Source organism: Cellulophaga omnivescoria, from assembly GCF_001999725.1.
Lineage (GTDB): Bacteria > Bacteroidota > Bacteroidia > Flavobacteriales > Flavobacteriaceae > Cellulophaga > Cellulophaga omnivescoria.
Genome location: NZ_MDDP01000048.1, coordinates 1 through 57,671 on the forward strand (window position 1 = coordinate 1; position 57,671 = coordinate 57,671).

The 57,671-nt window shown below is 30.8% G+C and carries 61 protein-coding genes and 1 other RNA gene (1 of these 62 running past the window's edge); 37 read left to right on the forward strand and 25 right to left on the reverse strand.

What is annotated here, in order from left to right; genetic code table 11:
- Positions 1–25 precede the first annotated feature (25 nt).
- The 5 genes from BFJ87_RS14215 to BFJ87_RS14235 all read left to right on the forward strand — a co-directional run bounded on the left by BFJ87_RS14215 (position 26) and on the right by BFJ87_RS14235 (position 3,269).
- Positions 26–1,051, forward strand: a complete 1,026-nt coding sequence (locus BFJ87_RS14215) for an OmpA family protein (protein WP_077406021.1) — start codon at positions 26–28, stop codon at positions 1,049–1,051.
- Between the two features lie 185 nt (positions 1,052–1,236).
- The gene (locus tag BFJ87_RS14220; RefSeq protein ID WP_077406024.1) at positions 1,237–1,641 is read left to right on the forward strand and encodes a MerC domain-containing protein; all 405 of its coding nucleotides are present in this window, start codon (positions 1,237–1,239) and stop codon (positions 1,639–1,641) included.
- On the forward strand, positions 1,634–2,296 hold the full coding sequence (gene folE, locus BFJ87_RS14225; RefSeq protein WP_171974520.1) for a GTP cyclohydrolase I FolE: 663 nt from the start codon (positions 1,634–1,636) through the stop codon (positions 2,294–2,296). Before BFJ87_RS14220 ends, folE begins: the two co-directional genes overlap by 8 nt.
- Before the next feature lie 111 nt (positions 2,297–2,407).
- Positions 2,408–2,755 carry a hypothetical protein gene (locus BFJ87_RS14230; RefSeq protein ID WP_077406030.1) on the forward strand — a complete coding sequence of 116 codons (348 nt, stop codon included), beginning with the start codon at positions 2,408–2,410 and terminating at the stop codon, positions 2,753–2,755.
- 211 nt (positions 2,756–2,966) lie between these two features.
- Entirely contained in the window at positions 2,967–3,269 is a 303-nt protein-coding gene (locus tag BFJ87_RS14235) for a hypothetical protein (protein WP_077406032.1), read from the forward strand.
- A 161-nt stretch (positions 3,270–3,430) separates the two neighbouring features.
- On the opposite strand, the gene BFJ87_RS14240 is transcribed toward BFJ87_RS14235, so the two are convergent.
- Positions 3,431–4,801 carry a hypothetical protein gene (locus BFJ87_RS14240; protein WP_077406035.1) on the reverse strand — a complete coding sequence of 457 codons (1,371 nt, stop codon included), beginning with the start codon at positions 4,799–4,801 and terminating at the stop codon, positions 3,431–3,433.
- A gap of 20 nt (positions 4,802–4,821) precedes the next feature.
- The gene (locus tag BFJ87_RS14245) at positions 4,822–7,248 is read right to left on the reverse strand and encodes a TonB-dependent receptor (RefSeq protein ID WP_077406038.1); all 2,427 of its coding nucleotides are present in this window, start codon (positions 7,246–7,248) and stop codon (positions 4,822–4,824) included.
- Between the two features lie 123 nt (positions 7,249–7,371).
- Between BFJ87_RS14245 and BFJ87_RS14250 the strand changes: the two genes are divergently transcribed.
- Positions 7,372–8,355, forward strand: coding sequence for a helix-turn-helix domain-containing protein (locus BFJ87_RS14250; RefSeq protein ID WP_077406041.1), 984 nt, complete (start codon positions 7,372–7,374; stop codon positions 8,353–8,355).
- A gap of 3 nt (positions 8,356–8,358) precedes the next feature.
- On the opposite strand, the gene BFJ87_RS14255 is transcribed toward BFJ87_RS14250, so the two are convergent.
- Positions 8,359–8,718 (reverse strand): hypothetical protein, encoded by a 360-nt coding sequence (locus BFJ87_RS14255; RefSeq protein ID WP_077406044.1) that lies wholly within the window; start codon positions 8,716–8,718, stop codon positions 8,359–8,361.
- A gap of 219 nt (positions 8,719–8,937) precedes the next feature.
- On the opposite strand from BFJ87_RS14255, the gene BFJ87_RS14260 reads away from it, so the two are divergent.
- The 24 genes from BFJ87_RS14260 (at position 8,938) to BFJ87_RS14375 (ending at position 31,794) form a co-directional block, all read left to right on the forward strand.
- Complete coding sequence (locus tag BFJ87_RS14260) at positions 8,938–10,413, forward strand: ankyrin repeat domain-containing protein (protein WP_077406047.1); 1,476 nt, start codon at positions 8,938–8,940, stop codon at positions 10,411–10,413.
- A gap of 6 nt (positions 10,414–10,419) precedes the next feature.
- A complete protein-coding gene (locus tag BFJ87_RS14265) occupies positions 10,420–10,905 on the forward strand; it encodes a DUF2271 domain-containing protein (protein WP_077406050.1) in 486 nt (161 codons plus the stop codon).
- Positions 10,906–10,912: 7 nt separating this feature from the next.
- The gene (locus tag BFJ87_RS14270; RefSeq protein ID WP_077406053.1) at positions 10,913–13,114 is read left to right on the forward strand and encodes a PepSY domain-containing protein; all 2,202 of its coding nucleotides are present in this window, start codon (positions 10,913–10,915) and stop codon (positions 13,112–13,114) included.
- A 205-nt stretch (positions 13,115–13,319) separates the two neighbouring features.
- Entirely contained in the window at positions 13,320–14,084 is a 765-nt protein-coding gene (locus tag BFJ87_RS14275; RefSeq protein WP_077406056.1) for a hypothetical protein, read from the forward strand.
- A gap of 97 nt (positions 14,085–14,181) precedes the next feature.
- Positions 14,182–14,634 carry a WapI family immunity protein gene (locus BFJ87_RS14280; RefSeq protein WP_077406059.1) on the forward strand — a complete coding sequence of 151 codons (453 nt, stop codon included), beginning with the start codon at positions 14,182–14,184 and terminating at the stop codon, positions 14,632–14,634.
- Positions 14,635–14,865: 231 nt separating this feature from the next.
- Positions 14,866–15,642, forward strand: coding sequence for a hypothetical protein (locus BFJ87_RS14285; protein ID WP_077406062.1), 777 nt, complete (start codon positions 14,866–14,868; stop codon positions 15,640–15,642).
- Positions 15,643–15,781: 139 nt separating this feature from the next.
- Positions 15,782–16,480: a hypothetical protein gene (locus BFJ87_RS14290; protein ID WP_077406065.1), complete on the forward strand. Its 699-nt coding sequence runs from the start codon at positions 15,782–15,784 to the stop codon at positions 16,478–16,480.
- Positions 16,481–16,730: 250 nt separating this feature from the next.
- The gene (locus BFJ87_RS14295; protein WP_077406068.1) at positions 16,731–17,546 is read left to right on the forward strand and encodes a helix-turn-helix domain-containing protein; all 816 of its coding nucleotides are present in this window, start codon (positions 16,731–16,733) and stop codon (positions 17,544–17,546) included.
- A gap of 87 nt (positions 17,547–17,633) precedes the next feature.
- The gene (locus BFJ87_RS14300) at positions 17,634–18,008 is read left to right on the forward strand and encodes a VOC family protein (RefSeq protein WP_077406071.1); all 375 of its coding nucleotides are present in this window, start codon (positions 17,634–17,636) and stop codon (positions 18,006–18,008) included.
- A gap of 226 nt (positions 18,009–18,234) precedes the next feature.
- Positions 18,235–19,062 carry a LytTR family DNA-binding domain-containing protein gene (locus BFJ87_RS14305; protein ID WP_077406074.1) on the forward strand — a complete coding sequence of 276 codons (828 nt, stop codon included), beginning with the start codon at positions 18,235–18,237 and terminating at the stop codon, positions 19,060–19,062.
- A 115-nt stretch (positions 19,063–19,177) separates the two neighbouring features.
- A complete protein-coding gene (locus BFJ87_RS14310) occupies positions 19,178–20,386 on the forward strand; it encodes a hypothetical protein (RefSeq protein WP_077406077.1) in 1,209 nt (402 codons plus the stop codon).
- A gap of 173 nt (positions 20,387–20,559) precedes the next feature.
- Entirely contained in the window at positions 20,560–22,290 is a 1,731-nt protein-coding gene (locus BFJ87_RS14315) for an FAD/NAD(P)-binding protein (RefSeq protein WP_077406079.1), read from the forward strand.
- Between the two features lie 48 nt (positions 22,291–22,338).
- A complete protein-coding gene (locus BFJ87_RS14320) occupies positions 22,339–22,953 on the forward strand; it encodes a hypothetical protein (RefSeq protein ID WP_077406081.1) in 615 nt (204 codons plus the stop codon).
- A 13-nt stretch (positions 22,954–22,966) separates the two neighbouring features.
- Positions 22,967–23,182, forward strand: a complete 216-nt coding sequence (locus tag BFJ87_RS14325; protein WP_077406085.1) for a hypothetical protein — start codon at positions 22,967–22,969, stop codon at positions 23,180–23,182.
- 30 nt (positions 23,183–23,212) lie between these two features.
- The gene (locus BFJ87_RS14330) at positions 23,213–24,037 is read left to right on the forward strand and encodes a hypothetical protein (RefSeq protein ID WP_077406088.1); all 825 of its coding nucleotides are present in this window, start codon (positions 23,213–23,215) and stop codon (positions 24,035–24,037) included.
- A 23-nt stretch (positions 24,038–24,060) separates the two neighbouring features.
- Complete coding sequence (locus tag BFJ87_RS14335) at positions 24,061–24,909, forward strand: hypothetical protein (RefSeq protein ID WP_077406091.1); 849 nt, start codon at positions 24,061–24,063, stop codon at positions 24,907–24,909.
- Between the two features lie 20 nt (positions 24,910–24,929).
- Entirely contained in the window at positions 24,930–25,622 is a 693-nt protein-coding gene (locus BFJ87_RS14340; RefSeq protein ID WP_077406094.1) for a hypothetical protein, read from the forward strand.
- A 131-nt stretch (positions 25,623–25,753) separates the two neighbouring features.
- On the forward strand, positions 25,754–26,572 hold the full coding sequence (locus BFJ87_RS14345; RefSeq protein WP_077406097.1) for an SH3 domain-containing protein: 819 nt from the start codon (positions 25,754–25,756) through the stop codon (positions 26,570–26,572).
- Positions 26,573–26,726: 154 nt separating this feature from the next.
- A complete protein-coding gene (locus BFJ87_RS14350) occupies positions 26,727–28,541 on the forward strand; it encodes a hypothetical protein (protein WP_245799646.1) in 1,815 nt (604 codons plus the stop codon).
- Positions 28,542–28,557: 16 nt separating this feature from the next.
- Positions 28,558–28,944, forward strand: a complete 387-nt coding sequence (locus BFJ87_RS14355; protein ID WP_077406102.1) for a hypothetical protein — start codon at positions 28,558–28,560, stop codon at positions 28,942–28,944.
- Positions 28,945–29,040: 96 nt separating this feature from the next.
- Positions 29,041–29,652, forward strand: coding sequence for a hypothetical protein (locus BFJ87_RS14360; protein ID WP_077406105.1), 612 nt, complete (start codon positions 29,041–29,043; stop codon positions 29,650–29,652).
- 27 nt (positions 29,653–29,679) lie between these two features.
- Positions 29,680–30,177, forward strand: coding sequence for a hypothetical protein (locus BFJ87_RS14365; RefSeq protein ID WP_077406108.1), 498 nt, complete (start codon positions 29,680–29,682; stop codon positions 30,175–30,177).
- A gap of 15 nt (positions 30,178–30,192) precedes the next feature.
- Positions 30,193–31,128: a toxin-antitoxin system YwqK family antitoxin gene (locus BFJ87_RS14370; protein ID WP_077406111.1), complete on the forward strand. Its 936-nt coding sequence runs from the start codon at positions 30,193–30,195 to the stop codon at positions 31,126–31,128.
- Between the two features lie 18 nt (positions 31,129–31,146).
- Positions 31,147–31,794 (forward strand): M23 family metallopeptidase, encoded by a 648-nt coding sequence (locus tag BFJ87_RS14375; RefSeq protein ID WP_077406114.1) that lies wholly within the window; start codon positions 31,147–31,149, stop codon positions 31,792–31,794.
- 67 nt (positions 31,795–31,861) lie between these two features.
- Here BFJ87_RS14375 and ssrA read toward each other — a convergent pair.
- Positions 31,862–32,257: a transfer-messenger RNA gene (gene ssrA / locus BFJ87_RS14380) on the reverse strand.
- Between the two features lie 213 nt (positions 32,258–32,470).
- Here ssrA and BFJ87_RS14385 point away from each other — a divergent pair.
- Positions 32,471–33,673 carry an NAD(P)-dependent oxidoreductase gene (locus BFJ87_RS14385; protein WP_077406117.1) on the forward strand — a complete coding sequence of 401 codons (1,203 nt, stop codon included), beginning with the start codon at positions 32,471–32,473 and terminating at the stop codon, positions 33,671–33,673.
- Positions 33,674–33,680: 7 nt separating this feature from the next.
- Here BFJ87_RS14385 and BFJ87_RS14390 read toward each other — a convergent pair whose 3' ends face one another.
- Genes BFJ87_RS14390 through BFJ87_RS14405 form a run of 4 tightly spaced genes read right to left on the reverse strand, consistent with a single transcriptional unit; the run spans position 33,681 to position 35,756 of the window.
- Positions 33,681–34,325 (reverse strand): DUF1361 domain-containing protein, encoded by a 645-nt coding sequence (locus tag BFJ87_RS14390; protein ID WP_077406120.1) that lies wholly within the window; start codon positions 34,323–34,325, stop codon positions 33,681–33,683.
- A 2-nt stretch (positions 34,326–34,327) separates the two neighbouring features.
- Positions 34,328–34,783 (reverse strand): hypothetical protein, encoded by a 456-nt coding sequence (locus tag BFJ87_RS14395; RefSeq protein WP_077406123.1) that lies wholly within the window; start codon positions 34,781–34,783, stop codon positions 34,328–34,330.
- A 53-nt stretch (positions 34,784–34,836) separates the two neighbouring features.
- On the reverse strand, positions 34,837–35,130 hold the full coding sequence (locus tag BFJ87_RS14400; protein WP_077406126.1) for a winged helix-turn-helix domain-containing protein: 294 nt from the start codon (positions 35,128–35,130) through the stop codon (positions 34,837–34,839).
- 2 nt (positions 35,131–35,132) lie between these two features.
- Positions 35,133–35,756 (reverse strand): hypothetical protein, encoded by a 624-nt coding sequence (locus tag BFJ87_RS14405; RefSeq protein ID WP_077406515.1) that lies wholly within the window; start codon positions 35,754–35,756, stop codon positions 35,133–35,135.
- An 81-nt stretch (positions 35,757–35,837) separates the two neighbouring features.
- On the opposite strand from BFJ87_RS14405, the gene BFJ87_RS14410 reads away from it, so the two are divergent.
- Entirely contained in the window at positions 35,838–36,200 is a 363-nt protein-coding gene (locus BFJ87_RS14410) for a DUF1801 domain-containing protein (RefSeq protein ID WP_077406129.1), read from the forward strand.
- A 70-nt stretch (positions 36,201–36,270) separates the two neighbouring features.
- Here the strand turns inward: BFJ87_RS14410 and BFJ87_RS14415 are convergent, their stop codons facing one another.
- From BFJ87_RS14415 to kdsA, 3 genes are all read right to left on the reverse strand, one after another.
- Entirely contained in the window at positions 36,271–38,187 is a 1,917-nt protein-coding gene (locus BFJ87_RS14415; protein WP_077406132.1) for a TlpA family protein disulfide reductase, read from the reverse strand.
- A gap of 105 nt (positions 38,188–38,292) precedes the next feature.
- Entirely contained in the window at positions 38,293–40,263 is a 1,971-nt protein-coding gene (locus tag BFJ87_RS14420; RefSeq protein ID WP_077406135.1) for a DUF3858 domain-containing protein, read from the reverse strand.
- Between the two features lie 45 nt (positions 40,264–40,308).
- Positions 40,309–41,130 (reverse strand): 3-deoxy-8-phosphooctulonate synthase, encoded by an 822-nt coding sequence (gene kdsA, locus BFJ87_RS14425; protein WP_077406138.1) that lies wholly within the window; start codon positions 41,128–41,130, stop codon positions 40,309–40,311.
- 171 nt (positions 41,131–41,301) lie between these two features.
- On the opposite strand from kdsA, the gene typA reads away from it, so the two are divergent.
- A complete protein-coding gene (gene typA / locus BFJ87_RS14430) occupies positions 41,302–43,101 on the forward strand; it encodes a translational GTPase TypA (RefSeq protein ID WP_077406141.1) in 1,800 nt (599 codons plus the stop codon).
- Between the two features lie 120 nt (positions 43,102–43,221).
- On the forward strand, positions 43,222–44,127 hold the full coding sequence (locus BFJ87_RS14435; protein WP_077406143.1) for a hypothetical protein: 906 nt from the start codon (positions 43,222–43,224) through the stop codon (positions 44,125–44,127).
- 70 nt (positions 44,128–44,197) lie between these two features.
- Here the strand turns inward: BFJ87_RS14435 and ppgK are convergent, their stop codons facing one another.
- The gene (ppgK, locus tag BFJ87_RS14440) at positions 44,198–44,935 is read right to left on the reverse strand and encodes a polyphosphate--glucose phosphotransferase (protein WP_077406146.1); all 738 of its coding nucleotides are present in this window, start codon (positions 44,933–44,935) and stop codon (positions 44,198–44,200) included.
- A 255-nt stretch (positions 44,936–45,190) separates the two neighbouring features.
- Between ppgK and BFJ87_RS14445 the strand changes: the two genes are divergently transcribed.
- A complete protein-coding gene (locus BFJ87_RS14445) occupies positions 45,191–46,141 on the forward strand; it encodes a family 16 glycosylhydrolase (protein ID WP_077406518.1) in 951 nt (316 codons plus the stop codon).
- Between the two features lie 62 nt (positions 46,142–46,203).
- Here BFJ87_RS14445 and BFJ87_RS14450 read toward each other — a convergent pair whose 3' ends face one another.
- The 10 genes from BFJ87_RS14450 to BFJ87_RS14495 all read right to left on the reverse strand — a co-directional run bounded on the left by BFJ87_RS14450 (position 46,204) and on the right by BFJ87_RS14495 (position 52,465).
- Positions 46,204–46,695 carry a hypothetical protein gene (locus tag BFJ87_RS14450; protein ID WP_077406148.1) on the reverse strand — a complete coding sequence of 164 codons (492 nt, stop codon included), beginning with the start codon at positions 46,693–46,695 and terminating at the stop codon, positions 46,204–46,206.
- Positions 46,696–46,804: 109 nt separating this feature from the next.
- Positions 46,805–47,185: a hypothetical protein gene (locus BFJ87_RS14455; protein ID WP_077406151.1), complete on the reverse strand. Its 381-nt coding sequence runs from the start codon at positions 47,183–47,185 to the stop codon at positions 46,805–46,807.
- A gap of 52 nt (positions 47,186–47,237) precedes the next feature.
- A complete protein-coding gene (locus BFJ87_RS14460; protein ID WP_077406154.1) occupies positions 47,238–48,698 on the reverse strand; it encodes a potassium/proton antiporter in 1,461 nt (486 codons plus the stop codon).
- Positions 48,699–48,769: 71 nt separating this feature from the next.
- Entirely contained in the window at positions 48,770–49,231 is a 462-nt protein-coding gene (locus BFJ87_RS14465) for a hypothetical protein (protein WP_077406157.1), read from the reverse strand.
- Positions 49,232–49,351: 120 nt separating this feature from the next.
- Entirely contained in the window at positions 49,352–49,828 is a 477-nt protein-coding gene (locus BFJ87_RS14470) for a hypothetical protein (protein ID WP_077406160.1), read from the reverse strand.
- A 112-nt stretch (positions 49,829–49,940) separates the two neighbouring features.
- Positions 49,941–50,342 carry an ACT domain-containing protein gene (locus BFJ87_RS14475; RefSeq protein ID WP_077406163.1) on the reverse strand — a complete coding sequence of 134 codons (402 nt, stop codon included), beginning with the start codon at positions 50,340–50,342 and terminating at the stop codon, positions 49,941–49,943.
- 14 nt (positions 50,343–50,356) lie between these two features.
- A complete protein-coding gene (locus tag BFJ87_RS14480; RefSeq protein WP_075695244.1) occupies positions 50,357–50,683 on the reverse strand; it encodes a DMT family transporter in 327 nt (108 codons plus the stop codon).
- Between the two features lie 67 nt (positions 50,684–50,750).
- Positions 50,751–51,314 carry a Crp/Fnr family transcriptional regulator gene (locus BFJ87_RS14485; protein ID WP_077406166.1) on the reverse strand — a complete coding sequence of 188 codons (564 nt, stop codon included), beginning with the start codon at positions 51,312–51,314 and terminating at the stop codon, positions 50,751–50,753.
- A 41-nt stretch (positions 51,315–51,355) separates the two neighbouring features.
- Positions 51,356–51,742 (reverse strand): acyl-CoA thioesterase, encoded by a 387-nt coding sequence (locus tag BFJ87_RS14490; protein WP_075695246.1) that lies wholly within the window; start codon positions 51,740–51,742, stop codon positions 51,356–51,358.
- A gap of 102 nt (positions 51,743–51,844) precedes the next feature.
- On the reverse strand, positions 51,845–52,465 hold the full coding sequence (locus BFJ87_RS14495; RefSeq protein ID WP_077406169.1) for a hypothetical protein: 621 nt from the start codon (positions 52,463–52,465) through the stop codon (positions 51,845–51,847).
- A gap of 364 nt (positions 52,466–52,829) precedes the next feature.
- Here BFJ87_RS14495 and BFJ87_RS14500 point away from each other — a divergent pair, with 364 nt between their 5' ends.
- On the forward strand, positions 52,830–53,258 hold the full coding sequence (locus BFJ87_RS14500) for an FKBP-type peptidyl-prolyl cis-trans isomerase (RefSeq protein WP_013621845.1): 429 nt from the start codon (positions 52,830–52,832) through the stop codon (positions 53,256–53,258).
- Between the two features lie 77 nt (positions 53,259–53,335).
- Here the strand turns inward: BFJ87_RS14500 and BFJ87_RS14505 are convergent, their stop codons facing one another.
- From BFJ87_RS14505 to BFJ87_RS14515, 3 genes are read right to left on the reverse strand one after another with little or no spacing between them, the layout of a single operon-like run.
- On the reverse strand, positions 53,336–53,524 hold the full coding sequence (locus tag BFJ87_RS14505; protein WP_077406172.1) for a hypothetical protein: 189 nt from the start codon (positions 53,522–53,524) through the stop codon (positions 53,336–53,338).
- 14 nt (positions 53,525–53,538) lie between these two features.
- The gene (locus tag BFJ87_RS14510; RefSeq protein ID WP_077406175.1) at positions 53,539–54,414 is read right to left on the reverse strand and encodes a cation diffusion facilitator family transporter; all 876 of its coding nucleotides are present in this window, start codon (positions 54,412–54,414) and stop codon (positions 53,539–53,541) included.
- 25 nt (positions 54,415–54,439) lie between these two features.
- Positions 54,440–55,123, reverse strand: a complete 684-nt coding sequence (locus tag BFJ87_RS14515; RefSeq protein ID WP_077406178.1) for a cell division ATP-binding protein FtsE — start codon at positions 55,121–55,123, stop codon at positions 54,440–54,442.
- 174 nt (positions 55,124–55,297) lie between these two features.
- Between BFJ87_RS14515 and BFJ87_RS14520 the strand changes: the two genes are divergently transcribed.
- Positions 55,298–57,671, forward strand: partial view of a tetratricopeptide repeat protein gene (locus BFJ87_RS14520; protein WP_245799647.1) — the 5' portion only. 650 nt of this gene lie beyond the right edge of the window; only the first 2,374 of its 3,024 coding nucleotides appear in the window; the start codon lies at positions 55,298–55,300; its stop codon lies beyond the right edge, outside the window.

The window sequence follows — 57,671 nt, forward strand, 5'->3', positions numbered from 1 at the left end:
TATAAAAAACATCAAATAATTAATTATGAAAAATATACTTAAACTTGGAATTTTGGTTGTGGTATTCGCTTTTTTTTCTTGTAAAAATAATAAAGAATTAGAGGTTAAACAGCCACAAGAATCTAAAGAAAAAGAGGCTCCTGCTTTAAATAAAAATGAAACAACTGAAGCTACAACTACCCAAAAAGAATTTACTTGGGACACCGTAACCCCATCTACAGTAGATATTGGTGCGTACCCGTACATTACACCACCAAAAGGGATGATTGTAGACAAAGATGGGTCTGAATCTTTTGAATTTGATAAGCTTGAGTTTTTTGATGGTAATACGTTTTTTGTACTAGACGGTAGAGTAGACCGTATGCAAATAAAAATGGAAGGCGATAAAGAATGGCAACAATATTTGTTTGATAAAAGTGTTTCTGAATATTTAAAATCTATTGGAGCAAATTTAATTTTTGAAGGACAAATACCGTCAGAGTTAACTAAAAAATGGGGCGATAACCCTAATGCTATTTACAAACATATGCATGAGTTTTATGGAGCAGATGTGGTAAACCATCCTGTACGCTTTTATGTGCTTAAAACCGAAGATAAAAAAATAGCTTTTCAAGTATCGTCTAACTCCAAAACCATTTCGGTTGTAGAAAATAAAGCGTTTGTACAAACCATAGAAAAAGTTACAGCAGACCAAATTTTTAAAGAAATTACAGATAAAGGTATTGCTACATTACATATTAATTTTGATACTGGAAAATCTAGAATTAAAGCAGACTCTTATGAAATTATTAGTGAAATATCTAAGATGATGAAATCTAATTTGGACTTAAAAATTAGTATAGAAGGCCACACAGACAATGTAGGCGATGCGGCTTCTAACCTAAAATTATCTAAAAACAGAGCACAAGCTGTACTAATGGCTATTGTAGAAGAAGGTATTAGTGAAGCCCGTTTAAAAAGTGAAGGATTTGGCCAAACAAAACCTGTAGGAGATAATACTACAGACAGTGGCAAAGCTAAAAATAGAAGAGTAGAGCTAAGAAAATTATAACATATAAAATAGCCTTTTGTAGCAAGTAGCAATTTGCTAGTGGGTTGTTTATCAGTAAATAAAGCCTCTGAGTATTTTATTCAGAGGCTTTGTTATTTAATACCGTATGTTTTTATTGCAACAATATTGCAATAACCAAATACATTCTTATATTTGCAACTTAGTTGCATTAAATAGAATTTATTTTGAAGTTGATATTAAAAAAGCCAGATACCTTTGGCGCACTAGCAAGTACATTATGCTTGGTACATTGCTTTGCTACACCATTTATTTTTATAGCACATACTTGCGCTGCAGGTGGTTGTGAAACCAGCCCTGTATGGTGGAGTAGCTTAGATTATTTTTTTTTAATTGTTTCATTTTTTGCGGTATATCAATCTACAAAAAATACCTCTAAAAGTTTTATGAAACCCTTGTTGTGGTTAAGTTGGTTTAGCCTGTTTTTTTTAATTGTAAACGAGAAAATACAGTTGTTTTCTTTACCAGAAATACTAACCTATGTTGTTGCGCTTGCGCTTGCAGCATTGCATATTTATAATTTAAAATTCTGCCAGTGTAAAACCAATAAATGTTGTGTGAATAATGGATAATACAAAAAAAGAAATACTAGGAGACAACCATATAGCTACAAGCGTAGATACTCCTTTACGTGCAGATGCTTTTGTAAAATCTGATGAAGAAAAAATAGAAGCCATACAACATCATTTTAAAAAAATAATGGAAGAGCTTGGTTTAGATTTAACAGATGATAGTTTGTCTGGTACACCATATAGGTTTGCAAAAATGTATGTAAAAGAGCTTTTTTATGGTTTAAACCCTAAGAGTAAACCAAAATTATCGGTTTTTGAGAACAAGTATGCCTATAAAAAAATGTTGGTAGAGCAAAACATAACTATAGACTCCTCTTGTGAGCATCATTTTTTACCAATAACAGGGTTTGCACACATTGGTTATGTGCCAAAAAATAAAGTTATTGGCCTATCTAAAATAAACAGGTTGGTAGATTATTATGCGCACAGACCGCAAGTACAAGAAAGGTTATCATTACAAATACTAAAAGATTTACAAAGTACTTTAGAAACAGAAGATGTAATTGTAATGATTAGTGCAAAACACTTATGTGTGTCATCTAGAGGAATTAAAGACAAAAGTAGTTACACTACTACATTAGAGTACGGTGGTTGTTTTGCCAATGAGCAAACCAAAAACCACTTTTTAAAAATTATAGAGAAAACAACAGTGTAACTTAGTATTATTTATATGTAAAAACTTAAATCTTAAACTTCACAATTGTATGTGTTTTTTATTTGTTACATTGGTGAAGAATTAATAACAACCAATTAAACAAAATTAAATATGAAAAATACAAGCCACTCATTATTAGTTATTCTTTTCTTTCTTATAATTGTTTCTTGTGATAAGAAAATAACATTTGAGCAGCAAATTAGTCAAGATGTTTATCAAAAAATAGCGAGTGGTTATTGTGAAGAAGATAAAATACCAAAAGACGCCGTAATTAAAAATTTTAAAATAGGTGAAATTACGCCTATTGGAGACACAGGTATGATAGATGTTGCGTTAGAGTTTGATGTTACAGATGCAGATGGTAATGAGCAACATTTTACAGAAGCTATGCTTTATTTAGAACAAGGTAAAGACAAAAAAATGCTTGCTATTTTTTGTGATTACGATTACAGAAAGTAAAACCTAATAGCTGTAAAATAGGGTAGTAGGTATGGCTGTAGCCTGTAGGTAAATCATAAATGGTATACAGACATAAAAAAAATGAAGCTTGTACCTAGTTTAAATAGTAGTATAACTTTTCTTTTTATTAATTTTATATAAAGAATTTATTTGTTAAATTTATGTTATGTACTGATATACAGCGTATAATTAACTTGTGAAAATGTATACTATGAAAACCTTAAACAGTTTAATAGCAACCCTATTATTACTATCTTTTACATCTTACGCTCAAAATAGCGATAAGCAGGAAGACAATAAATTAGTAAAACACACTGATTTTAGAATTGAAACCGATAATATTGAAGAATTAAGAAATTACAACTGGGAAAGTGTAAAAGAGATTTTTAAAGGCAATAATCCCGAAGATAAAATTACAATATCATACACTTTTAATGGAAATTTTAAGCAAAATAATGGCAAAGTTGTATTAAATAATTATGGTTTTCAGCTTCTGGTAAAACAGCTAATTTAGAAGCGTTAACTTTAAAATTAAAAAACTCACTAACAAATTTAGATAATATATATGCCAAGTATAACGGCAATTGATATACTAATTTTTTAGTAGTACATAGTTAAAAAAAAGTCCCTTATCTAATTAAAGATAAGGGACTTTTTTATGCGTTAGTATTAATACTAGAAAGCACCAATAAAGTGGCTACCAGTTGTGTTAACCAATTCTGCGCCTTTAGTAACTTCACCAGTTAATGTGTTTACCACATAAATGTTTCCGTTTTTACCAACAGGAGCTTGTGTTAGGTAAATATCATCACCATCTACAACAAAACCTTGGTACTGAAATAATTCAAAATCTAATTCGTAAGGAATTTCAGTTATCGTTGTTGCTGTTTTTGCATTTAAATCAACCAAAGCAAAAAAGCTTTGCCCTCTACCAGAAATACCTTCTTCAGAACCATTATGACGGTAAGCAACTACAGCTTTTCCGTTTGCAGCTGGTCTCCAAGCTAAAATGTAAGCACCCTCTACACCTAAAGCATCATCTAAATTAAAATCGTACGTATTGTCGTATTCGTTATTAGCATCAATTTTTAAGATATGAGAACCGTTAGGATCACTTTGGTTAGCTTGGTAAACACTTCCATTATATAAAAAAGCATTAATACTACGGTATCCGTTTGTATTACCGTGACCAACGGTAGAAGTAATTACCGTAGGGTTTGTTAAAGATGGGTAATCTAATACAATAGTTTTAGAACCTAAAATTTCATAATCACTGTCAGACTCAGCAGTTGCAGGATCTACTTTACTTAAACGAGCACCAATGTATAATTTGTCTCCTGCAGCGTTTAAAGTAGGCATATCTATTCTAGAAATGTAATATCCTTGTGCTTCTTCTTCAGCAGTTAAAGGAATGCTAGACTCTTCAAAGTTTTTAATAGCAGAGTTTTCTAAGTCTAAAGTAACAACACCCATTGTAGCTTCTGTACGTAAATATGTATCGTCTGTAGCATCATCAGGTGTGCCATTATCATCAAACTGGTGTTCTGTAGAAACATAAACAGCAGAACCTGTTTTATCGCCATCAAACAACTTAATCCATCTAGGAGCAGTACCTACGTAAGGAGCAATACTAACTTCTGTACCTGTTTTTGTAAAATTTTGACCACCTTCTACAGTATACTTAGTATAGTTACCACCGGTATCACCTGCATAGCTAATATTAAACATAGTACTACCATCTTCAGATGATTGTAACCTTGCAGTTCTGTTAGACGGTACAATAAATCCGTTATCAAAAGGAGCTATAGATACAGTAGGGTCTTTAGCATCTTCACTAGTTAAAGAATAAATTAATGTACCACCGTTACCATCTCCAGGATTGTCTCCCATTTTTGCAGCAGCAACAGTTATCCATCTGCCTTCTGTTGGTTGTTCTGGAGTTGTAGGCGTATCACCACCATTGTCATCACTACTACAAGAAGCTAATAATCCTAAAGTAGCAAATGCTACCGCAAAAGATTTAATATGTATTAAGTTACGTTTCATTTTGTATAATGTTTAAAAAATTAAAATTTATGTATAGAATAATTAAGTTTTAAGTAAAAAGCTCTACCTGGTTTTTGTACCGATAAATTATCGTACACAGGTTCGTCAAAAATATTTTTGATATCAAAGCTTGCAACTAGTTTTTTGTTAGGAAAAGCGTAGCTTAACCCAAAATCTTGTACAAGCTGTGTAGGTACTTTAAAAAACTCATCACCCACAGTATTTTTTCCTTGTGGTGGTAGGTAAGAGAATTCATCTGTAAAGTACATTGTATAAAAAAGGTTTAACCTAGATTTTTGTTGTATTACATTTTTAAAAGAGTAGCGTATGTTACCATTCATAGTAAAAAACGGGGTGTTTGGTACAGCTATTTCTACACCATTGTTTTCTATATTTAAACTAAAACGCGATGCGTTAAAGTTTAAATTAAAGTTGTTGTTAAACGTATAATTTAATTGCGCATCTATACCTTTAGAGGTACCGCTACCTTGGTTTACATAAAGTATTAACTCGTCATCAATATTTAAAGATGTTTCTATAGGCAAACCAATACGGTCTTTTATATTTCTGGTAAACAAATTAGCACCAATTGTAAATTTGTGTTTTTTTATAGATAAAGCACCAAACCTAAAACCTAAATTGTAATTGTTACTTTGTTCTGGGTTTATACTTGGGTTTGCCACAACATTGTCTCCATCGTTACCAAAAACTTCGGTTTCATTGGGTAATCGTATAGCTTTTTCTGCAGAAGTTAAAAGTGTAAAGTTTGGAGAAAAGGCATAAGAGGCAGCAAAACCATAACCTGTAAACTTTTTGTTGCTGCTAATTATTTCATCAACAACAACCGCATTTCCATTTTCATCTTCTACAATTTCTGGATCTACATTTACAGTTTTTTGTTGGTATAATTTACCAAAAGCACTTGTTTTTAATTTGTTTTCTATAGCAGACAACTCATAACTTAAGGCAAAAATATTTTTATGTAAGTCTCTAGTTCCTTTAAATGTGTTTTCTAAAACAGATCGCAATTCATCACTATCTTCACGGTCTATTCCGCTATATACGTGGTTGGCTAAAATTTTATGATTGTTGTTAAAGGCATAAGAAACTCCTGTTCTAATAGATCCTACTTTTCTGTTTATAGCAGCTAAAGTTGGTCCGCCTTCTTGCTGAGACCTCCAAGTGTATTGGTACTCATCTCCTCTAAAATCTATAGCTCTTTCACCATTCCAACTATAAGCCCAAGAAACGGTATCATTAACGGTACGGTTTCTTTTACCATAAATTCCGTTAACAGTTACATCTAAACCTTTAGTAAATAAATCCTTTTTTTGGTATGTTAAATTTGCAAGTAGTGCGTTAGATTCTAAAAACCTGTCTTTGTATGGCGTAATTGTCATAAATGCACCGTGTTGCACCTCTTTATAATCATCAGACCCAGTAACACCAACAAAAAACTGATCTGCCCATTTTACATCTGTATAACCTATTTGCAACATACCACCAGTAGACCTGTAGGCGTCGTTAAACCTACGTGCAGTTATTGGGGTTTGTACACCACCTAATCCGGTAACAACAACACTTCTTCCAGATACTTTATAATCGTTATCTGAATAGTTATGAAAAAGCGATGTTTTTACGGTAAAGCCAGTATCATTAAACCTATATAAACCATTTACGCTTGCTTGTAAAGTGTTAAATGAACCGTAAGAAACTGAAGCGTTTAAATTGGTTTTAGCATCATTATGAAGCACAATATTAATGGCGCCACCTAGTGCGTCATCTGCTAAATGGCCAGGAACAACACCTTTATACACCTCAATATTTTTTATCATAGAAGGAGGTATGCTGTTTAAGTTAAATGATGAGCCATACATAGAGCTAGGAATACCGTCTATAAAAATACGCACAGCACTACCAGATAAACCGTTAAGACTATAACTAACATCTGACCCTAAACCACCATTTTGTCTAATTTTAACACCTACGGTAGTGTTAAGCAACTCGTTAGTTTGTATGTTTCTAATACTAGCTTCTTCTGTTTTAACTACGTTAACGGCAAAACCTTGAGTTTCAATTTCGGTTTCTTTAGTTTTTCCGCTTACTAAAACCTCATTTAGCTCATTATCTTCATTGTAGCTAAGGGTGTGCTTAATTTTTGTATTCTTTTTATCTACTAAAATGGTTACTTTTTCTATTTCTTTACCGTAATATTTTATGGCTATTGTATGGTTACCATATGGTAAATCTGGTAATGTAAAAAAGCCTTTAGCGTTAGTATAAACGTGTTTTATTGGTTTTTGTGTAAAAACAGTAGCCTCTGCAACAGGTATACCGTTTTTAAAATAAACAGTTCCGGTAACAGTACCCTTTTTTGTATTGTCTGCTTGTTGTGAAAAAGCAGAAAAAGAAAGTAGTAGACTTAAAACAGACACTATTTTTAACATACAAATAAAAAATTTTTATATTTATTAAGACTTAGTCTAAATTAATTTAGATTTGCAAATCTAAGTTTTGGATAACTGAAACGAATAACGCAAACGGAAGTTTAAACAACGCATTAAGAAATAATGAAGCAAGGTTTAAAAAGCTATACTACTAAAGTTAATTTTGGTGTAAATAAGGTTGAAAAATCTAATACCAACAATGCTTTAAAAAAAGACTACATACCTTACAGCACAAATATTATAATTGGTGAAGATTTGTTAGTGCATAATAGTAATTTAGTAGCCGCTAGTAAAAGCTGTACATCTAGCACATCTGGCTTTACAGTAAATGTTTCTGGTAACTGTCCGGTTATAAAGCTTCATTTCTCGTTACGTGGCCAATACACAAACACTTATAAAAACACCTCTAGTTTTAAAGCTCATATTCCTGACGGGTACTGTAATATGCTTTATGTTCCTTTATTAAATTGCCAGGAAACGTACAGCGGAAAACACCATAAAACATTAGAGATTTACATATCACAAAAAGGTTTAGAAAAAATAGTTGGCGATAATTTTAATTCTAATTTAGAACAGTTTTTTAGTAAAGTAAAGAGTTTAGAGCCGGGTTTGTACTATAAAAAAAATAAACAAATAACGGTAAAGTTTAAAAACCAAATTAATGAAATTTTGCAATGTAAGTACACGGGAATTTTAAAAGAAAACTATTTAAAAAGCAGACTAACAGTTTTACTAATAGATTTTTTAATGAAAACTGCAAATCCTGTGGCAGAAGAGGTAATTATATCTGAGTCTGATTATTTGGCATTGGTAAGGGTAGAAAAATATTGCAAGCAAAACTTAAAAGAAAAGCTAACTATTAACCACTTGTCTTTAATAGCAGGATTTAATACAACCAAGTTAAAGCGCGATTTTAAAAAAGTATACAAAACCACCATTTTTAAGCACATAACTCAGCTTAGAATGCAAAAAGCAAAAGAATTAATACAAGAAAAAGGCTTGTCAATTGCAGAGGTATCTTACGAGGTTGGTTACTCTAATCCACAACATTTTACGGCAGCTTTTAAAAAAACAATAGGTTATTTACCAAGTAAGCTAGTTAAATAACCACTAATTCACCAATTCCTGTGCTTCTTTTAATCTAAAGCAACGTTCTTCACCCAGGTAATTAGGATCTCCGTGTTTTTCAGACCAAAAGCCATCTAAAATATCCTTGCTAATACATTTGTATACCACAACACCTTTGTAGGTAGCATTATCTTCGCCTTTGTAGTTAAAATTAATTACCAAAATATTGTCTTTAAAAAAACCAGTTCCTAATTGGTATTGTTCATTACCTATTAACCATTTTGCTTTTATGCGCTTATTTGTATCTAAAGCTAAAACTAGTGTGCCTTTATATGTTGTTTTTTCTGCATTTTGGTTGTTTCCCATAATAGCATAGGTACCAGGCAAGTCTTCAATGTTCATAGGTAAAGTAATTTAATTTTGCAGTAGCAGTTGGTTGCATACAAATGTAAACACTTAAAAGTTATAGCGTATGTAACTACTGTAATCTTCCTTGTAAAATTGTTAAATAAAAAATCTATTTTTAATCATTCTAAATAAAAATAGTTCTTATATTTGCGCTTTATCAATACTAAGTCTAAATAAACAAATAAGCTTTATTTATTATAAATACACTTTATTATGAAAAAAATAACAACACTTGTTTTACTACTGTTTGTAGGTACTATTGCCGCACAAGACGCAAATGTTTTTTGGTCTCGTGGGTTTTTTAAGCCAAATACTACAGTTAAAGATATACAAGCAAAAGAAGCTGCAGGCAACAGTGCAACAGCATTAAGCTCTAATAATTTTGATGCTACTACAAATGCTATTTTAGCAGGTGCATCTGCAGAGGTTGTAGACTATTTATTAACTAAAAAAGAAAACGATATAAATAAAGTTACGCACGACGGGCGTACTTACCTTTTTTGGGCAGCTATGAAGGGTAATTTACCGTTAATGAAAAAGTTAATTAAACTTGGCGCAAAAACAGATGTTGTAGATGATAAAGGTAGTACTGTATTACTTTTTGCTGCTGGTGGCGGACAAACTAATCCAGAATTATATGATTTATTACTAGCAAATGGTGCAAAAATAACAGAGACTTCTCCTAAAGGCGCAAATGCTATTTTAAAATTAATTGGTGGTGCTAAAGATCTTAAAGATTTAAGCTACTTTTTAGAAAAAGGGTTAGACCTAAACCATACAGATAAAGATGGGCATAATGCCGTAGATTATGCTGCACGTACAGGTAATAAAGCAATTATAGAGCAGTTAATTAACAAAGGAGTTGCTTATAAGGATACTAATGCAGACGGTAGCAATGCTATTTTAGTAGCTACAGAAGGTGGTAGAGGTCCTGGTAATAGTTTAGCTTTTTATAAGTATTTAGAGAGCTTGGGTATTAACGCAAATGTTACAGATAATAATGGTGTTACTCCAATGCACAATTTGGCTGGCCGTAACAAAGACAATGCTATTTTTAATTACTTTATAGATAAAGGAGTTAGCACAACCCAAGCCGATGCTAAAGGTAATACTCCGCTTATGAATGCTGCTAGTCGTAATAGTTTAGAGGTGGTAAAGTTTTTTGATGTTAAAAATTTAAAAGCTAAAAATATAGATGGACAAACAGCTTTAACTAATGCAGTTGCTTATAACAGTGCAGATGTTGTTACTTATTTAATAAACAAAGGAGCTGATATTGATGTGGTAGATAAAAAAGGAAACAATTTGGCATACTACTTAGTAAACTCATACTCTAAAAGAAATGAAAAAGCATTTGCAGAAAAATGGGATTTATTAACTGCTAAGGGCTTAAATATGGCTCACGTACAAGAAGGAAAAAACAACATTTTACACTTGGCTGTAGCTAAAAATAATAAAAAATTATTAGCTAAAATTACACCATTAAAGATTGATGTTAATGCTAAAAATGCAAACGGACTTACTCCTTTACATTTGGCAGCTATGACAACTAATAATGTAGACTTAATTAAGTATTTAATTAGTGTTGGAGCCAAAAAAGATGCTGTAACAGAGTTTGAAGAAACAGTGTACGACTTAGCCTCTGAGAACGAACTTTTAAACAAAAACAAAATTGAATTTTTAAAATAATAAGTAATGAAATTTAAAGTAGCAATTATAGCAATATTAGGTTTGTTTGTTATGGCAGCTTTTACAGCGGCTCCTAAAACTAGCCAATATAAATGTATGATTCAGTTAAAGAATTACGAGGGCGAAGGTGCTTACGTTGTAGTTTCTTTATTAGATGCAGAAGGTAAATACGTAGAGACTTTAAATGTATTGGGTGATGATCCTGAGTGGTACCATGATTTAACCAAATGGTACAACTTTTTTGAAAAAAATAAACCAAGTATAGATGCCATTACAGGAGCAACAATTAGTGGTGGAGAACGTGCTATTAAAGTTATTAAAATTGATGACGATAAAATAGACAGTGGCTACAAAATACGTTTTGAAACTGCTGTAGAAGATCAAAAATATGTGGAGGACGATGTAACTTTTGAGCTTACTTCTGCTAGTGTAAATAGCAAAGTAGATGGTACTGGTTACATCCGTTACATACGTATGTTACCACAGAAATAATTAATTTATGACATTATCAGTTTGGAGATACAGTCACCTTTTGTTGGCTGTATCTTCTTCTATTTTTATTTTATTGGCAGCTTTAACGGGTTCTGTATTAGCGTTAGAACCAATTAGCAATCGTATACAGCCATATACCACGGGAGATTTAAACCAAATTACCGTTGCAGAATTTACAAGCACACTACAGCAAAAATATACAGCGGTTATATCTGTAGAAATTGATAAAAATAGCTGGGTTACGGCATCTGTAATAGATAAAGATGGTACAGATAAAATAATATACATAGACCCAAAAACAGGAGATAGTTTAGGCACACCAAAAGAGTCTAGCGCAGTTTTTAAGTTTGCAACCACATTACACCGTTCCTTATTTTTAAAAGGTATAGGTAGGTTTTTTGTAGGTTTATCTTCATTATTACTTTGTTTAATAACTATTAGCGGTATTTTTCTAATTCTAAAAAAACAAGGTGGTGTTACAGGTTTTTTTAAACCAATAGTTAAAGAAAGCTTTAATCCGTATTACCATACTCTTTTTGGTAAATGGTTGCTAATTCCTATTTTAGTTATAACGCTAACAGGCGTGTATTTGTCGTTAGAACAGTTTTCTATAATACCGTCTGCAAAAATTGTACATCAAGAAGACACCTTGTTTGCAGAAGAACCAGTTATTCCTGTAGCAGATTTTAAAGTTTTTAAAGACACTAAATTATCCCAGGTTCGTAAAATAGAATATCCTTTTGCGCCTTTTCCAGAAAGTTACTTTTTACTACAATTAACAGACAAGGAGTACTTAGTAAACCAATTTAATGGTGATATTGTTAGTCAGGTTAACTATCCTTTTTATGTAATATTAACGTATTACAGCACACTTTTTCATACAGGGCAGGGGAGTATAGTATGGAGTATAGTTTTGTTATTGGCTTCTATTGGTATTTTGTTTTTTATGTATTCGGGCTTTAGCATAACGTTACAACGCAGAAAATCTAGAATTAAAAATAAATACAAAAAGGACGACTGTGATTATGTTATTCTTATAGGATCTGAAAACGGAAACACCTTTTATTTTGCCAATGCGTTGTACTCAGAGTTACTGCGTTTGGGTAAAAAAGCATATTTAGCAGAACTAAACAGCTATATAAGCTATAAAAATATGCAGCATTTGGTGGTAATGACATCTACCTACGGTACAGGAGAAGCGCCAACAAATGCTAAAAAGTTTAAAGCACTTTTAAACACACACCAGCAAGGTGCAAAGTTTAACTACTCGGTTGTAGGTTTTGGCTCATTAGCATACCCAGACTATTGCAAATTTGCTTATGATGTAGATACTATGTTGCAAGCACACCCAAACAACAACCGTTTGGCAGATGTGTTTACCATAAACAACCAAAGTTTAGAATCTTTTAACCAGTGGTTGTTGACGTGGAGCAAGCAAGAAAATTTAAATATAAGTTTACCAAAAGCCATTGGTGGTAAAAAGAAACGTAAAACCTATGCTTTTACTGTAACCAAACACACCAAGGCAGAAAATAACCCAGACGATACTTTTTGTATACACCTAAAACCAGTAGAAAAAGTAAAGTTTACCTCTGGAGATTTACTCTCTATTTTGGGCGAACAAGACCAGAGAGAACGTTTATACTCTATTGGTAAATGGGATAAAAACGAGCTTGTTATAAGCGTTAAACGCCACCAAAAAGGCAGTGTATCTAATAGGTTACAAAACCTTGCTGTAGGCAACAAAATAAGCTGTGCTATAGTAAAAAACAAGGCGTTTCATTTGCCTAAAAAAGCAAAAGAAGCCCTGTTAATAGCAACTGGTACAGGTATTGGCCCTTATTTAGGGATGATACGCCAAAACACTGCACACAAAAAATTACATTTGTATTGGGGTGGGCGTACAGCAGCATCTTTTGAGCTGTACAAAAAACAATTAGAAGAACACCAGCAGGCAGGCAAACTAACCTCTTTGCATTTGGCATTATCTAGAGAACAAACCCCAAAAGTATACGTGCAAAACCTGTTAGAGGCAAATGGTAAAGAAGTTGCCCAACTTATTAAAAACAAAGGCTATATTTTAATTTGCGGCTCTATAGGTATGCAAAAAGAAGTTACTACGGTTTTAGATACCATTTGTAAAAATTACCTAAAAAAGCCACTGAGTTACTACCAAAACAAAGGCCGTATTTTAATGGACTGCTACTAAAAACAAATTAAAACCCGTAACTGTATGTTATGGGTTTTTTAGTGCTATTTATACTCTTTTTTAAGCCAATTACACATTTCTGTAATTGTACTACAAAAAATGTTTTTATATTGTAGGAAAAATGTAATTATTGCGTTTATACTACCAATATGGCTGAATAAACGCAATTAATTGCGGTTACTAACTAGTTGGCACACATTAAAAAATGACAAAATCAATATTGACAATTCTACTTATCATTTTCAGTTTGACGGACTGTTTCTCACAGTTATCGAAAACTGAATATGAAGATGTAGTCGAATATTTTGTGGATTGTATAAAGAACACAGATATCGACAAACTCGACTCAATCGTATCATATCCGATAAATAGACCTTATCCAATTCCACCAATCAACAATAAACAAGAACTTAAAGACCGTTACTCAGAATTATTTGATGATAGTCTGATTTCAGTAATTACAAGTTCAAATGTTAAAGAAGATTGGTCTGATGTAGGTTGGCGGGGAATTATGCTTCATAATGGAACTGTGTGGTTAGACTATGATGGTAGATTCATAGCAACAAACTACACATCCGACAAAGAAAAAGCCATTGAAGAAAAGTGGATTAAGTACGAGAAGAGCCTACTTTATCCAGACTTGAAAAAATTTAAAGCCCCAATCCATACAATTCAAACTGATAAGTTCATAGTGCGAGTTGACCTTTTAGAAAATGGAAAATATCGTTATGCTTCTTGGTCAATAGATTCTGACCTATCAAATAAACCAGATTTAGTCATTAACAATGGAAAATGGACTCCAGATGGAAGTGGAGGAAATCACCATTATACATTTACAAATGGAGAATACAGCTATTTTATTTATGTAAATAATATGAGAGCGAGCGAAACTCCTCCATACAACTTAGAAGTGACTAAAAATGACAAAGTGATATTAAGTCAACCAGCTGAATTGAAAGAATTAAAATAAAAAACGTGTGCCAACAACGGGTATAGTGCATGCCCTGCGGGACACGCACCATACCCAAACCGTTGTGCGTAAGCTTAAAAAAACCAAACTGAACTAAATGATATTTAAAGGAATTAATGACCAAACTGTTGAATTTAGGATAACTAACTACCAGTTTCCTGAAATAACGGATTGCGAATATGATTCCAATTGGTTGTTGATTTATCTTAATGTAAAAAGTGATTGCGGAAATTGGCAAACTGTGGACCCATCCCTTTTAGTTGGGGATGTAAAAGAAATAATAGAGTGGTTCAAAAAAATATCTCAAAACGAAACACCTAAGTATAAATGTTTGAATTTTATTGAGCCAAACTTGGAATTTGAACTAATAAAACTTGGAATTGACTTTAAAACTGTTCGTATTAAATTTAACTTAGAATCTAGGCCTAAGAGCACAGATGACAAAAGGGATTATTTTGTGGACTGCAAAATGAATAACTCGGAACTGTATAAAGTTATTGAAGGTCTAAAAAAAGAATTGCAACCTTATCCAAAAAGAGCGGTTGGATGAAAAAAGCCTACGCACAAAAAAAACTATAAATAATTCGGCTTTAGGTGCTTAATTCAAAGTTTAGTGCATTTAACCAAGTTCACAAAATCTTTTGATTTGGCTTTAGAACAGAAAAAGATAAAACAAAATAAATCCCGAAGCATCGGGATGGCTAAATTTTTAATCGGAAATTAAATACTAATTTAATCCCGCACTAACATTAGCCGAGCCGTTAGCGTGCATTTCTAAAAAATGAATAATTATCAATTAAAATATAAGACAGAAACAATTTGGACTAATAACCATATTTTGACTTTGATACAACTATTGATTATTGGACAAATAAATGACATCCAGTCAGATATTAGTAAAAATATTATTAAAGATATCGATACATCAATGGAATGGAATTTAGATAAACTATGCACTAGTATTGATGAAAATTTATTAATAGCCCATTTAGATAAAATACAAAGTAAATTGAACTTAAAATCAAATTACTTTTCGACTAATGAATATGCTCACAAATTATACCCCTTAATAAAACAAAATTTCAGTAAAAAAGAATCCTCAAAATTACTGACAAAATTATCTCGGAATAGTGGAAAAGAAATTTCAAAAGCTATTACTAAAATACTTAACCTATCATTGGGGAAATCAATGTTTGAAACTGTCAATATATCATCTATTAGCGAATTAACTGGCGAATGGAAATCAACAAAAATGGAAGATTTACCTGAATATGGCTTTAATTTTAATATGACAGATTTATCTCCTTCATATAGTGAGATTAGAATTCTAATTAATACTTTAAATCAAATTGATATTATTATTCCTGCAAGAGATTATACCAACCCGAAAATCAATGAATTTAATTTGATTAGTGGAAAATGTGATTTGAATGACGGACATTTAATAATATCAAAAGACGATTGGATTAGAAAAATTCCAATTATAAAATTTGTTTCAGAAAAATTAGAGTTGCATCTTTTTAAGACAAATATTACTTTGAAAAAAACGACACGCTAACAAGGTGTATAAAACATAGCTAATAAGTGCTAAACCGAGAGTTAGTGCAGATTTGGCTCAGTAATAATCCGAAACTTTTGTGTATATTTATACGCTACGTTTTCTACACAAAAACGTTGTTTTTAATTTAACCAAACTAATGAAACATATTTTTTTAATTATAATTCTTCTCACTTTTTTGGCTTGTAATTCTAAAAAGAATAACACAGTTTTTAAAACGGATAAAACCAATGCAGAGAACGTAAGTTTAAAAGTACTAAGCGGTAAAGAAGTTGTTAACGAGCTAGAAAAACTTGGTTTTTTTAATCTTACAAGCGAGTCTGAATTGGAAATGGTTAAAATTGGTTTTGAAAAAGCATATTCCAACTTTAATTTTTTTAGGGGACCAATGCGTGGAGAAACACAAAGTTATATGGACAATCGCTACCATATGGTAGATTGTGAGGAACTTTTTGAAATTGGAGGATTAACAAAATATTTAGATCAGGTTAAACCAACTTTTAAAAAACTAGGACTGGAATTAAATTACGCAAATGAAAAAAGCGAACAAGACCAAAATAGTTGGAAACATACAATTGAATTGAACGGAATTGAATATACAGCGTTTAACGAGCAATTTTCGGACCAAGACTGGAGCATTGCTTATATCAATTTTATAGAAATGTTGAACGCCCAGCTAAGACAACAAAATTTAGACGAGCAATTTTATCCCATAAACTGTGGAAATGATGGAACTTTTGTTTTGCTTACGCCAAAATTGTTGGAGTTTGTACATAATAATTATCCCACAGATAATGAGCACCCAACAACTATGATTAACTGGAAAAACATAAAATAAAGTAACACTATTTAATAGTGTTACTTTTGGTAAGCACAGTAAAATTAATAAATGTTTTGGGTGTAGCATAACACTTGCTATTACACGGTTTATATAATATAGCTTATAAATACTACTGCTAAAGGTTTCTGTTTATTTGCTATCTTTATTACTAATTAAAAGGTGAGTACCGTATTAATCTGCTACTTTTTATTTAAATAAAGGTTATAAATTAAAACCAAATCCTATCTTAACAAAAGATAATTTTACTATGAATCATAAAACATTTAAACCACAAGAAAATTTAAAAGAGTGGATTAAATGCTACTGGAATTTAGAAAGTGATTTTGAAAACACTCCTGTAAAAAATACCATTATTCCAGACGGAACAATGAAACTTATTTTTCATTACGGAGATACTTACAAACATCATCCAAATAATAAGGAAAGTATAATTTTACCTAAATGTTTTTTAATAGGGCAATTAACCAAACCTTATGTTGTAGAGCCACTTGGGGTTACAGGTTCATTTGTAGTACGTTTTCAGCCAAACGGTTTTTTTCCCTTTGCTAACATAGATATTAAAGAAATTAAAAATACCGCAGTACCATTAAATAAACTATTTGGACAAGAAGGAGAAGTAATTGGAGAGCAAATTTTAAATGCTACCTGTACTTTAGATAGAATAGCGTTAATAGAAGCATTTTTACTAAAGAGGTTAACTAATAAAAACTGTATAGACAGTATTGTAAAATCAACTATAGATACAATTATAGAAGCAAATGGACAATTTTCTGTAAGTGAACTGTCAGAAAAAAATAATATTAATAGAAGACAATTAACTCGTAAATTTTCATCAACAATTGGCTTAAGTCCTAAGCAACTCTCAAAAACTATAAGAATTCAAAATACACTTAAAACATTATTAACGCAAGAAGTTAAAAGCTTAACAGATTTAGCTTATGAGAATGATTATTTTGATCAGGCTCATTTTATAAAAGACTTTAAAGAGTTTACAGGACTTACCCCCAAAGAATTTTATGGTAATGATTTAAAGATGTCTCTAATTTTTGATAGCAAAGATTAGGTCTGTCCCATTTTTACAATTTTACAACTACAACTGTTAGCATATTTGCAATGCAATAACGCAATTAAACTATAAAAGCAAATAAAAATGAAAAACGTAAATCCTGTAAACTGGTTCGACATTAATGTATCAAACTTAAATAATGCAAAAGAGTTTTATGAAACTGTTTTTAATATAAAACTAATTGATTTTCCTAAAGAGTTTGGTAAACAATCTGGTTTTCCTTTTGATCCTAAAGGGATAAATATTACGGGTGCATTAGTAGAAAAAGAAGATTTTATGCCTAGCAGTAGCAATACAGTTATCTATTTTGAATCTGAAGATTGTGTTACAGAAGAAAAATTAGTAGTAAAAGCAGGCGGAAAAATTATAAGACCAAAAATGTCTATAGGAGAATTTGGTTTTGTTTCTATTTTTATGGATAAAGATGGTAATACAATTGGGCTTCACTCCAAAAAATAAATTAAACAAAAGTATTATTGTACAATAACGTACATAAAGCAATAATGGTTCGGGCTTTGGCTTGGGCCTTTTTTGCATTTATTTAATTATATTGTTAGCAAAAAGTAATAGGGCTTATGTTATAACACAGGTATGCCGTTACAATTAGTATTAGTTTAAAAAAACAATTGTTCTAATAGTAACTTAAATTCTAGTATTAAGTACCTAAAACAATGATATTAAAATAATGATTACGTTAAATAAAACAATAGCTTATACCAAGGGTTGGATACATACTTTTACAATAGCACTATTATTAGGTGCCTTTGTATCAATTTTATTAATAACATTAGAACCTTTTGATAGTAATAACGAGTTTTCATACAAATATCTAATTCTTTCTGGTTATGCTTTTTGCCTTATAATTCCAATACTACTTGTTCATCCTATTGAAAATTACTTTTACAAAATTCAAACAAAAAGATGGTTTGTATTAAATGAGTGTTTTTATATTATTACAACTACTTTTATTGTATTTCTTTTTTCTTTTTTTTACCACTTTTATGTGGTTAGCGGTTTAACTTCATTTACCTCTAAATTAATATGGGGTTTTATAAAATCGTTTGGAGTACCTTTTGCACCTATTGTTGTTCCTTTTTGGATTTACCTACGCTCTAAATATGGTGTAATAGAGGTTCCTTTGCGCACAAAAGAAACTACTAAAAGTAAAAAAAGAGTAACTATTATTGGGAACAATAAATCTGAAACCTTAACCATTCTTGAATCGGATTTTATTTTTGCAAAAGCGCAACAAAATTATGTAGATGTATACTACAATACAGAAAATGGAATGCAACAACAAACGTTTAGAAACACACTTTCTAATATAATGAAACAGCTTCCTAAGGCTTGGCAAGTGCACCGTTCTTACTTGGTTAATTTAGATTATTTAGACACCGTAGAAGGTAATGCTAGAAAGCGTTTTATAAGAATTACTACTACTAAGGAGACCATACCTATTTCACAAGTTTACTATAAAGCCTTAAATAATAGGCTTTCAAATTCGTCCCAGTAGCTTCAAAATTAGCCCAAGTGGTTCATTTTTAACCCAAAAGCTTCAGGTTAATCACACTCTTTTTTTTCTGTTGTTTTTATGTTTTCTCTTTGTGGAGAACTTTAAAAACAAACAAATGAAAACTCGTATACTTATTATCACAGCTATTCTAATATTATTTTTAACAAGTTGCTCTTCTAGCAAATATGTTAATTATTTAAAAGAACATACAGAGGTGGTTAAAATGGAAGATTCACTTCAGTTTAATTCACTAGATGAAGATTTTTACAAAAACAAACTCTTTTTAGTTGGTGAGGTACACGAGGTTGAAACATCTCCAAGAATTGATTTTACATTATTTAATCAACTAAATGAAAAAATAAAAATTGATGTTTACTTGGCAGAAATGGACATTGCCCAAGGATATTATTTGCAAGAATATATAAAAGGTTCTAACAAATTAGAACTTAAAAACATACTTAAAAATTGGCCAGTTTACATAGGAAGCATTTCTAAGCAATACAGAAATAAATGGAAAAATATGAGAACTTATTATGCTCAACTCCCAGAGACCTCAAAATTTAAACTAGTAGGAATTGATAGAATTGCGGACTTTAAACTAACTCAAAAATTATTAAAAGAAAAGCTACCTAAAAAATACCATAATGAGATTCCTAACACTAAAGATTCTTTAATTTTTTGGTCTAAAAATAAGTTTAATGCTATTCTAGAAAAAGAGAAAACACAACTAGATAAAAACACATATAAATTACTAGAAAATATAGAGTACAACATTTCTAATTATGGTAAAACAAGAAGCAGAGATAAGTTTATGTATTTAAACTTTAAAAGATTACATACGCAAAATGAATGGGGAAATAAGAATATTTATGCCGGATTTGGTTTTTCTCATACACTACAAGCTTATAATTATACTTTTGCAGGACGAATTAAGAAAGACACTACATTACCATACGTACACAAAATGGTTAGCCTAAATACAATGTATGTAGACTCTAAATTAACTGTAGATAGCAGAGCGTTACCAAAGTTTATGCAAGACAAAGGCAAAGCGTTTACAAAATTTAATTATTCACAAGACAGTAGGCTTTTTATGTACATAAAGGGTATTGCAGACTATAAAAAAGTAACCGCACCAAACACAATAAGTTTGCTTAAACTAGATGCAGAGGGATCACCGTACTTAAACTCTACAAGAGGTACTAAAGTTAAAAACCTTATACCTATTTGGGATGCTTATGATATTTTAGATGGTACATCTACTACAGATTATGCGCAATATATTTTATTTGTTCGAAATGCAGATTGGATTCAGCCAGATTAAGTAGTTAAGCCTCTATTATAATTACAATTGTGTGTTAAATTATACGTATGCCAAATGGTTAGTTATAATATTAAAATTTATTTTTTTGTAACCTAAAGGCCATAAGCTCTGTGCTAAAGTTTAGTATATTGTAAACAGTTTAAAATAATAATGTAACCATACGAACATATAACGTGATTAACAAAAGGTTAGCAATAATTGGTGTAGGGCCTAGAGGACTTTATGCCGCAGAAAATTTTATAAAACAATTAAGTTTAGCTCAAGACCAAACTACAGTAGAGCTGCTATTGTTTGAAGAAACAGGCGATTTTGGAAACGGACAGGTATATAGCACAGACCAAGTAAAATCTAACTGGATAAATATAACAGAGCGTATACTTACATTACCTAAAAGAGATGAGGTAGTATACAATGGTATATCTATTCCAAGTTTTTCTTGTTACCACCAATGGGCCAATTTAAATTTTGATAAAATAGGGAGTTCAGAACCAGATACATATCCTCCTAGAGCAAAAATAGGAGAATACCTAAAGCAACGTTTTACATCATTTATTACACCATTGTTATTACATAAAATTGCTTTTTTATACCAACAAAAAGTAACCAACATACAATTAAGTAATAATGCTAAAGTTAGTATAACAACGCTTAGTAAAACATATACTAATGTAGATGAGGTTTTGCTAGCCATAGGTCACCAACCAACATATGTAACACCACAATTGGTTAAATGGCACAGTAACTTTAAAAATAATAGTAATGTAAAGCTTTTTTTAGATCCTTACCCGGTTAAAAATTATATAGATATAACTAACACAATAAATAAAACTACAGTTGGAGTTAGAGGATTAGGGTTAGCTATGTTAGATGTTATGCGTGGTGTGCTAGCCAAACAAGGCTCTTTTAAAATTATAGATGAGGCCACCAAAAAAAGTGAGTTTATTAGTAGTACAAGACTACAAACTATAATTGTACCTTTTTCTTTAGATGGCTTGCCTCCAGTGCCCAAACCATTAAATAAAAATATTGATGATTTATACAAACCATCTGATGAGCAGATTTATAATTTTGAAAAAGAGATAGGAGATCAAACAGCGCAAAGTAATGCTACAGGAGTAGACTTTTTGGTGTCTGCCATAGTGCCAATTGTTGCACGTGTTTATACCTCATTACCACATACTTTAGAAACTAAAAATTATACATTTAAACAGGTAGAAGAAGCCGCATTTAAATGGGTAACTAATCAGAATTACAAGCATAGCCTAATTTTACCTACAGCAACACCAATTGTGACTTTACTAAATAGTTACATAGGTATGGCCACAGCTAAAAGTGCTGTAAGTTTAGACTTTTGTATTGGACAGGTATGGAGACATTGTCAACCATCAATATATAAGCAGTTATCTTATAACAATTGCAGCAATACTGTTTTTGAAAAAATTATAAAGTTAGATGAAGAAATTAAAAGATATTCTTATGGTCCACCGGTAGAGAGCATACAACAAATGTTGGCGTTGGTTAAAGCTGGTATTTTAAATTTAGATTTTGTAAAAAATCCAAAAATTGAATTATCTATTAATGGATGGGTTTTAAGTACAGGCAATAAGAGTATAGAACTTAATGTAATGATAAATTCAGTTTTAGATGCACCAAAAATTACAGCAGTAAAATCTGACTTAGTTAAAAGTTTGCTTCATAACGAGTCTATAAAAATAGTAAGCGATAATCTTGGGGTACAAACAACTAAAGATGGATATCTTATAGAAAAAGACACAAAAAATAAATTACCAATAGCCTTACTTGGTAGGTTAGCCAAGGGAACTGTTATAGGCGTAGATGCTATATTAGAATGCTTTGGAGATAGACCTACAGAATGGGCAAAAGCAGCTGTTAAAGGAAAATAAATATTACAAAAAGCAGTTTTAAATTGTAGTAATAACCAAATCTAACTTATGAACTATAATGATTTTAAAAGTAGTGCTAAAAAATTTTCTAATGAAGTGCTTTTTGATAGCTTATTACATAGAGACCTTTGTAACGATGAGCATAGAGCTTATACAGAAGAAATACATATAAGAGGATTAGAGGCGCAATTAGCCGAAGCTATAGAAGCTAATAATGCTAGAAAAAATAGTATTATGGACTCTGTAAAAGACTTGCCACAACAAGACTTACTTAATATAATTGTTTTTAATATAGATAAGTTTACAGAAGAGCAATTAACAGTTTTTAAAAACGAAGCAGTTGCAAGAGGTTTACAAAATGAGTTAACAGATGCTTTAAATAAAAAAGCAAAAAGTGATAAGGAATTTAGAGACACTGTAATAAATAACGCTGATAATATTGGACAAATGATGAATAATTTTACAGAGCATTTGTTTACAATTTCACCAGAGTTAAAAAAGAGTGTAGAAAAAGCAGAAAAGAAGTCTAAAGCCAACAGAATTGTTGGTGTAGTTTTATTACTTATGGGCTTATTATTACTATACAAAACAGGAGGTAGTATAGTTTCTTTTGGGATAATTGGATTAGGTATTTTTTTATTTGTTAGAGGAGTTTTAAGATGATGAAAACACAAATATGGAGTATATAATTGTAGTAATTTTGGGAATCCTTTTTGCTGCATTTTTATATTGGGCCCACTTACCAGATTATAAAATGAACCCTAAAGAATTTTGGAAAACTTTAATTGGTATGCCAATAGGATTGTTTTTAGGTTTTATAGGATTTGGAGCTTTAAATGAAGCAATACGTAAATGGGCTGTAGAGAAAAAAAAGAGCAATAAAAACGATTAAATGAATATAGTTAAAGCACACTAGTACCTTATGAAACTGCCAAATAATATTACAGAAATATCTTTAAACAAGGAAGTACAAGTAGGTGTGTACCCGCCAAATGGTTTTTTACATTTTTATGAAGCTAGCTTGGGCAACGGAGATTACTTTGGATTGTATTGGGAGTTTGGTAAAGAGGATAAAGAACCTATTGTTTGCGAAATGATTCATGATGAAGGTATTATTAGACCTAGTTTTTCATCTTTAGATAAATTTTTAGAATGGTATAAACTAAACGATTTTGATTATGGTGATGAAGAAATTGAAGATGAAAATTTTGTATACAATTATTTAGAAAAAGGAAACCAATGCTTAAAAGATAATAATGTAAATAAAGCTATTGAGTTTTATAAAAAGAGTACAAAAAGTTTTGGAGAACTAAGCGAAAACTGGTTTAAATTAGCATCACAATATAAAAGAATTGGCAATGAGTTAGATTTTCAGAAGTGTATAATAAACGCGGTAATTTCTAATTGGGCTATAGAGTTTCCTTCTCAAAATGTGTTAAGATTGCTAAAAAACTGTACACCAGTAAAAGAGCTAGAGAATCACCCATTATTTAAAAATAGAGAAAATTTAGATCTTAACTTTGGAGGCCAGAAAGAAAATAAAAATTACGAAATAATTAAAGATATTTTTACAGAACTCTATGAAATAGGGGATACTAACAAAGCTATGTTGCTAGAGCAGAATTATGCATTAATGATGTACTGGAAAACATCTTCTTTTCAAGAAAGAAACAATTTTAATATAAACGATTGGAGAAGCAGGTTTGCTCAAAAAACAAAATCAAGAATAACGCTAGATAAGTTATGAATAAACAATAATCCTTTATAAAAATGAAAAAAATCCTACTTACAGCTCTTACAATAGTTTTAGTTTCTTGTGCAGACAAAAAAACGAAAACAGAAGATATTAAAGCCACAGAAGTTACTTCTAATAAAGCAGAAGAGACTAATAAAAAAGAAGAACCATCTAAACCATTAAACAAGGACATAAGCTTAGGAAGCTATACCGGAAAAATAAACAACAATTTAGAGGTAGCCTTTAACTTAGATAATAAGGAAGGCCATATAAATGGGTTTTATTATTACAAAAAAATAGGTGTAGATATAAAAGTAGTAGGTACAGTTGTAGCAGATAGTTTACTTGCATACGAGCTAAATTATAAAAATGATACACTGGCTATTTTAAAAGGAAAAATTGAAGATTCTGGTATAAAAGGGGTTTGGGTAAATGCAGAAAACAAAAAAGAGTATCCTTTAGTTTTAACACAATCAGCCAAAAAAGTTACAGCGTTACCAGAAGATTTAATAGGGGAGTATTATAATGATATGTGTAATTTAACTTTATTATTTACAAAATCTAAAGGCGAGTACTACTACAGCTATAAATCTAAAGAACGAAATTTAAAAGGAAAGCTTAATTTTTACAGAGAAGATGGTTTATACATAAACCTATCAGAGATTGAATACGCTGAAGATTATTTTGATGTAAGCTTAGCAGAGGAAGATTCTGTTAAGGAAAAAGAATATGCAAAGCTTAAAAAAATAGGCAAGCGTACAGTTGGTGTAGAGGGCCATTATAGTCCAGAGGAAATAACAATTCAGAATTACGGTAATGCCATGAATTATTATGTGAAGTTAAATGATTGCGGAGAAAAATACATTCATTTTAAAAAGAAGTAGTAAAACAACAAACACAAATAATGAAAAAGCTGTTAGTTACATTACTGCTAATTCTGCCGTTAAGTTGTACTTTTGTTAAACAGCAAGACCAAGCTAAAGATGCAAGAGAATGGAATAGGTTTGAACTTACAGGTATAGTTAAAACTTTAAAACAAAAAATATATAAGGTTAATTTTAGTAGTAACGTAATTAAAGAAGATGAACTTAACTTGTTAAACACCCTAATTGTTAGTTTTGATAGTATAGGAAGGTATGCTAAATCTATTACTTTAAACGCAGAAAATAACAGAACTAGCAGTAAAACAACTAAATATGCAAAAGGTAAAAATTATGAATCTTTTCATTATAGTAAATACAATGTTTTACGCAACAAAAGTAAAATAACGTATGTGTCTGATTCTTTAATTTTAGAAGAATCTTTTGCTCCTAATAACGAGTTATTATTTTCTATTAGAGTTGAAAAGCAAAATGATAGGTTTTCTAAAGTAACTCTTGTAAACGGAGATAAAATAGACACTCATTTTTATTATTATACAGATGATAAATTTATTGATAACAAAGTAGCCATAAATAAAAATAAGGATACTATATCTAGTATAAAATACAAATATTTAGCATTTGATAAAAATGGTAATTGGACCAAAAGGTTGTCTAAAAATTCTTTTAATAAAAACGATATAGGTAAACTAGAAGTTAGGGAAATAAACTATTAAAAATAACTAATAGGAGCATTTTAAATATACAACACACGCTTACGAATATTAATTGCTATTTTGGTAATTGCTTTGCTATTGTTAGTATTGGTATTCATTAAAAAATATATTTAAAAAATTACATTTCTCTAATGATTAAAAAAAGCATTCTTTTATTCTGTTTCATTTTTTGTTATCACATATCAGCTCAGAATATTAAATTTCCAGATTATGGGCATATTAGAACAGGAGTTATTAACGATGCTGATGGATACGTAAATGTTAGACAGGGTAAAAATTCATCTAGTAAAATAATTGCAAGAATAAACAAAAACGATGAATTTAAATTTGCTTTACCTGAAGCAGAAAATGAGAAATGGACTTTAGTGAAAACGACTTTAAACGAAGTTGGTTATGTCTATTTCAATAGAATTTATGAATTAAGAAAAGACAACTGCGCAGACCAAGTTGAATTAATAGACCAAACGTGGGAACATACAAGAGGAGGCTTTGGTTCTAGAACAATAGATTCTATACCTCCAAACCTAAAAGAAATCAGCTTAAATATAAGCCAAAAAAACAGAGTTAAAATTAATAAGCTATTATCTTGTGCGCTAGAAAATATAGATTTATTTGAGAATAATAACTCAGAAAAAACATTAAAATTTACTCAGAAGACATATAAAACTTCACAAAATGCAAACGTGGTAGTAACTGAGTATTATGACTCTTATTCTGAAAATTTAGGTACAGTAATTTCTATAATAGAGAATGGAGAAATGGAGAGTTATGCATACTATGGATATTTATCATCAATAACTATATATGCCCTAAAAAAAGTAGATGGGTATTATAGGTTATATGGTAACCTAGAAGGCAGTCCTGGCGATTGTTATGGTGGTAATTTTACGCTAGAGCTTATTAACAAATCTTGGGTATATAAATTTGAGTATTATGAGTTTAATGGATAAAATAGAACTTTGTAGGTAATAATCTAATTAAAACAAAATGATAAAAAAAAGCATTCTTTTATTGTGTTTCATTTTTTGTGTTAGTTGCAAGAGTGCTACATATAATCTTCCGTCGTATAAAGAAATAGTTACTACTTTTTTTACAAGTTATGATTTGCGCGCGAATCAAAGAACAAGTGATATTAGGTTTATTAAAAAAAAACAAGGTTACTACATACAAGAGTATAACTATAATACGGAAGATTATGAAAAGCCAGAGTTATATTGGAATGCGTCTACTAATGCATATCAAAAAATTAGTTTTCCCAGCAATACAAATGTTAATACAGATTTAGCAAACTATCACTTAAACTATTATTACAATGAAATGTTTAATGTGTTACCTTATTATGGCTACGTGGGTTGGACTAAAGATGTGATAACATTTTTAGAACAAAAAACAGACCTTACAGATATAGAACACTATGCGCTAGGCAGAGCATACAGTATAAGATCTGGCCATTTGTTAAACAATAGTTACGAGTTTGCAAACCCTAAAGAACAATTTAATTTTTTAGAAAGTGGGGAAAACCAATTTACGGCAAACCAACTTAAAACATATAAAGATTACGTAGAAAAAGCGATAAAAAACTACACTATTTTATGTAATAAAAATCCAGAATTTGTAACGGTAGTAGGTAATATTTGTCAAAAATTATCTAATGAATACGTTAGTGCTTATTTAGCACTAAGTATTTACCAAAATGAAGAGGAAGCTGCCGCTTTTTTACCAAATAATCTATATACAGATTTTATTATAGACTATGCCAAAAACTATCTAAATTCTGTAGAACCTAATGGTATTTTATTTACCACTGGTGATAACGATACTTTTCCGTTTTTATATATCCAAGCAAGTTTAAAATACCGTCAAGATATTACTATAGTTAACACCAGTTTACTAAACCAAAATAGCTATGTAAATTTTTTAAGAAGAGAACATAAAGCAAAATCTAACTTGGTTAAATTTACACTTACACCACAAGCGTACAGCAATAATAACTTAGAATACATAATTTTAGATGATGGTAAAGACAAACAAAACAATGCCGAGTATTTAAATCTAAAACAAGCCTTACGTTTAATAAATGTAAAAGATACATCTATATTTTACAGGCCACAAAAACAATATGCTAACTTAAATAACAAAAAAATTGCTATTACATTTAAGCAAGATACTTTAAAGCTAAATTACAAAGACAATTACATTATTAAAGGAGATTTACTTGCTTTAGATATTATTGAGTCTAACATAACAACAAGACCAATTTACTGTACCTTTAATGAAGTTCCTATAGTGTCTAGTTATTTAGAAAAAACAGGCTTTGTTTCCCAAATAACTCCCAATCCACAAAATCCTATAGATGATAGGTATTTAGCTGGTATAAATGCAGAAAAAACATACGCTATTTTAGTACACGAATTTCAGTTTCATGAAGGGAATAAAAATAGTTTAGAGACTAGGTTATCTACCTTAACCAATTACACATCATCATACCAATTATTAGCCAAACACTACCAAGAGGTTGGTGATACAAAAAAATGTGAAAATGTGCTTACATCTTTTACCAAGTTTTATCCTAAACATCTTTATGCAGAGATAGGAATTTTTACTTTAGATATGCTAAAAACTGCTTATGCTAACAAGGATGTTAAAAATGGAAATATAATGTTAGAAGCGTTATTACAAAATTTAGAATCTATAAAAGAAAGTAATCAAGATAATGATGATCTAACAAAAGTACAACTACTAAAAAAACTAATTTTTGGAACTGAATTAAGTAACAAATTAGACAGAGACAAACTTAACCGTTATTTATTTTACATTTCTAATTTGTCTAAAATAGAAGAAGTAAACTCAATTGCAGAGTCTCGTTTACATCACTTAAAACAATATTTTACAGAAAAGTTATATAATTTAGAGGAGTAACATTTTGGGTTAATAAATGAATATTTCTGATGCAACATTTATAAAAAAAATAAAAACCTACGCAGGTTTTTTATTGGCTGTACCTTACGGTATACTACTAAGGATATTAAGTGCAGACTTAGATATATTTAACCAGGGAATAATTTTTTTATTAATACTACCGGCTATTATTGGTTTAATACCGGTTTATTATGCATCTACAGGTGTTTTTGCTTCTAAACTTAAACTGTTTTTTTATCCTTTTTTTACAGTCTTTTTAATTTTGCTTATTAGTACTGTAAGTAATTTACAAGAATTTTATTTTTTAGCACTTTTTGGCTGGCCATTTTTTACACTCTCTGGTATACTAGGTATATTAGTAGGTGGTATTGTTAAAGAGCAAAACAAAAAAGATGTAAAGTAATTATAATAAATATACAACCTACCCTTACGAATATTTATTGCAATACAAATTGTTGTGTAATAGTGTGTATTATTGTTTTAATAACAAACAATATTTATGAAGTATAGCGCGCTAGGTCTTATAGTTTTCTGTTTAATTTCTTGTGGTAATACAGCTAAAAAAAAGATTGAAAAAAAACAGGAAAAAGAGAACGTATATAATTTAAACTTAAATGACACTTTGCTTATTGGTAAGGATTTTACCATTTCCTCACTAAAAATAGACTCATTAACATATTCTGATTTTAAAAATCAACATAAAGTAGCTTTTACAGAAACTAAAAACGGAAGTTTAAGCTGTGGTAACTCTAGCCCAATGTGGAGCTCTGGGACTAGCTTAAAAAATAACGCACTTGGTATAGAGCTAAACTTTAATAAAAGTTGGGTAGAAAATACGCCAGAGCCAAAAGAGCAAGTATTAACCCTAATAACTTTAGACAATGCAAAAGCAAAGTTTTATAACGGACTTATATTGGGTAAATCTAGCATTACAGAAGTAAAACAAAAATTTGGTAAACCGGCATATGAGAACAACTATGTGGTACAATATAACTCTAATAAAGTAAGCATTAGCCTTATTTATAATGAGCCCGGTATTGTATACTATATCTCGTTTTCTAGGATAAATCAAATACCAATACCTCAAGACAGTTTAGCACTAAATGAATAAGATAAATTTTTTAGCAATTTATAAAATATGAAACAGGTACTAATTGTATGCTTATTATTAAGTTCTTCCTTTTGTTTTTCTCAAGCAAATAAGTTGCAAAAGAATTTTATTCCGGCTAAGGTAGATAGCGTTAAGCTTTCTATTTGGTATATGCAGACTAAAAAAACTTCAAACCCAGGTGCAAAAGTTAAGGAGTATAAAAAAGAATTGGGTAATACTGTATTAGATAAAAAAGACCAAGACACATATATAAGAAAGCTGCAAAGTCCAGAATCGTACAAACAGTCTAGAGCGTTGTTGCATCATTACAATATTGTATTTTTAATATACAATAAAGGTAAAGCAGCTACAGAAGTACATATTTCTTCAATAACCGGAAATATTAATCTAAAAAATGTACAAAATCAAAGCAACTATAAAAGTAGTGTTTCTAAACAATTGGGTAAGTATATAATTGGCTTGCTTAAAAAGTATAAGCTACTAAAATTAGTAGATGAGGTAAATTTAAAAGGACTATCAATTTAATTTTTAAAAATAAGAATGAAAAATATAAACATAGGAGTTCTAAAAAGTGCTGTAATAACATTGGTATGCTTATTTTATTTTCAAAATACCTACAGTCAATCAAAAATTTATTTTGATAAAGATTGGAAAACAACAACCAAAAATAAAGCACAGTTTTACAGAGTTGTTACCAAAAAGAACGATTCTCTTTTTCAAGTAAAAGACTTTTATATAAATGGTGTATTACAAATGAATGGTCATTTTTCTAACCTAGAACAAGAAGTTATGGAAGGTAAAATTACATTTTATGACAAAAAAGGTACAAAAACAAATACTGCCAACTATGTAAACGGAGTATTAAACGGTGTAGCTACCACCTATTTAAAAAACGGAAAAATAGCGTATACTAGTGAATACAAAAATGGTAAAATATACAATGGTATTTATAAGGCTGCAACAGTTAAATATTTATATAAAAATGGTGTAACCGCTAAAAGAATTGAGTTTTTAGCTCCAAATGACCATTACCCTTTAGCAACTACAGTATATGGTAAAGAAAAAGATAGTGTGTATTGGTACACTAGCAAAGGCAAAAAAATAGGATTTGGTATCTATAAAGGCACTGACCCCATAAATGGATTAGATATTAAAAGCAGTTGGTTAAAAGTTACACATACCTATTATAGAAACAGTAAAAAGGACGGAGTACAAAGTGTATACTATGAAGGTAAATTAATTGCAGAAAATACATTTGCTAATGATGTACTGCTGCTAAAAAAGAGTTTAAATCCCCTTACAGGTAAATTTGTAACGTGCAAATACAAAAATAATAAACCTTACCAAGGACATTATTTTGTGTACCATGTTACGCAAGATTATTATGATGAATATGTTTATGATTCCGGTAAAATTGGCTCATACAAAAAGTACAAAAGCATAAATGGAGTAATAAAATCTAAGGCTGTAAAATAACATTTAAACCTTTTTAATATGATAAATTCTCAACCTCTAAAATATACACTACTATTACTACTCTGCGCTGCTTGTACGTTTTCTAAAGGTCAAAAAAAACAAGAACAGAACAAACAAAAGCAAGAGCAAGTAAAAGAGCAGGTTGTACCTATAGTAGGCAAAGAGCAAGAGGTTAAAAAAATATTTAAAAGTAAAACCGACTATATAGCAACTAATTTTAACTTCCCTGTTGGCAAACCAAATGCAAAAGGCTATTACAATGCGCAAGTATTTGGAGAAAATAACCATTTAGGAGACGACTGGAATGCTGTTACCGGAGGAAACTCAGACCTAGGAGATCCTATTTACACCATAGCAAATGGATATGTAAACTTTGCAGAAGATATTGGCGGAGGCTGGGGAAAAGTAATAAGAATATGGCACCAAAAACCAAATGGTAAAATAGTAGAATCCTTATACGCACACTGTAATACAATTTTAGTTACCAAGGGCCAGTATGTTAAAATTGGGCAAAAAATAGCAACAATAGGCAATGCAGATGGCCAATATTTAGCGCATTTACATTTAGAAATTAGAGCAGATATAAATTTACCTGTAGGTCCAGGTTACGCCATAAACAAAAAAGGGTACATAGACCCGACCAAGTTTATAAAAGAAAACAGATAGCAAATTTTAAACATAAAAAAACCTGCTCATTAAAAGGCAGGTTTTTAATTTAACAACTTAGTTGTTCTTGTGGAGCCGGAGGGATTCGAACCCTCGTCCAAACAAGTAACCAAAGAGCTTTCTACACGCTTAGTCTTTTCTTGTTTTTTCGATTATAAGCTGGTTAAAGACAACCTACTTATAACTTATCTTCTTTAGTTTCAAAAAGGTAACAAAGCACTACCTAATCTATATTGACATTTACGATGCCTCAAAATAGAACGCCGTCAATCAAGGCTTTCCGGAGACATAAAGCTTGTACACCTTGTGTACCTAGGCCAATCTTACTATAATTCAGATTATGCAGCTAAAGCGTAGTTATTCTCGCCGTTTAAAAAGTTGGTATAGCCTTTAACGTGTTTCAATGCCATTACACGACGTGCTTACTGTTCAATTAATCTCGCTGTCAAAACCAGTCGGCCCCAATATCTCAGTAATTATTATGGCGTTTTAACGGGCTATTCGCTATATTTTTTTAAGTTTTATAGCTATAAAACTCAAAAAAGATGTCGCTGCTATCCCTAACGCGGTCGGCAAAGGTAATTCAAAAAGTATTCCAAAAAAAGTTTTGTTTGTCATCTTGTCATATGTTACATTTACAACTATGCTTAAATTTTAAGTTATAAAACAATTTTCTATGAAATTCGGAATCATTAAAGAACGTAAAAACCCGCCAGACCGTCGTGTGGTATTATCTCCAGAAGCTTGCAATAAAGTAATAAAAACCTTCAAACAAGCTCAAGTAATAGTAGAACCATCAGACATTAGGGTTTACAATGATTTTGAATACACAGAGCAAAATATTACAGTAGCCAACCAAATGCAAAATTGTGATGTGCTTATAGGTGTTAAAGAAGTACCTATAGATGCCTTAATACCAAATAAAAAATATTTTTTCTTTTCGCATACCATAAAAAAACAGCCCTATAACAGAGCGCTACTAAAAGCCATTTTAGAAAAAAATATAGAGTTTTACGACCATGAAGTTATTGTAAGTCAAAAAAACACTCGCCTAGTAGCCTTTGGCAAGTATGCAGGTATAGTAGGTGCATACAATGGTTTTAGAGCTTATGGTTTAAAATATGGTACGTATAATTTACCTAAAGCAGAAACCCTTAAGGACCAAGACGCGTTAATAGCGCAATTAAAAAAAATAAAATTGCCAAATATTAAAATTGTGCTAACAGGTAAAGGTCGTGTTGGTAATGGGGCCAAAGAAATGTTAGACGGTATGGGCTTAGAGCAAGTAGGCTTAAAAGACTATTTAAATAAAAAATTTACAATGCCCGTTTATTGCCAAATAGACGTTTTAGATTACAACAAACGTAAAGATGGCGAGCGCAGTAACAAACAAGAGTTTTTTACAAATCCATCAGAATATAAATCTAACTTTTTTAGATTTGCAAAAGTGTCAGATATTTATATTGCGGGTCATTTTTATGGAGACGGAGCACCGTACTTATTTACAAAGGAAGATGCAAAACAGTCAGATTTTAAAATAAAAGTAGTAGCAGATATTAGTTGTGATATTAATGGTCCTGTGGCTACAACCATTAAAGCATCTACAATTGCAGATCCTGTGTATGGTTATGATCCAGAAACAGGTAAAGAAACAGATTATAAAAATCCTAATGCCATAGCAGTAATGGCTGTAGATAATTTACCATGTGAGTTGCCAAGAGATGCAAGCGTAGGTTTTGGACAGTCTTTTATAAAACACGTAATCCCCGCCTTTTTTAATGATGATAAAGACGGAGTGTTAGAACGTGCTAGAATGACAAAAGATGGCAAGTTAACCGATAGGTTTTCATATTTACAAGACTATGTAGATGGCAAATAGTATTTTATTATTTAAACACTATTTTTTTGTGAAGTGTCCAAAATAAAATATATAACAAACTGCCAAAAGCAAACGTCATTGCCCAAACATTGTAATTGGTTAAACTGTGTGCAATATTGTAGGCAAGTATATGTGGTTTTGTAAATAAATCCCAAGAGTTAAAGCGTAAAAACCTACCTAAGTATACGCCATAACCACAAAGTAAGCATAGGTATATCATAAAAAAGTTAGCATTTTTAGCATCATATTTATTTTTTAACACGTGGTAAACATCTATCATAGAGAATAAACCAAGTAATAAACCAATAATTGCATATACAAAAACAAGTAGCAAATCTAGCCAAACCATAGTAGAGCTTTCGTTTTGTAAATGTATAAGGTCTGTAATTATATACGGACTATTAGGTAAAAACAGTAACCACATTCCAAAAACTCCAAATTGTCCTATTTTGCTATAGTTACTATTGTTTAGGTACTTTAATACCTGAGAAAATAAATAGGGTAAACCAGCCAAAAATAAGTTCCACACTAAAAAACTAAAAAATAAGGAACCTGTAATTTTTATGCGTACCGCTAAAATAAAAAAGGCAAAGCCAATTGCAGCTAATAAACCAATATTAGACTTAGTAAATAAAATTAATTTCTGTTTCATTTTTATGATATTAAAAAGGTTGTTTTAATTTTTTTAACTGGTATATGCAACATTTTTAAAAATTCTAATTGATGAAATTGTAATGCATTATTACCTTTAGTATATGCGTTTTTAAATGTTTTATAATAGTCTGGGTAAAGTAGTAGTCCTAAAAATACAACAGCGTATAAGTACAAACTACGCTTACCATTACCCATTAGATAAAACTGCATACTAATTTCTTCTGGTACAGTAATTCCTGTTTCTGTAAGTACATGAAATACATCATGGCTTTCTAATTTGTCTTGTAGTTCAAAATTATGTTTGGTTATAAAAAGCCCAAGACCATTACCTAAAGTGCCTTTTGGGTAACTTAATAAAGTACTAATTTTTATGTTCCAAGCATTGTTGTTTTTTACAAACCTTTGGTACGGAATTTTGCTCCAATCGTATAATTTTTCTAATAGTAATGCCCTCATATTATTTTTGTAAAGTACTTTGTTTTTCAAAGTAAATTTGTAAAAAAAAAGTATTATTGTTTTCCTATTAATTTTTCAAGTGCATTTATATGTTTCTTAAATTCTAACTTACCCAATTTAGTGGCGTAATAGCGTGTATTTGGTTTTTTACCAATAAATTGTTTTTCAACCTTTATATATTCTGCTTTTTCTAAAGACTTAGTATGGCTGGCAATGTTACCATCTGTAGCACCTAATAATTCTTTTAACATATTAAAATCTGCATAATCATTCACCATTAAAATAGACATAATGCCTAATCTAATACGATGATCAAATGCTTTATTAATATTGTTTATAATACTCATACTTAGTTACGGTCGTGTTTAAAGTACATTAAAGATCCATAAATTATGTGGCAAACTCCAAAACCTAAAGCCCAAAAATACAAACCATAACCAACAAATTGTGTAGATATTAAACCAATAGCAATTATTGTAATGCCTAAATAACGTACGCCTCCTAATGTATATTTGCTGGCATTAACGCAAGCAAGACCGTAAAAAATTAAGGTAGCAGGTGCAACAATTTTTATGTATTCATATTGTATTAATACCAAACAGAAAAGCCCACCTACAACTAATGGTAATAAAAAATTTAACAATAAGCGTTTACTAGATACATCCCACATTTTTTCACCACTTTTTTTAGCTTTAAAATAGGTGAGTATAGTACCCGTTACTAAGGCTAGTACCATAACACTTATTGCTATTATTAATAAGCTGTCTAATGCGCCAAACGTCATAAAAAAACGTTTTAACTGGCTAGGTTCTGCTTTAATGGGCTGTATAATATTATGAGCCAAATATGCACCTATTAAAGCATATACACCGGCTAAAATTCCTGATAAGCCGCTTAATGACATAAAACGAGACGATTTGCTCATCATATTTTTAATCTCAGAAATATCGTCTAAGTATTTTTTAGAATCCATATTTAAAGTACTTTGAAAAACAAAGTAAGTTAAAATAATTGTATTGTGCAATGGCCAATGTAAAATTTATATATTTAAAGTATGAAACCTGCAGAAGAATATATTTATAATGCACCAGAAAATTATAGAGCTATTTTAATGCATTTACAAGCATTTATAGTACGTAACGTACCTAATACAGACTTAAAGTTTAAATATAGAGTACCATATTTTTATGTAGATAATAGTCCATTTTGTCATTTAAATTGCACTAAAAATTATGTAGATTTAGTTTTTAAAAACGGACATTACTTAACGCAATACACTAATTTTTTAGTTGCTGATGGCCGTAAAAAAATGAAATCTTTGCGTTATACATCTTTAAAAGAAGTTAATGATGTTGTTTTAACCGCTGTGCTTAAAGATGCTTACCAAGTACGTAATGAAAAATTTTATGGCAAGTAAATAGTAATTGGTGCTAAAAAGAAAAGGCAACTGGTTAGAGTTGCCTTTATTGATAACTAAATGTAAATGGTTACGAGTTTAGCAAGTCAATTTTTAATGATAATTCTTTTACAAGCTTATCTGCACTACCACTGTAGCCAACAGATACAAATTTTATGTTACCATCTGGGCCAATAATTACCTTTGTTGGTATGCCAGTAACTTCAAAATTAGATGCTACTTTATATTCTCTACCTCCTTCTTTTACTGGGTTATCTACTACAACATTAAAAGTATAGTTGTTATTTTTTATAAAGTCTCCTGCTAATTTACTCCTGGTATCATAGTCACCACTTTCCATAGTGTCTACAAATAAAAATACTACATTTTCATTGTTTTTATATTTGTCTACGGCCTTTTGCATACCCGGAAAAGAAGCTTTACAAGGTCCGCACCAAGTAGCCCAAAAATCTAAAACAACAGTTTTACCTTTTAAAGCGGTAAGTTCTACTGTTTCTCCCTTAAGGTTTTTAAGTTTAAAGTTTTTTGGTTTTTTATTTATCATTTCTTCTTTGGTCTTTACAACCAATTTTTGATACCCAACTTCTTCTAAAGCTTGTAAATTTTCTGTAAAACCATCTTCAGAACCATTTTCTATAACATACGCATTTTTGTAGTAATTATTTATTTGTGCGGTAGTATTACCATCTTTAATAAAATTAGAAGCATCTTTTAAAATGGTTTTATATTGTTTGTCCTCGTTTAAAAACATAATGTAACGTTCATTTAACTCCGGATCTTTACCATCTGCAATTGCTTCTTTTTGATACTTTATAGCTTCTTTAATCTCACCTTGTTTAAATTTAATTAGGGCATATGTATCTGCATACATATTATATGTACTTGTCATATTATTTATAAACTGAGACGTAGTGCTGTAGGTTGGTTTAACTTCTGTATTGTTTAAAGCCTTTTTAATTTCATCTAAAGATTTTTTAGAAATTTCTGCAGCAAAATCTAAATTTTCTCCTTTTTCTGCATAGTTCCAAGCAAGACTATTGTAAGTACCAGCTAGCATATTTTTATCAGATACCTGAGCCATTAATTGCAAATACTCATCTTTATTACCATTTTCTATGGCTTTATTAGCAAGCCTACTAACCATATAGTCTTTAATTTTACTTTTATCTCCAAACTGTTCTTTAAAATCTGCAAATAATTGTTTTTGCTTGTCATAGTCTGGTTCTTTATAAAAATTGGTCCAAGCTTTTTGTTGCGCATTTATACCTGTAGGAAACTTATCTATCATCACAAGCTGTAGAGAGTCTACTTTGTTTTTATCTCCTAAGGTTTGGTATAGGGCATTAAGGTTTCTGTAATCTTGCTCTGTTAAATTGTAATTTTCAGTGTAAGAAGCTATTCTTTCTTTAATATATTTTTCTGCTTCCACTTTATTTTCAGCTATAAAGGTTCTAGGGAATACTGCATCCCATTCTTTCTGAATATTTTTATGCGATAAAATATCGGAACTCATTTCTTTAAAAATAGCCTTTTTATTAACATCTAATCCAAGATTAGATCCCATTCTTAACTTAAAATTAGCTAAACTAGCAATAGCTCCAGCTAAAGTATCTCCGTTAGCATTTGTTAAAGGCAATAAGTATCCTTTGTCATTATTAGTATCAAACTCTTTTTTATTTTTAAAATTAAACGCTACTGCAATGGCAGAATCTGGTATCATTATAGATGCTTTGTATAAACTATCTACTTTAGTTAAATTAATATCTACAGGGTATTGTTTATAGCCTACAGTATAGTAATAAAAAGCACTAAGGTCTTTTTCATTGGCTTTAGTTTTGTAACTAATGTGTAAAGAGTCTCCTGGTACTGGTGTAGCATCTGATATATATAATGAACCAATAGTAGTACCAGCTTCTTTTGTTGTATTATTACAAGAAAAACATAGCACAACAAATGTAAATGTTAAAAAACATTTTATAGTTTTCATCTTTTATCTAAATTTTTAGTTGAAAGATAAAAGTATTGGTTTTGTAGGAAATTAACCAACTAAAACTAAATTATTTGTGATTTTTTTTACTAATTAGATAATAATTTATAGTTTTTTTAAGACAACTAGGGAATTGTTTTGAGCGTTAGTGACTTGTTTAAAAAGTTCTTTTAAAGAAAAGTATTCTTCAGGACTATATTGTTCTTTATTTATTATTAATTTGAAGGACACCGTAATTAATCCAGGTTTTGAAGTAACAAGCATTTGTAATCTGCCACCTTTATTTGATAAGGATAAATTGATACTTTTTGGTATTTCTACAACCTTATATTCTGCAGGAATTTTTATTTTGGCTGCATAAGTGTAAGTACGTTTAAAGCCAAAATCTACTGGGTATTTACGTTCATCTGCGGTAAATGGATTAGTAGAGCCAAAAGACTTTACTAAAAATGGGTTAATATACAAAGTATTTTGGTCTAGCACAGTGTTGTTTGTATAGGTGAAATTTTCAACAGTACGTTTTTCATTACTTTGTTCTTCTAAAAATTTATACTCATTAATTTCTGCACTGGTGCCTATTAGTTTTTCTTTGCTATTTAAGTAGTCATCTTCTGTAGTACTATTTAAAACTTTTTTTCTTTCAATTGCTAAATAGCCGCTATTCATTTCATTGTAGGAACCTGTAATTTTATGACTTTCTGGATCTAATTCTAAGTTAGCTAAAACATAATGCTGATTATCTTCTTGTGGCGTAATAGTTTCCCAATAACTATCATTTTTAAAATCCATTACTCTACCTTGGTAGTTTAATGCTCTGTACGGTAGCATACCAAATGGCATTAACTTGTCCGAGGCATCTAGTAAATAAGTATTTCCGCCAATTATAGTTTTAGCAATCACATAGTTAAAATCAGACATTACGGGGTGCGATTTTTTAGGTAAACCATTACTTCTGGTAGATAATAACACTAAATCTGTTTTTAAACCGGCGCTATTAAGTAAGTTTATTAAAGATATATTTATTTCGCCTATATTACCTTTTTTGTTGTCAAAAGCACTTTTTACCCTTATGTCTCTATAAATACCATATTTACCGTTCCATGTAAATCTATCCTTAACAAAATTAAAAATGTTTTTAGCTCTGGTTAAAGAGTCGCCTTCTGTTAATAGAGACTCTGGTACATTTTTTTCAAAAAAACCTTTTTTAGTTAATTGTCTACCTATGTTTTTATCTTTTTTAAATTCTTTGTCTACATCTTCCCAACTTGCTGTATAATTATGAACTTTACCTATGTTAAAACTCACGGTAGAGGCTAATTCAAAATCTATTCTAGAAAGATAATTAAGAGGTGATAGAGTGAATTTTTCATCAAGATCAAATGCAGGGATATCATTTATAGCATATTTTAAAACTTCACATTCTGCAGCATAAGCAAATCCAACATTAAAACAATTTTTTTCTTTTTTAGATTCGTTAATATCTAACTTTAAAAAACCTATTAAACTTCTGTTATATTTATAGTTTCCGGGTATTTTTGCATTAAATTCACTATATATTTTTGGAATATTACTCTGAAACTCCCATCCTTTAAAATTATAAATAAATGGGGACAATAAAGTATATTCATACTCTATAATACTACCAACTTTTACATTAGGGAAAGCAAATTTTACCGCACCTAAATTTAGTCCGATACCAACTCGGTAGATATCACTTTGAGATAGATTATTTTGAGAATCTCTATTGTGAGTAATTGCTTTTATATCAAAAACTATTTCAGAATTTTTTTCAATAGATTTAAATGGTATAATAATATTAGCATTACCAAGACCTTCTTTTTTTAAAATTTTAATCTTTACATAATATTTTTTTTCGATGAAAATTTTATTGTCAATTACTAAGAATTCATTATTCCCTTTTTCAAAAAGTACAACAGCATTAGCTGTACTATCTTTTTCATAAACAGTAAAGTTTTTATCAAAATCAGATAATTGTCCAAATGTGTAACTTTCTTGTGCAACAAGTTGTGTAGTGCTTATTAAAGCAATACAAAATAATAAGATGTTTTTAAACATTGGGTTGGTAAGTTTGATTGGTTTTTTGATTGATGAATTGATGATCTATTTTAAACTATTTACAGTTTTTCTAATAGCCACTAGGTTTGTTAGTACGTGCTCTAAATGGTCTAAGTGTAACATATTTGCACCATCACTTTTAGCATTAGCTGGGTCAAAATGTGTTTCCATAAAAATACCGTCTGCACCAGTCACAATACCGGCTCTAGCAATGGTTTCTATCATATCTGGTCTGCCACCTGTAACGCCAGAAGATTGGTTTGGCTGTTGTAAAGAGTGTGTTACATCTAATACAACAGGTGCATATTGTTTCATAGTAGGTATGCCTCTAAAATCTACAATCATATCTTGGTAGCCAAACATAGTACCACGGTCTGTAACCATAACTTGCTGGTTGTTGCTATCTGTAACCTTAGTAACTGCGTGCTGCATACTTTCCGGACTCATAAATTGTCCCTTTTTTAGGTTTACAACTTTACCTGTATTTGCAGCAGCTACAACTAAATCTGTTTGTCTAACTAAAAAAGCAGGTATTTGTAAGACATCTACATATTCTGCAGCTTTTTCAGCATCAGATACTTCATGAATATCTGTAACAGTAGGAACATTAAAGGTTTCAGAAACTTTTCTAAGAATTTTAAGTGCTTTGTCATCGCCAATACCTGTAAAAGAATCTACTCTACTACGGTTTGCTTTTTTAAAACTTCCCTTAAAAACATAAGGAATTTCTAACTTATCTGTAATTGTAATTATTTTTTCTGCAATGCGCAAAGCCATATCTTCACCTTCTATAGCACAAGGGCCAGATAGTAAGAAAAAATTGTCGCTTTTTGTGTGTTTTATTTGAGGTATAAGATCTAAGTTCATTTGTGTTTTAATTTGTATTTGCAAAGATACTAGTTTTTGCCAGTATTTTACTTTTTGTAAATAACCTCAAAATCAGTATAATAAGAAATTGTAATCTTTTGCTTTTCGGTAAAAAAAATAGAGTATCTTTGCGCGCGCATTTAGGAAGGTAAATGCATTTAAAAATCAGTTATGTCAACAACAAAGAACATTGCAATTATTGCCCACGTAGATCACGGGAAAACAACCTTGGTAGATAAAATTATGTACCACTGTCAGTTATTTAGAGAAAACCAAAATACAGGTGATCTTATATTAGATAACAACGATTTAGAACGCGAACGCGGAATAACAATCGTATCTAAAAACGTTTCTGTAGTCTATAAAGACACAAAAATTAATATTATAGATACTCCTGGTCACGCCGATTTTGGTGGAGAGGTAGAACGAGTATTAAATATGGCAGATGGAGTTTTACTTTTAGTAGATGCTTTTGAAGGACCTATGCCACAAACTCGTTTTGTATTGCAAAAAGCAATAGACCTTGGTTTAAAACCTTGTGTTGTTGTTAATAAGGTTGATAAAGAAAACTGTACGCCAGAAGAAGTACACGAAAAAGTTTTTGACTTAATGTTTGAGTTAGGAGCAGAGGAGTGGCAGTTAGATTTTCCTACAGTATACGGTTCAGCTAAAAATAACTGGATGAGTGACGACTGGAAAAACGAAACTGAAAATATAGAGCCATTATTAGATATGGTTATTGAGCATATACCTACTTTTAAACCAGAAGAAGGTAATACTCAAATGTTAATTACATCTTTAGATTATTCTTCATTTACAGGAAGAATTGCTATTGGAAGATTACAACGTGGTGGCTTAAAAGAGGGTCAGCAAATATCTTTAGTAAAAAGAGATGGTAGCATTGTAAAATCTAAAATTAAAGAACTTTATACTTTTGAAGGTCTTGGTAGATTAAGAGTAGAAGAAGTAAATACAGGAGATATTTGTGCTATTGTAGGTTTAGAAGGTTTTGAAATTGGTGATACTGTTGCTGATATTGAAAATCCAGAGCAATTACAAACAATTGCTATTGATGAGCCAACAATGAGTATGTTATTTACAATTAACGATTCTCCTTTCTTTGGTAAAGATGGTAAGTTTGTAACTTCTCGTCATATTAAAGATCGTTTAGAGCGTGAACTAGAAAAAAACTTGGCATTACGTGTAAACGAAACGGATAGTGCTGATAAATTTTTAGTATTTGGACGTGGTGTATTACACTTGTCTGTACTTATTGAAACAATGCGTAGAGAAGGTTACGAACTACAAATTGGACAACCACAAGTAATTATTAAAGAGATTAATGGCGTTAAATGTGAGCCTATAGAAAGCTTAACTATAGATTTGCCAGAGACTGTTTCTGGTAAAGCAGTAGAAATGGTATCTATGCGTAAAGGTGAAATGACTAGTATGGAGGCAAAAGGAGAGCGTATGGTATGCGAGTTCTTAATTCCTTCTCGTGGTATTATAGGTCTTAGAAACCAATTATTAACTGCAACTGCTGGTGAGGCTATTATGGCACACCGTTTCTTAGAATACCAACCAATGCGTGGAGATATTCCTCAACGTCAAAATGGTTCTTTAGTTTCTATGGAAACAGGAAAAGCAATTCCTTATTCTATTGATAAATTACAAGACAGAGGTAAGTTTTTTGTAGATCCAGGTGAAGATATTTATGAAGGTCAAGTAATTGGTGAAAACTCTAGAGGTGATGATATGACAGTTAACATCACTAAAACTAAAAAATTATCTAACGTGCGTTCTTCAGGTGCAGATGATAAAGCTAAAATTGTACCAGCAATAAAATTCTCTTTAGAAGAAGCTTTAGAATATATACAGAAAGATGAGTACGTAGAAGTTACACCGTCACACTTAAGATTACGTAAAATTTACTTAACAGAAAACGAACGTAAGCGTAATAAAATAGCTTAATTTATTAAGAAGATACATAAAAATCCCAAGATGAACGTCTTGGGATTTTTTTTATTTAATTTTGAAATGTTTTGTAGGTTTAAACGACTATTATATAATAACACATAATTAATAATTAAAATGAAAATAACAGTAAAAATTGTAAGTTTATTTGCAGTACTAGCCTTTGTAGCTTGTAAGGAAACAAGTAAAAAAGACGTTAGTAAAACTACAGTAGAAAAAACTGAAAAAGCAGGATACCACATTCCAGACTCTTGGATAGAAAAAAGAGTTAACGCTGCCAATAAAAGATTAAATGCAACAGAAGCAGGTAAGGTATTATGGAGTGCTATGGAAGCACATGGCGGATTAAAAAAATGGTATGCAAATGGCTATTTATCTTTTAGATTTAATTACCAACCATTAAATGGCAAAGGCATAAGAGATTCTTATCAAACAATAGATACTTGGAGCAATAAAGCAAGGCATAATAGTATTACAGACAAAAATGATATTTTTGGTTGGGATGGAAGTGAGGCTTGGGTACAAGCAAAAGACAGTACTTCTTTTGAGTACGATACTAAATTTTGGGCGCTAACTCCTATATACTTTTCTGGGCAACCATTTGTTTTTGATGGTGAGGGTGTTAACTTAGAATTGTTACCGCAAGTAGAATTTAAAGGAGCTATGCAGAATGTAGTAAAAGTTACGTATGACAAAGGTGTTGGTTCTGCTCCAGATGATTATTATATAATGTATATTAATGCAAAAACTAATTTATTAGATGCTTTTAAATATATAGTGTCATACCCAGAGTACTTTCCTAATGGCGGACATGCACCAGAAAAAATAACCGTAACACAAGATACTACAACCGTTAAAGGTATTGTTTTTGCTAAAGGTTTTAAAACATACTGGTCTAACGAGGACAAAGAAAATGGTTTGGGAGAATATATAACAAAAATTGATGTTAGTGATATTAATTTTTCTGATAAGGTAGAAGAAAATTACTTTTCTAAACCAGAAGGAGCAAAAATTTTAAAATAGTACTAAAATTTAAAATTTAGTATTTAAAAAAGCCTTCGTCTTTTTTTAGACGAAGGCTTTTTTATGCTTTTTATTTGTTTAATGTAGCAGAAGCTGCACCTATAATTCCGGCGTGGTTTTCTAAAACAGCAGGTATTACGGGTGTGTTAATTTTTATGTGTTTGCTAAACTTGTCAAACTCTTTAGATATACCACCACCAATAACTATGGCATCTGGGGCAACTAACAACTCAACATATTCTAAAAAAGTATTTACACGTTTTCCCCATTTCTTAAAAGAAAGTTCTTCTCTTTGCCTGGCAGAATCTGCTGCCCATAGTTCTATTTTTTTATGTTTTTTATATGGTATTTGTCCTAACTCAAAGTTAGGAATTAGTTTGCCATCTAAATATGCACTACTGCCTAAACCAGTGCCAATAGTAATCATAATCACAAAACCTTTAAGTTCTTTGCCTGCGCCATAGTTCATTTCTGCATAGCAAGCAGCATCAGCATCATTTATAACAGTAAATGGTAAACCAGTGGTTTCAGAAAAAAGCTGAGTTACGTCTACACCTACCCATTTTTTGTGCAAATTACCCGGTGTTTTACAAATGCCATTTTTTATTAAGGTAGGAAATCCACAGCCAACAGGACCGTTATAGTTAAAATGTTTAATAATTTTTTTTATCACTTTAGCCATTTCTTTTGGCTTTTTGGTGGGAGGAGTTGGAATTCTAAATCGTTCTGTAAGTTTTTCACCTGTTGTTACATTTACAATTGCTCCTTTTATTCCAGAACCGCCAATATCTATACCAAGGACTTCCATTTAGTTTCTTTATAGTTAGTTTTAACAAGGTAACAAAAAAACTTTAAAGCATATGTGTTAAATATCTATACGCTGTAGGTATAGTTTTATTTGCTAGTAAAAAAGCTAAATATTGTAACTTATTTGTAATAAGTTGTTTGTACAGGTTTAAGATATACGCTTTGCTTTTTTCCTTAATTCATAAAAAATAATTGTTGCTGTATTTTACTTTTACACTGTTTAGTTTCTTTATATTTGGAAGAAAAATATGTAATAATGTTAAGAATAAATTGTAAGTATCTGTTTGCCTTACTAGTTTTTAGTGCTTTATCATGCAGTAGCTCTAATGATGATGATAATGGTGTAACCGATGACGTAGAAGCGGAAGAAACTGTTACTGAAGAAACTGTTATTCAAGAATCTCCGCTTTTTGAAGATGGAAACAGTCCAACTCCATCTGGTAAAAAATGGGTAAAAATCGAAAACATTTCTGATGAGTTTACCAACAATAGCTTTGATGAAACCAAATGGGAAAATACCAGTACTCGTTGGATAGGTAGAGCCCCTGGTATTTTTAAAGCCAATACAGTTTCACAAGCTGATGGTAATTTAATGCTTACTTCATATAAGTTAGATGAACCAGAGGTAATTAATGGAGAAACATTTACTCACGCAGGCTCTAATATTTACTCAAGAAACGCAGCGCAGGTAGGTACTTATGTAGAATGTAGAATGAAAGCAAATAAAACTTTTATGTCTTCTACGTTTTGGCTAATTAATGTTGCTGGTGAAGGTGAAGGTTGTGATAAAAGGGTAACGGAGTTAGATATACAAGAATGTGTTGGGCAAATTACTGGTACAGCTAATTTTGCTAAAAATTTTGATGAAACCATACATTCTAACACGCACAGCAGAGGTACTAGTTGTAACGAAACACCAATTGGTTCTGAAGGAAATAATGTAGCTACAAATGGTAAAGTTTGGGAAGATTACCATGTTTATGGCGCCTGGTGGAAGAGTCCTACAGAAATTGAGTTTTATTTGGATGGTAAAAAAGTTTATACTATAACTCCTAAGGCAGAGTTTAGTTTGCAAATGTACTTAAGACTTGTAGTAGAAACATATGATTGGAATCCGGTTCCAGAAGATGGAGGAATGACAGGGTCGGAATCTGAAAGAACTACTTATTACGATTGGGTTAGATCATGGGAGTTAAAGGACGAATAAAATCTAAGTGATAAATATTTTTAAAAAGCCCCTTGTATGTTGTAAGGGGCTTTTTTTTATGATTAATTAAAATGTTGTAATTTTTTATTAATTAAAGTTTCCCATTTTTTTGCTAATTGCAGCTCTCCAGTTAGCTGCATTTTTAAATCGGAATCATACACGGTAAAAGATACTTCTGGGTCTTGATTATAGCGTGGTATAAATTTTAATTCTAAACCTTTAACTACATACTCTTTACGGTTCTTGGCGTTAATTGTTTGCGTATGCGTAGCAATTTTACACTTTTTAATACCTGTTAAGTTAACAGCTCCTTGGTTTATTACGCCTTCTTCACTTTTGTAATAAAAAACTTGATTTTGTTTATGATCTATTCCAATAATAAAATCGGCATTTATATCATAATCATTAACCGTGCAATTGTTTTCTTTTGCTATTTCTTCTAAGGAAGCAAGCATCTTTTTTTCTCTTTTTTTTCTGCTTCTAGCAATAAAAATAAAAGGTAATAAACATACACTTATTATTATGATTGCTGTTATATCTGTTCCTAAATCCATTATGTAATTTTTTAAAAGTTGATGTATGTAAAAATTTGGCAATGTATGTATACAAAGCCTTTCTGGTAATTTGTTTTTACTGTTGTTACAGTAAAAACCATCAACTTAATTACAAGAAATTATGAAAAGGGAACATTAGTTTTAACTTTTTAAATTGAACTAAAAAGTTAATGTAAGTATTATGGTAATTAGAGCTTAATGATAATGTGTTATGCGGAGTTGCATAAGTACTAGGTGCTAAAAAACTCTGAAAAAGATCTTTTAAATTAGAAGGGTAGTTGCTATTATTGCTAGGAATACTAACAACATTTTCTGTTTGTGAAGACTGTATAAAGAAGTTGTTAGATGCCTTATATGAAAACTGTACTTCTTTAGCTGTAGAAGTATCTTCTACACTATAATTAGCAAGAGAATTAGTTACAATACCTATTGCTAAGCAATAAAGTGCCGTAAGTAAAAAAGCGCTTATAAAATTTACTGTTTTTTTCACGCCGCAAATGTACTTTAATAAGTAAAAACTAAAATGTTAATTTATATTAAAGTTACTTGTTTAGGCAGTTTTTTACATTGTCTATAGCTTCTTGCTTATCTGCAAGTACTACTAATATATCTTTATCTTCAATAACTGTAGACCCGTTTGGAGTAACGTATTTATTATCTCTGCGTATCATTGCTATAATTGCGTGTTTAGGAAAACCTAGGTCTACAATTTTTTTGTTTACTGCGTAGCAATTAGTGGTAACAGGAATTTCTTTTATTAGTGCTTTTGGGTTGTCTTCTAATAGAAGGTCTGTTGCACTTAGTTTTTTCTCTTCGTTTGGTAATGCTACATTTAACCATTTTGCCATTACAGATAATGTAGTTCCTTGTATTAGTACAGATGATACAGATATAAAAAACACGATATTAAACATCATATCTGCTTTGTCTATACCAGCCAGCAATGGATAGGTAGCAAAAACAATAGGTACAGCACCACGTAAACCAACCCATGAGATGTAAAACCGACGTCTAAATTTCATTTTAAAAAATAACAGGCTTAAAAATACGCTTACGGGACGTGCCACTAAAATTAAAAATAAAGAGATAAGTATACCAATACCAAAAACAGGAATAATTTTAGAAGGAAAAACAAGCAATCCTAAGGTTAAAAACAGTACAATTTGCATTAACCAGGCTAAACCATCATACATTTTTAAAATGGTTTTTTTATGAATTAAATCTTGATTACCTAAGTAAACAGCACAAATGTAAATAGCTAAAAAACCATTACCACCAACAAAGTCTGTAGCAGAAAATGTAATAAACATTAATGCAATTACAAGCACAGGATATAAGCCTTCAAAATCTAACTTAATTTTATTTATAATGTATTTACTTAGTTTACCAAACCCAAACCCTGCAATTGCTCCAAATGCCATTTGTTGTATAAACATTGGTATTATAGAAAATATACTTTGGTCTTGATTTATTACCAATGTTAAAAAGGCAAGTGTTAATACGTATGCCATAGGATCATTACTACCACTTTCTAACTCTAGAGTTGGTCTTAAATTATTTTTTAGTGCTAAATTTTTAGATCTTAAAATAGAAAATACGGCTGCAGCATCTGTAGATGATACAATAGAACCAAGTAACATACTTTCATAAATTGTAAAATTGGTAATGTAAAAAACAAATGTGCCTATGGTAACAGCAGTTAAAAGTACGCCTATAGTAGATAGTACAATTCCTTCTTTTAAAATAGGTTTTACAGTGTTCCAGTTGGTGTCTAATCCTCCAGAAAAAAGAATAAAATTTAAAGAAACTATGCCTATAAATTGTGCAAGCTTAGGGTCATCAAACTTAATGCCTCCTATACCGTCAGAACCTGCAAGCATACCAATTACCAAGAATAACAATAAAGTTGGCACTCCAAATTTATAAGATGTTTTACCAACTATAATGCTTATAAAAAGTAATATAGAGCCAACTAATAAAATGTTTTCTATTGTTAAGTTCATTTAGTTTAATTTTACTAATGAACAAAAATAGGAGTTATAGCCGTATAAAATGATGAAAATTTGTTAATGTATTACTTTGTAAGTTTCCACCATTTTTTTTTCTTAGGCGCTAGATCTACTCTGGTATCCAAAAAGTCGTAATACTTTTTATCTTCTTGCATAAAAATGGTCTTACCTTTTATGGCATATGCTCTGTTTAACTCACATTCTGCTCTATGCTTATTGCCAATTTCTAGCTGGCATTGTCCTAATCTTAGGTGTATAAAAGGGTTGCCAATAGCATCCGGACATTGCATAGCGCTAGATAAATTTTCTACGCCCGCTGTGTAATCTTTATTTATAAAATTAATATCCCCAATAGTAGCTAATAACCAAGTGCTAGTTTCCCATTTTGTTTTAGGTTCGGGAATTAGGTCATAAGCAGACCAATATTTTTTTAATGCCGTTGTATATTCTTCCTTTTCTACTAATAAATCTGCAGCTTTAGATAATTGCAGAATTTGCATATAAATATGGTCTTCCAATTCCTTCATTTGGACTTTTTAACGCATAAATTACAGCCTTTTTTTAATATATATGCATATTATTTATAAAGCAGTAATAACTTAATGTTTGCTTAACTTTTTTTAGCTTTTAAGTTAAGTTTTTGTAATTTATTTTAAGCTATTAATCAATTTTTTAAAGTGCGGATAATAGATTCTTCCCCACATAGGATTTTTAGAAAATTGATGTACTTCTTTAGTATCTGGGTTATAAATTACAGGAATTGTAAATCCAGCCCATTTTTTACCAGATTTTAATTTTACGCAATATTCCTTAGCCTGTTCATCTACATTGGTAGAAATTAAGATAGAAATTACGCCAATCCCAGACTGTAAACCACGTGGCCAACCAGTGTAATTTGTTTTTGTAAAATTAAATGCTTCTGTAATGTGTTGGTTTATAACTGCAGTTGTTATTTTTTCATCCTTAAAATCTGTAGCAACAATAAATGTATTTAGTTGAGTAGCCATCCAAGCTAGTTTAAATTTTTTCTCGTAACCAATTACACTTGGTTTATTTGTAATAGTAGTGTCAGAATGATAAATACCTTGAGCAATTAGTTTTTGTTTAATACTATCTGTTGTCATTGTAAGCGGTTTAGTTATTTTTTATGCATATCAAAAATACTACAATTAGATGTTTAAAAATTAACTGTTTACCGTGAGAAACTAAAATTTTTAAGTAGGTATAGTTATTTATTTACTCTTGTTTTTTAGATAATTCTTCTAAAACCATAATAGCCTTTGCAGCATCTTTTTTATCTACGAATATATGATCATGATAATACGCAGCAATTACATTACAGCTAATGTTATGCTTTGTTAATTCTGAAGAAAAAGCAGCTGTTAGACCTACAGCTTCTAATGATGAGTGTATGGTAAGTGTAATCCAACTTGCAATAAAACTATAAGTAAACTCTTGTTTGTCCGCATAGCCTTTTGTTGTAATAATAGTAATACCTTCTGCTTCTGTAAACTCACAAATTACTTTTTTACGATCTAGCAAACTACTGTCTTTTATAGTGCAAAAAACATATTCTCCTTTGTTAAGTTTAGGAGTCATACCTTTTAATAATTCTGATAAATTAGTTTTTCCAGACATTTTTTTCTTTTTAGTTAGTGTGCTACGGCTTTTAATCCAATAACAGATGCTATAAGTGTAATTATAAAAAATACTCTCCAAAAGTTAACAGGATCTTTAAAAACAAAAATACCAACCAAAACAGTGCCTACAGCACCTATACCTGTCCATACGGCATAACCTGTGCCAATAGGTATGGTTTGCATTGCTTTAATTAATAATATAAAACTAGTTGCAGAACAAATAAAAAAACCACCGTACCATAAGTACACATCTGTTCCTGTGGCCTCTTTAGCTTTACCTAAGCAAAAGGCAAAAGCAACCTCAAAAAGTCCTGCAATTATTAAAATTATCCAATTCATAGTAAAATTTTTAGCAAAGGTCTAGTAACTTAATTAAACTAAATTTTACAAATGATAAAAAAGACAATTATTTTATTGCAGCTCTAATTCTGCTTAAACTAACTTGTGTAATGCCTAAATAAGATGCTATGTGCCCCAGTTGTACTCTTTTAATTAAATCTGTGTTGGTATTTAGTAACTCTAGGTAGCGTTGTGTTGCAGTTTTAAACTGTTTAGATATTAAGCGTTCTTCTGTTTTTATTAGCTCTTGTTCTGCAAATTTACGTCCCCAATTAGCAATGTGTATATCTTCTAAAAAAAGCTGTTTTAATGTGTTAGATTCAAGTTTATATAATGTACAGTCTTCTAACAGTTCAATATTCTCATACCCTTTTTTATTTTCAATATAACTACGCATAGATATTACAGCTTCAGACTCTTTGCCAAACCAAAAGGTAACCTCTGTACCATCAAAATTAGCATAAGCTCTTACAATACCACTTTTTATAAAGTAAATATTGGGTTCTATTGTGTGGTCTTTTATAATTATATGTTGCTTTGGGTATGTTACTTCCACCATATTATCTCTAATTTTAGCCAAAGATGTTTGTGGTAGTGTATAAACTTTGTTGAGTATAGCGTCTATAGTCATTTTAAAAATGATATAAATATAAAAGAAAACTAATAAGGTAGTTATTTCAATATTTTAACCGGTTGCTTATTTTCATCAATTGCAACAAAAGTAAACTCGCCAGATACTGCTTTTTCTCTGTAGTCAGAGTACATTTCTTCTATATAAATATCTACCCTAACTTTTAAACTGGTATTGCCAACGTGCGTAACGTAGCCACACAATTCTGCAATAGTCCCAGCAGGAATAGGCATTTTAAAATCTATTTTATCACTACTAACAGTTACCATTTGCTGTCTGCTAAATCTTGTAGCACAAATAAATGCAGTTTCATCCATAAGTTGCATAGCAGTACCACCAAAAAGAGTGTCATAATGGTTGGTAGTGTTAGGAAAAACGGCTTTAAAAATTGTTGTTACAGATTTTTCAATTCTTTCTTCTAATGTCATAAATGTAGATTTGTTCAAATGTTAAATTGCGTCTTTTTATGGAGAGAAAAAGAGGTTGTAAAAATACTATATTATGTTTTAAAAAGTAGAGAAAGTAAATTTTTAATCTAAAGTAAAAACAGCGGTAATAATAAATATATCTTCCTGGGGTACTAAGTCTTTTATACTATTAGCAAAGTAAGGAGAAACTATTTTTTCTCTGTGCAAATCCCACAAATTAGTTTCGCTACCACATTTTGGCTCTTTATCTCTATTAAAATTATAGCTTTTACACAACTCTATTAGTAATTTAAAAAACATATTTATACTAGATGTTAGTTGTAAAAAATTACCTTCTAAATCACTAACATAAATAGGGGTTTGTTCTTGTGTAGTATCTGCCCATATTTTTTTTGCAGACGCATTAAATGAGTGCGCTATTACAACTTTTCCGTTTTTCCAAGGATTGTTTTTTTTAGTCATTGCAGATCCTTTTCCAAAAATATGAAGCTTTGGATGTAAACTAGAAAAAGTATTTATATGTATGTGTGGTAAAATTAGGAGTGTACTATAATTGCTGTATAAGTAACTAAGTTCTGCAGAAAGTGCTTGTTCTTTTACGTGTGTTATTGGTGTAGAATTTTTTCGGTCTAAAAAGTCATTTTTACTCCCAAATTTAGTTGTGCGTAATACACTCTGAAAATCTTTTAAAGTGTTTGTAAATTCTTCTAGACTATTTTTCATACCTCATTATAAAAATATACCGAGCTAAAGTAATAGTTTTTATTGGCTAATTTTTATTGATTTTGTAACCGCTTGCAACAAGTTTATATCTGTTTTCTGAAATAAACCTGACAGAGTTGCTGATTTTTAATTTATAAATCTTATTTTTTTTGGAACTTTCTTTTTTAAAACTATAACCACCATCAGAGGGTTGTGACCGTTTTTTGGGGTTAATTTAGATATTTAAATGTTGGTTACAGCTCTATTGTGTCAGGTTTTTAGTCTTTTGGCTTGATTTTGGCAGAATTGTTAGTCTAAGTTTAAAATAAAATATTGGCTGTATAAGAATTATACAAAGGATATTTTAAAAATTGAAAAATACAATATGAGTATAGTTAAGGAAAACAACACGGTAAAAGTTAATTACACAGGGAAGTTGGCAGACGGACAAGTTTTTGATACTTCTGAAGGTAGAGAACCGTTAGAGTTTACTTTAGGTCAAGGACAGTTAATACCTGGTTTTGAAAAAGGTGTTTTAGATATGAAGCTAAACGAAAAAAAGACCATTACTATTGCTAAAGAAGAAGCATATGGTGAGGTTAACGAAGCTTTAATACAAGAAGTTAAAAAATCTGAGCTTCCACAAGATATGGAGCCTAAAGTTGGTATGGGATTAGTTTCTAAAGCTCCAGATGGTAGAGAAATGAACCTAATGGTAGTAGAAGTTAAAGATGAGTCTATTGTTATAGACGGTAACCACCCGCTAGCAGGTAAAGACCTTATTTTTGATTTAGAAGTTTTAGAGATTAAATAAGCCTACTTTTTAAAATAATATAACCCGATAAACTTAGTTAAAGTTTATCGGGTTTTTTATACTAAATATGTTTTTCTCTACTCTTCATAGTTTGTAGAAGTCTTCATTTTTTTATAGCCAGTGTAAGTTAGTAAAATGCCATTGGCAATACATATAATACCAATAGTTTTTTGTTGTAAAGTAAGTAATGCAATACCGCCAATTATACCGCAAATGCCAAATGTAGTTAATTGTTTGCCTTTATGGTATTGCTTATTAGTGCTCATAGTTTTGTTGTTTGTTATTCATAATTGTCTGGCTCTATATGTATTAAAACATATTCTAGATTTGGAATTTCTGCCATAAGATAATCTTTTAATTTGTGAGATATATCATGGCCTTCTTTTACTGTAATTTTTCCGTCTACAATGGCGTGCAAATCTATATGGTATTTCATTCCGGCCTTTCTAATAAAACATTTTTCGGTATCTAAAACGCCATCAACCTGTGTAGATTTAGTTCTTATTTCATCAATTAAATCATCATACAATTGCTCATCCATAACCTCGCCAAGTGCAGGTCTTAAAATTAAATAGCTGTTATAGAGGATAAAACCAGAGGCAAGTAGGGCAGCCCAATCATCTGCAGTTTCATATCCTTTACCACAAATTAGTGCAATAGAGATACCAATAAATGCCATTATAGATGTTATGGCATCGCTTCTGTGGTGCCAAGCATCTGCTTTTAAAGAGGTACTATGTATTTGCTTACTCTTTTTTAGAACTATACGGTACAGAACTTCTTTCCAAATAATAATAACTCCTAAAACAATAAGTGTCCAGGCTTTTGGTATTTTGTGTGGTGTTTGTATGTTCTGTATACTTTCATATGCTATTATAGTGGCAGATGTAACTAAAAAAGCAACAACCAAAAAAGTAATTAAGGGTTCTATTTTTCCGTGCCCGTATGGGTGATTTTCATCTGCAGGGCGTTTAGCATATTTAAATCCAACAAGCACTAGTAAAGAAGAAAAAACATCTGTAGTAGACTCAATAGCATCTGCAATAAGTGCATAAGAATTACCAAAAAAACCAGCAAGTCCTTTAATAATAGCGAGACAAAGGTTGCCTATTATGCTAAAATAGGTTGTTTTAATGGCGGTGTCTTCAACATTCATAGTTGTAGGCCTTTTGCAAGTTTTTTTAAACGGCGCGTTGTACTACTTCAAACACCTTATTATCATCACACTTTAAGGTTTTAGAGGGGTATTTTAATATAAGCGCATAGTCGTGTGTTGCCATTAAAATTGTACGTCCGGCTTTATTTATATCCTGTAGTACTTTCATAACCTCTACACTAGTTTGCGGGTCTAGGTTACCAGTTGGTTCATCGGCTAAAATAAGTTCTGGGTCGTTAAGCAAAGCACGTGCTATGGCAATACGTTGTTGTTCTCCGCCAGAAAGCTCATGAGGAAATTTAAAACCTTTAGTTTTCATCCCAACCTTGTCTAAAACTTCTTCAATTTTAGTATCCATTTTGGTACGGTCTTTCCAACCTGTAGCTTTTAAAACAAAAAGTAAATTGTTATTTATGGTGCGGTCTGGTAATAATTTAAAATCCTGAAAAACAATACCAAGTTTACGGCGTAAAAAAGGAATGTCTTTTTCTTGCATTGTTTTTAAATCTATATCTACAATATTGCCAGTACCTTCTTTTAATGCCAAGTCACCATAAAGGGTTTTCATAAAACTACTTTTTCCGCTACCTGTTTTCCCTATTAAATATACAAACTCGCCTTTTTTTATTTTCAAGGAGATGTTATTAAGTACAAGGTTGTCTTTTTGGTAAACAGAAACATCTTTAAGTTCTAAAATAGTGTCTTGCATAAATTTTGAGGTAAATAAATTTACTGGTATTATTGTTGATATAAAAGTAATAAGTTTAAGGGTAAAAGTAAGGTGCTTTGGTAAAAAATATTTTTCTTAGTTTTAATATACTTTTGGCCATTTTAAACGTTATATAATTTAACAAAGGTATATCACTATAAGACCTTAGTCTATATGAAAATGAAAAAAATAGCAATACTCCTATGTTTTATGGGGATGTCTATCTATGGATATTCGCAAAAAACAGAAATTTACACAAACAAAAATAAAGATTACGTAAAAGCATTGTCTTTGTACAACGACAAGCAGTATCAAGCATCGCAAGCTGTTTTTAAGGAAGTAGCAAAAAGCACCGATGATTACGAGACAAAAGCCAATAGCTATTATTACATTGCTACCGCTGCAATACGTCTAAACCAGTTAGGGGCAGATAAGCTTATGGAGCAATTTGTAGAAGACTACCCAACGTCTACCAAAAGAAATACAGCTTATTTAGATGTGGCAGATTATTATTTTGAAACAGGCAAATATCCGCACGCTTTAAAATGGTATGCAAAGGTAGACCAATCTTCTATGTCTAGGAAAGACAAAGAACGATTTGAGTTTAATAATGGTTATGCTCTTTTTTCATCTAAAAAATATAAAGATGCAGAGCGTTATTTAAATCGTGTTACCAACTCTGCAACCTATGGTTCTCAGGCAAAATACTACTTAGGGTATATTGCTTATGAACAAGATAATTACCAAGAGGCTAATGAGCGTTTTGACCAGATTACAGATCAGGATGAGTTAAAAGAAAAACTATCATACTACCAAGCAGATATGAACTTTAAGCTTGGTAATTTTGAAAAAGCCATAGCACTTGCTAAAGAACAGTTGCCAAAGGCAGATAGGAATGAGGTATCAGAATTAAATAAAATAATAGGAGAAAGTTATTTTAATCTTAAGCAATACAACAACGCTATACCATACTTAACAGAGTATAAAGGTAAACGTGGTAAATGGAGTAATACAGATTATTATTTACTTGGATACAGTTACTATAAGCAAGGAGATTACGCAAATGGTATAGACCAGTTTAATAATATTATAGATGGTGATAATAGTGTGTCTCAAAACGCATATTACCATTTGGCTGAATGTTATTTAAAGCTAGATAAAAAACAAGAGGCTTTAAATGCATTTAAAAATGCGGCACAAATGGATTATTCTGAGGAAATTAAGAAAGATGCTTATTTAAACTACGCCAGACTTAGTTATGAAATTGGAAATGCCTACGAGCCTGTACCGTCTGTACTAACTAAATATTTAGAAACATATCCAAATACTGAGCATACTAAAGAAATTCAGGAGCTTTTAGTAGACTCTTACATTACCTCTAAAAACTATAAAGGTGCTTTAGAGTTACTAGAGAAAAACAAAAACTATGCAAGTAAAGAAACCTACCAAAAGGTTGCTTTTTACAGGGGAGTAGAATTGTTTTTAGAGCAAGATTATGAGAGTTCTTTAAAGGCTTTTAACTTGTCTTTAGATAATGCAGAGGAGCCTAAATTTAAAGCTAGAGCAAATTTCTGGAAAGCAGAATCGCTTTATTTGCTTAATAAGTTTGATGATGCTTTGGTGTCGTTTGTTGCTTTTCAGCAAAACCCAATGTCTGTTTCTACAGATGAAAATAAGGAGTTAGATTACAATTTAGCGTATACTTATTTTAAGCTGAATGATTATGTAAATGCAACATCATACTATAAAAAATATACAGATAGCAAGCCAGAAGATGAGGCTAAGTTAAATGACGCTTATTTGCGTTTAGGAGATTGTTACTTTGTAACTAGTAAGTACTGGCCGGCAATAGAGACGTACAATATTGCTTTAAAAAATAGAGGCGGACAAAAAGATTATGCTGCCTACCAAAGAGCATTAAGTTATGGTTTTGTTGGTAAGAGTGATACAAAGATTGATGAATTAAAAACCTTTGTTACAAAATATAGCAATTCTACCTTAAAAGACGATGCTTTGTATGAGCTAGGAAACACCTATATTAAACTAGGTAATGAAGATTTAGGTTTACATGCGTATAACAAACTTATTGAAGAGTATAAGGGGAGTAGTTTAGTGCCAAGGGCACTATTACGCCAAGGTTTAGTACACTACAATGCCAGCAGAAATGAGCAAGCATTGGCTAAGTTTAAAACTGTTGTACGTGACCACGCAAAAACACAAGAAGCTATACAAGCTGTGGCAACAGCAAAATTAGTTTATGTAGATCTTGGTAGGGTAGATGAGTATGCAAACTGGGTTAGAGATTTAGATTTTGTAGAAGTTACAGATTCAGAATTGGATAACGCCACTTATGAGTCGGCAGAAAAGCAATTTATAGAAAACAAAACAGATGCAGCTATTAAGGGGTATGAGAATTATATAAAAGAATTCCCTAACGGCTCACATATTTTAGATGCCAACTTTAAGCTTGCACAATTGTATTTTGCTAAAGGGCAAAAAATAACTGCTTTGCCTCATTATAAGTATGTGGCAGACCAAGGTGGTACAG

Coding starts and splice junctions, on each gene's coding strand:
- BFJ87_RS14475 (WP_077406163.1), bottom strand. CDS start 50,342: ATGTCTGGAAAAACTAATTTATCAGAATTATTAAAAGGTATGACTCCT.
- BFJ87_RS14295 (WP_077406068.1), top strand. CDS start 16,731: ATGAATCATAAAACATTTAAACCACAAGAAAATTTAAAAGAGTGGATT.
- BFJ87_RS14265 (WP_077406050.1), top strand. CDS start 10,420: ATGAAATTTAAAGTAGCAATTATAGCAATATTAGGTTTGTTTGTTATG.
- BFJ87_RS14395 (WP_077406123.1), bottom strand. CDS start 34,783: ATGAGGGCATTACTATTAGAAAAATTATACGATTGGAGCAAAATTCCG.
- BFJ87_RS14465 (WP_077406157.1), bottom strand. CDS start 49,231: ATGAAGGAATTGGAAGACCATATTTATATGCAAATTCTGCAATTATCT.
- BFJ87_RS14270 (WP_077406053.1), top strand. CDS start 10,913: ATGACATTATCAGTTTGGAGATACAGTCACCTTTTGTTGGCTGTATCT.
- BFJ87_RS14370 (WP_077406111.1), top strand. CDS start 30,193: ATGAAAAATATAAACATAGGAGTTCTAAAAAGTGCTGTAATAACATTG.
- BFJ87_RS14390 (WP_077406120.1), bottom strand. CDS start 34,325: ATGAAACAGAAATTAATTTTATTTACTAAGTCTAATATTGGTTTATTA.
- BFJ87_RS14280 (WP_077406059.1), top strand. CDS start 14,182: ATGATATTTAAAGGAATTAATGACCAAACTGTTGAATTTAGGATAACT.
- BFJ87_RS14360 (WP_077406105.1), top strand. CDS start 29,041: ATGAAGTATAGCGCGCTAGGTCTTATAGTTTTCTGTTTAATTTCTTGT.
- BFJ87_RS14490 (WP_075695246.1), bottom strand. CDS start 51,742: ATGACATTAGAAGAAAGAATTGAAAAATCTGTAACAACAATTTTTAAA.
- BFJ87_RS14285 (WP_077406062.1), top strand. CDS start 14,866: ATGAATAATTATCAATTAAAATATAAGACAGAAACAATTTGGACTAAT.
- BFJ87_RS14435 (WP_077406143.1), top strand. CDS start 43,222: ATGAAAATAACAGTAAAAATTGTAAGTTTATTTGCAGTACTAGCCTTT.
- BFJ87_RS14365 (WP_077406108.1), top strand. CDS start 29,680: ATGAAACAGGTACTAATTGTATGCTTATTATTAAGTTCTTCCTTTTGT.
- BFJ87_RS14515 (WP_077406178.1), bottom strand. CDS start 55,123: ATGCAAGACACTATTTTAGAACTTAAAGATGTTTCTGTTTACCAAAAA.
- BFJ87_RS14510 (WP_077406175.1), bottom strand. CDS start 54,414: ATGAATGTTGAAGACACCGCCATTAAAACAACCTATTTTAGCATAATA.
- BFJ87_RS14460 (WP_077406154.1), bottom strand. CDS start 48,698: ATGAACTTAACAATAGAAAACATTTTATTAGTTGGCTCTATATTACTT.
- BFJ87_RS14305 (WP_077406074.1), top strand. CDS start 18,235: ATGATTACGTTAAATAAAACAATAGCTTATACCAAGGGTTGGATACAT.
- BFJ87_RS14415 (WP_077406132.1), bottom strand. CDS start 38,187: ATGAAAACTATAAAATGTTTTTTAACATTTACATTTGTTGTGCTATGT.
- BFJ87_RS14330 (WP_077406088.1), top strand. CDS start 23,213: ATGAAACTGCCAAATAATATTACAGAAATATCTTTAAACAAGGAAGTA.
- BFJ87_RS14250 (WP_077406041.1), top strand. CDS start 7,372: ATGAAGCAAGGTTTAAAAAGCTATACTACTAAAGTTAATTTTGGTGTA.
- BFJ87_RS14325 (WP_077406085.1), top strand. CDS start 22,967: ATGGAGTATATAATTGTAGTAATTTTGGGAATCCTTTTTGCTGCATTT.
- BFJ87_RS14345 (WP_077406097.1), top strand. CDS start 25,754: ATGATTAAAAAAAGCATTCTTTTATTCTGTTTCATTTTTTGTTATCAC.
- BFJ87_RS14485 (WP_077406166.1), bottom strand. CDS start 51,314: ATGACTATAGACGCTATACTCAACAAAGTTTATACACTACCACAAACA.
- BFJ87_RS14495 (WP_077406169.1), bottom strand. CDS start 52,465: ATGAAAAATAGTCTAGAAGAATTTACAAACACTTTAAAAGATTTTCAG.
- BFJ87_RS14290 (WP_077406065.1), top strand. CDS start 15,782: ATGAAACATATTTTTTTAATTATAATTCTTCTCACTTTTTTGGCTTGT.
- BFJ87_RS14335 (WP_077406091.1), top strand. CDS start 24,061: ATGAAAAAAATCCTACTTACAGCTCTTACAATAGTTTTAGTTTCTTGT.
- BFJ87_RS14230 (WP_077406030.1), top strand. CDS start 2,408: ATGAAAAATACAAGCCACTCATTATTAGTTATTCTTTTCTTTCTTATA.
- BFJ87_RS14505 (WP_077406172.1), bottom strand. CDS start 53,524: ATGAGCACTAATAAGCAATACCATAAAGGCAAACAATTAACTACATTT.
- BFJ87_RS14400 (WP_077406126.1), bottom strand. CDS start 35,130: ATGAGTATTATAAACAATATTAATAAAGCATTTGATCATCGTATTAGA.
- BFJ87_RS14235 (WP_077406032.1), top strand. CDS start 2,967: ATGAAAACCTTAAACAGTTTAATAGCAACCCTATTATTACTATCTTTT.
- BFJ87_RS14215 (WP_077406021.1), top strand. CDS start 26: ATGAAAAATATACTTAAACTTGGAATTTTGGTTGTGGTATTCGCTTTT.
- BFJ87_RS14260 (WP_077406047.1), top strand. CDS start 8,938: ATGAAAAAAATAACAACACTTGTTTTACTACTGTTTGTAGGTACTATT.
- BFJ87_RS14405 (WP_077406515.1), bottom strand. CDS start 35,756: ATGGATTCTAAAAAATACTTAGACGATATTTCTGAGATTAAAAATATG.
- BFJ87_RS14275 (WP_077406056.1), top strand. CDS start 13,320: ATGACAAAATCAATATTGACAATTCTACTTATCATTTTCAGTTTGACG.
- typA (WP_077406141.1), top strand. CDS start 41,302: ATGTCAACAACAAAGAACATTGCAATTATTGCCCACGTAGATCACGGG.
- BFJ87_RS14240 (WP_077406035.1), bottom strand. CDS start 4,801: ATGAAACGTAACTTAATACATATTAAATCTTTTGCGGTAGCATTTGCT.
- BFJ87_RS14480 (WP_075695244.1), bottom strand. CDS start 50,683: ATGAATTGGATAATTTTAATAATTGCAGGACTTTTTGAGGTTGCTTTT.
- BFJ87_RS14320 (WP_077406081.1), top strand. CDS start 22,339: ATGAACTATAATGATTTTAAAAGTAGTGCTAAAAAATTTTCTAATGAA.
- BFJ87_RS14245 (WP_077406038.1), bottom strand. CDS start 7,248: ATGTTAAAAATAGTGTCTGTTTTAAGTCTACTACTTTCTTTTTCTGCT.
- BFJ87_RS14470 (WP_077406160.1), bottom strand. CDS start 49,828: ATGACAACAGATAGTATTAAACAAAAACTAATTGCTCAAGGTATTTAT.
- BFJ87_RS14355 (WP_077406102.1), top strand. CDS start 28,558: ATGAATATTTCTGATGCAACATTTATAAAAAAAATAAAAACCTACGCA.
- BFJ87_RS14385 (WP_077406117.1), top strand. CDS start 32,471: ATGAAATTCGGAATCATTAAAGAACGTAAAAACCCGCCAGACCGTCGT.
- BFJ87_RS14420 (WP_077406135.1), bottom strand. CDS start 40,263: ATGTTTAAAAACATCTTATTATTTTGTATTGCTTTAATAAGCACTACA.
- kdsA (WP_077406138.1), bottom strand. CDS start 41,130: ATGAACTTAGATCTTATACCTCAAATAAAACACACAAAAAGCGACAAT.
- folE (WP_171974520.1), top strand. CDS start 1,634: ATGGATAATACAAAAAAAGAAATACTAGGAGACAACCATATAGCTACA.
- BFJ87_RS14300 (WP_077406071.1), top strand. CDS start 17,634: ATGAAAAACGTAAATCCTGTAAACTGGTTCGACATTAATGTATCAAAC.
- BFJ87_RS14255 (WP_077406044.1), bottom strand. CDS start 8,718: ATGAACATTGAAGACTTGCCTGGTACCTATGCTATTATGGGAAACAAC.
- ppgK (WP_077406146.1), bottom strand. CDS start 44,935: ATGGAAGTCCTTGGTATAGATATTGGCGGTTCTGGAATAAAAGGAGCA.
- BFJ87_RS14340 (WP_077406094.1), top strand. CDS start 24,930: ATGAAAAAGCTGTTAGTTACATTACTGCTAATTCTGCCGTTAAGTTGT.
- BFJ87_RS14410 (WP_077406129.1), top strand. CDS start 35,838: ATGAAACCTGCAGAAGAATATATTTATAATGCACCAGAAAATTATAGA.
- BFJ87_RS14500 (WP_013621845.1), top strand. CDS start 52,830: ATGAGTATAGTTAAGGAAAACAACACGGTAAAAGTTAATTACACAGGG.
- BFJ87_RS14310 (WP_077406077.1), top strand. CDS start 19,178: ATGAAAACTCGTATACTTATTATCACAGCTATTCTAATATTATTTTTA.
- BFJ87_RS14450 (WP_077406148.1), bottom strand. CDS start 46,695: ATGGATTTAGGAACAGATATAACAGCAATCATAATAATAAGTGTATGT.
- BFJ87_RS14445 (WP_077406518.1), top strand. CDS start 45,191: ATGTTAAGAATAAATTGTAAGTATCTGTTTGCCTTACTAGTTTTTAGT.
- BFJ87_RS14375 (WP_077406114.1), top strand. CDS start 31,147: ATGATAAATTCTCAACCTCTAAAATATACACTACTATTACTACTCTGC.